Below are 57,671 nucleotides of genomic sequence, written 5' to 3' on the forward strand. Positions count from 1 at the left end.
GATGAAGGAACATTGGTTCAGGCCGACCTGGCTTTTATTGATGATATTTCGGAAATCGTGACGGCAGCAGGCAGAATTCAGCCCCAGACAAAAGTTGAAATCACGGCCGAAGTGTCGGCCGAAATTATCGGTGTATTCGTAAATGAAGGAGCTCAGGTTTCAAAAGGCGATCGGCTAATCCTACTCGACACAGTCCAATTGCGGGCCGATATGTTGCAGGCTCAATTCGCCTACGACGAAATGGCTGCCCGTACGGAAGCGGCTCGCGCTCTGTATGAAAAAAATAAAAATGACTATGAACGCCAGTCCCGCCTTTTCAATCGACAGCTTATTTCGGAAACCGATTATTCCGAGGCAACTTTTGCTTATGAGAATTCAAAGGCGAATTATGAAGCGATGCAGGCTCAGGTGAAAATTGCCCGTTCGCGAGTGGAAAAAGCCGCGGATAATCTGGCTAAAACCGTAATCTCGGCACCGATGTCGGGAATTGTTACTTATTTGAACGTTGAGGTGGGAGAAATCGCACAGGCTCAGACGTCATATACCCAGGGCAAGAGACTGATAACCATATCCGATTTATCGGTGTTTGAAGTGGAAGTCAGCGTTGATGAGACCGAAGTAAGCAAAATATTTATCGGGCAGGAAGCGGAAATAAGAATTGACGCCTATCGGGATACATCATTTGTGGGTTCGGTGGTCGAAATTGGAAATAGCGCTATGATAACCGGCGAAGGCACCGAGGATTATTCAACCAATTTCCAGGTCAAAGTACGTTTTGATGAAATGATTGGAAATATCAAACCGGGAATGTCGGCGACGGTCGATATTACCACCGATTTCACATCCGAAGCTGTTTTGATCCCGTATGCCGCGGTTGTAACGCGAGAATTTCATCCCGATACGTTAAAGCGGATTCTTGAAGAGTTCCCGGCTTCAATGAATTCTGAAAACCCTGAACCGGGCGAGCAAGATGAAGAGGCTTCTAATTATAAACCGGGCAATAGGAAAAGGGATAAAATAACGTGTTCCGGCGTTTTTATTATTAATAATAGCAAGACTAAATTTGTCGAAACCGCGACCGGTATTGCCGATGATCGTCATATCGCCGTATTATCCGGAGTTACTCCCGGCGACACAGTCGTATCCGGTTCATATCAAACACTCCGAAAATTAGGGCATGAGGAAAATGTAAAAATCGATGAAACTTCATTGGATCGGATCAAAGAAGAAAGCCAATTATAGGCGGAGCCTGACAACATGAGGATTTTAATTTCAATTATTGGTGAAGCCGTTTCCGCACTATGGGCCAATCGTCTTCGCTCAGGTTTGACTGTTCTGGGAATGATCATGGGTGTGACTTCGGTGATTGCCGTTGTGTCTTTAGTTGAGGGATGGCAGGCACAGATTGAAGACACTTTCGAATCATTGGGTCCGAGGGCATTTATAGTCAGTCGATTCGGTTTCAATTACAACTGGGCCGATTATGTAAAAATGCTCAAACGCAAGAAAATCACTCGGGGACTGATTACCCCCGTCAAAGAAGCCTGCCCCGACTGCGAAGATGTCGGGGCCGAAGCCTTTGCTTACCGAAGCGCCAAATACGGCTCGCAAAAAATGAGACGGCTCGAAATCAGAGGCGAAACACCCAATGTCCTGGCAATGCGCTCCAATGATATTTTGATGGGGCGTTATATCAACTGGGAAGATGAATATCGCAAAAAGAATGTCGCGGTTATCGGCTATAAAATTTACACTAAGTTGTTTGAGGAATCTGATCCCATAGAGAAAAAATTCAAAATTGGAAATGTAGAATTTATTGTCATTGGCGTGATGGAAAAACTCGATTCGGAAATTGTCCAGGGTCTTGATGAAGAAATCGTTATCCCCCTTTCGACGCATCAAAAAATCTATAAACAACCGGGCAATCCAGTGCGCCTGATGATCAGCGCCGTTACACTGGACAAACGCGATGTGGCGATGGAACAGGTTCGCTCGGCTTTAAGAGCTATCAGGCATGTCCCTTTTGCTGATACCGATGATTTTGAAATTTATTCGCCGACGTCCTTATTGAGTTTTATTAATGATATCACTCGAGCTTCGAGGGTAATCATGATTTCTCTACCACTTCTTTCAATCGTCATCGGCGGCATTGTTATTATGAATATCATGATGGTTTCGGTGACTGAAAGAACCCGAGAAATTGGAATTCGAAAATCTCTTGGCGCCAGCCAAAATAAAATTCTGGTACAATTTCTCTATGAGGCCGTCATATTATCTTTGATCGGAGGATTGATTGGCGTTTTCCTCGGAATTAAAACCGGTCAATACATGTTGGTCAACTGGATGGATGTATTTATCACCCCGACGACGATGGCCATCGTTCTGGGATTTGGAATTTCAACCGGAGTGGGGCTGTTTTTTGGAATATATCCGGCCCGAAAAGCGGCTCGGCTTGATCCGATAAAGGCTTTGACCTATGAGTAAAACATGGAAGATTCCGGCTGAGGTTCAGGAAGGCATCCGGTTGGCTTTTGATGCCCTGCGGTCAAACAAATTCCGCTCCGGAATGACGATTCTTGGCGTCATGATAGGGATCGGAGCGGTCATTATTGTCAATACTATCATGGAAGGATTCATAAAATACACGGAGGCTTCGATTGACAAAATCGGCAGTAATGTTATCTACGTTACCAAGTGGGGTGATGATACTGATTTTGATAATATGACCGATGAAGAGCGTCGGCGCAAAGACATGACAATGGATGAAGCTCTGGCCATTCGGGATATGTGCCCTCTGATCAAGGCCGTATCTCCTGAAAAGAAAGCTTTCCGCAATGTCGCCAAATATATGGGTCGCGAAATCAGGTCGCCCGATGATTTCCGGGGGTGCTGGCCGGAGCAGGCGATTGTCACCAATCGTGATGTGTCTCACGGCCGGTTTATCGACGATAATGATATGCGTCGAGCGGCTAAAGTATGCGTTATCGGTCCGGCCGTGGCCGACGCCCTTTTTGATCATCGCGAAGACGCTATCGAAAAGGAAATCAAGGTCAACGGTTATCCATTTACCGTCATCGGGGTTCAGGAAGAAATCGACGATTTCTTTGGTATTAGCGAAAATGACTTTATCTATATCCCGATGACGACCTTTGATCAATTTTATCCGAATACAAAACGGGTTTATTTGCTGGCCAGCGCCATTTCACGGGATATGTTTGGCGAAGCGATGGATCAGGTTATTAATGCTTTGCGAAGAGTTCGCCGATTGCGCCCGGAAGAACCGAATAATTTTGGTTTTCGAACTCAGGAATACTTTAAAAATGCTGTCAATAATATTATGGGAACGATTCACATGGTTGCCGTGGCCGTGGCCTGTGTCGGATTAATGGTCGGCGTTATCGGAGTATTGAATATTATGCTGATATCGGTTACCCAGAGAACCCGCGAAATAGGCATTCGCAAAGCCCTCGGTGCGAGAAGAAAAAATATTTTGTTTCAGTTCCTGGTGGAAGCCGGGACCCTAACGGGCGTCGGAGGATTGATCGGCATATTATTCGGAGCTCTGGTGGGACTGGTAATTACGGCTTCGCTGGGATGGCATTATCACTTGTCATTTATCTGGACAATCGCGGGATTGGCAGTTTCGGTTGGGACCGGTATGACGGCCGGGGTGTATCCGGCCTGGCGGGCGTCGCGGGTCGATCCGATTATTGCTTTACATTACGAATAATAACCTTGCCTTTTTTCAAAGGCGGCTTTTTACAGCATTCTTAAAATGAATCAATACTTTATAAAATAGCAAACACCTTATTAATCTATAGTATACACTAACAAGGCCCTGGGCCGTCTTTGAATATATGATTTATTAAATAAACGGCATCGCCAATATTTACGTTGCTATCACAAAACGCATCGCCCAACACAATTGGGTCCGGTGCGGGTCCACCTTTGAATACAAAATTGATTAGAAATACAGCATCACCAACATTGACCATTCTATCGCCATTGGCATCCCCTCTTATATAATTAAAATTAAAATCATAGGTCCATTCCTGAGTACTTCCGGTAGTATCTTCAATATATACCGTAAAACTAAACGTATTGGGCTCATTAATAAGTCCGGATAATAATCCGGTTTCAGTTAATGTTAGTGGAGTGCCGTCCAGATCGTCATATTTATCAGACCATGTTAATCCCCCCGTTCCGCCGGTAGCAATTATTTGCGCGGAATAGTATTCATGTATCATACCTCCCGGTAATTCAAATGTTTTTAGGGCAACGGGCTCGTTAACTATCAGGTGTAATGTTTTTTGACTGGTCTTCCCGCCTTCGTCCTCAACCTCCGCAATAAGAGCTACAGCGGGATTATTAAACGGGGCTCCTGTTATTATACCGGTTGAGTCCAATAATAAACCATTATAGGTAAAACTGTTACCCACTTCTGACCAGAAATAGTCTCCCACACCTCCGCTTGCTGTGATTTTATTTGTATAGGGGCGATGCTTTGTCCATTCACCCAGATCATATTCTGCAATCTCAAGCGGGTCAGAATCATATAGTAAAATCTTAAAATCATCTATCCCCGCTTCAACATTAGACGCGGACCAAATATCGGATACGTCAAATTTTATGCGAACTGAAGGGCTCATTCCGACAAATTTATTTACAATAAACGAATAATTCCGCCAACCGCCAATCGCTTCATTGTGGATGTCACCGATTGTATCGACTATCTCCCACGATACGCCGTCATCTCCGCTGGCATATACGAAGATCATATCCTTTCTGTCAATCTCATTGCTAAGCCAGGCCGAGTATCTGACTTCACCGTAATATTCAGATAAATCAAATGAAGGGGAAATTAACGATGTCGTTCCATCGTCAACATCGGATTCGCCAGGGTTGTTACCAGTCACAAAGCAATATCCGGAATTATCATAATCCGCGACAGGATCACCGTGGGTCCCATCGCCTGCCGGAATCCCTCGTTCCCAGTGGCCATTCTCGGCATCCCCCTCAATTATCCAATCCTGACCTTCATTGAAGTTATCCTCAAATAACATTTCATCAAAATATAAAAAATAGCCCTGTTTATAAGATCCTGGATTTTCGCATAGCATCTGACCCGTTTGCTCTTCTTCGGCATTAACACAATATTTCATTTTTGAACCGGCTGCCTCTGAGGGTATTGGTACAACATAAATACCCCCCGATTCTTCCGTTAATGACGATGTGTATGGTTCTGATTCATCTATGATATAATTAAATTCGGCTGTCTGAGGATCAACCAGGCCGCCATTTACTCCTTCCAATGCCACTGTTATCGATGATGACTCTAAGGCCGGAAATACAGATGGCTGACCTCCCCAATATTCTACATTTAGCATAGGCCCGGGAGATACCGCTTTGTCGGCTGACAAAACTGTAATCAATGCGATTTTGGTTATATCCGTTACATAATCGAAATCAACATAAATCATGGAATCGTGTGCTGAGTGATATAAGTAATTGTTTCCGTTCTCATGGAGAAAATTAGCGATAAAACCCCGTTTTTTAAATGAATAAGTATCAGAACGTAATCGACCACCGAGTAAATGCACTCCAAATCCGAGCAGAGAATCAGCCAAATGCTCGCACATGGTTGCAAAGAAAAGATCATCTCCGTGATAAAGTTTTACGCTATTATTAGACCTTCCTCTGTAACCAATCATGTCTATATTTAGCATAAACTGAATATTTTGGCGGGAAGCCCATGCATTAAAGGCATAATGTTCTGAGCCTAATAATACTGTTTCCTCGCCATCAAACATCACAAAGATTATTGATAAATCGGTCTCAATCTCGCTTATAACTCTGGAAATTTCCAACACGGCCGCAACACCAGTACCATTATCGTCCGCACCAGGGCTCATATCCCCGGGCTGCCCCATACACTCAGCCCAACCATTATATGTATCAAAATGAGCACCTATTATTATTTGATGATTTGGAAACTTATTGCCAGGTTTTATTGCAACCACATTTGCACCAGTTACTTCAATACCATAATTGCAATCAATACCATCCCAATAGTGATAACCTTTAGTAAAGTGGTCATAATATGTCGAATCATAACCAAACTCTTGGAATTTACCCCTTAACCATTTTCTGGCGGCAATATTTTGCGGTGTGTTTGATTGTCGTCCATCGAAGCTTTCAAGTACTACTGAATAAGAAATTAGTGAATCCATACTGATTCGGTCCATCGCGATTTCCAAATCCTGAGGCAATTGATAATAATTCTTGTCAAAAACTCGAGGGGCAATATATTGAAATATAATGCCATCTGAATTGAGCGGTTGCAAATCTAACGGCTGTGCAAGCGGTTGTTTATCAATTGATTCCAATATTTGATAAAGATTGTATGAATCCTCGCTGTAAACTAATTCAAGGGATTTATTATCAACTATCTCATGTGAGAATCCGGTTACCAAGCGATTTACGTCGACATTGGATTTTATTGCCTCTATTTCTATCCCGGCAGTACTCAACTCATCGGCCTGAATCGCATCCGCCAGAACCAAATAACCTTGAAATAATACAGCCACCGGCTTAACCTGAAGTGAATCGACAAATCTTGCTTCGGCACCACTCGAAAGGCGAATCCGATATAAATCATCGCCATAAGATACGGATAGCATTAACGAAAATACCAAAAAAACAAATATGGATGTAGTGATAATTCGCATACATTATCCTCCTTTGCCAACTTTCCCCTTTATTTTGTTGCCCCCGAGAAATATGGATCGAGATGATCCTAAAACGATTGGCCGGAAGTGATTCTCTATCCCAACAATATTAATATAACGATTTATTTTAATCCCGCAAGATCAAAGTAGTTTACATCGAATTGTTATGCAATTGTTCGCAAATTCAATTTGTTACATCTGAAACATATACTGCAGTTTCATGAAAAATTGCCTTGACCGGAGCCGCGTCGTCTTTTTCTCGTAATCCCCCTGGTTCATAAGTTTTGTTTTGTCAGTATCAAGATAGAGGCGGTCATAATCATAAGTCGAACCTATATAGAACAATGAAAATGGGCTCAACCGATAAGTGAGTAACGGATCAAAATCCCAGGTTTTAACGAAATCATTATATTGAGTAACGAATCGGAGAGACAGCTCGCGATTGAAATTCAAGCTCATCTTTGATCTGACGATATATCCATCCCAGAGTTCTTTCTTTGTTTCAGCGTGCTCTGCCTTGGTATAATTGATATTGCTTTCAATCAGGAGACGGTCAATCGGTTTTACATCAACCCAAAGCCAACCGCGCTTCGCATCAGCCATTGTTAAAGCCGACCGGGCAATCTGACGGGATATTTCATATAATCCGCCACAGGAAAATCGATCGCTTGGGATGTTAAAATGGTGAAAACTGATTTTCCAGATATTGTCAAATTCAATCCCAGAATATCTTTCGCTACCTTTCCGGTATTGAATCATGAAATGGATTTGGGCCTTTTTTAATACCGCTTCATACATTGCCTCAAAAGAAGTAAATTTGTCAAATCCATCAGTGTTCCATTGCTTTTCAGCGCCAACCCAAGCCATCATATATTCAAGTAAGTCACCCTCGAATCGGTAAGTATAATTAATCCCCATGGTGGCACGACGCATATTATTCTTCGTCAAAAATCCATTTTCAAATCTAAGCGTTGGGTTCGTTTGTCGATAATCCCCATTAATAGTTAAATCGCGGGCACTATATCTCAACTCCCCCAAAAATGCGTGCCCGCTGAATTTCTCACCATCAAAGGCTGGAGTGTGTTTATCATCAAAAGTGAATGTTTGATAATGGTAAGGAGAGGAAATTAAATCATCGCGATATTTTTCCCACGATAACTTCGTTATATGGGGATCATTTGGTTCATTAGTGAATGATTTGATTCCTTGATATTTAAATTGGAAATTCTTGGTAAGTCTGCTTATACCATCAACGGCAATTGCCGTGCCGGAACCGCCCTGCTTGAACCTTCTATCTGTTAACAGTAATCCAATATATGAGCTGGAGCCCAATGAACGGTTAACGCGCAAGATATTGGAAAAGCTGGTGTCGGCCAGTAATTCAGGCGAACTGAATTCTTCAAACGGTATGATAAGAGGACTCTTTTCATCCATTGCCGCAAGATAGGCAATCGAAGTTTTTCCCAGACGAGCAGTTGTCTTGGCGGCAATGAAGGGGTCGTTAATCATTCTCGTATGAACGACATCAAACGAAGTCCTGAACAGATCGCTTCCCTCCTGAAAGAAAGGTCGTTTTTCAGGGAAATACAGAGCGGTGGTAGAATTGACGTCGATTTGGTCGGCGTCGGCCTCGACCTGGCTATAATCAGGATTGATGAAAATTTCAGACGTTATATTCGAAGAAATATTGTACTTTATACCTATAGAATAATCATCGAGTACATCATCGTTAACAAATTTCATAGAATCGATAAGAGGAAATCCCAGGGAATCGTAACCTGTCGAATAAATCCCGTGCTCGCCCGATTGAGTGCCCGTCACCGCCGCAATAATTTCAATTCCTTTTCCGGGAGAAACTCCTTCAATTCCGGTTAAATAACCCCATTGACAAGCAAAGCACGGATCGTCTCGATCTCTGGCTGCCCAGGAAATTTTGTGCCTTGTTCCGCGCCTATGATTGCGCCAGAAATCAATCCGCCAGGTTTGTTTCTCTTGCCGGGGAAATCGTAAGCTGGAAAATGGAACAGCCATTTCCACCTGGAAACCCGAATCGGTAATTTGACCGGCCGATTCCCAGATTAAATCATAGCTTGCATCCTGACCATAATTCAACGACCAGAGATCATCACCCTGAATTCCATAGGGATTAACTTTCAGGAAATATGCCATCATGCCATCGCCATATGTGTCGAGCATTATAACAGCATTGTCGTCGGTGTTTATCATGTCCCGTTCACGAAGCGAGGTACGTATATCTTTTGGATTATCATAACAGAGAAAAGCAACATATAATCGATCATTGTCATAAGTAATAAAAACTCTGGTTTCAACTGGCGGTTTAATCTGGTCGCCGGGATAATTCTCGACAAATTTATCAGTCGTGGTTGCCGTTTTCCAACCGCTATCGTTCAATTTCCCGTCGATTTTTATTTCTCCCTGAACGCGGGAAATATTGATAGTGGGGTTAAAAACCGGCTTAAATTCTTCATCCCCCCACGCGAAATTATTACACGAAATAACTAAGACAGTTGCCAAAATAGATAGGATATGGCCCCCGGTGCCAAACTTTGGTACTGCTCTCATCTCCCTATTCCTCCCAATCTCGGTTTTTATCTTTATATATGTATTGCTGTAAAATCCAGGGGATTCTTTCAACTCAACATTTCAAATATTAAGGACGAGCCAGAGGCATATTAGTTTAAAAAAGGCTCAAAACTTTTAGGTATTGAGCCTATCCCATGTCCGTTCAATATTAGAGTTGGAATAAATACTGCAACTTCATAAAAAATTGACGGGAGCCAAGTTTGGTCCCGGCGTGTCCTGTCTCCGATGCCGGAAGGATCATATCTTTCGCATTATTAAGATTTGAGTATTTCATAAAATCATAAGTTGTACCTATGTAGAATAACGAAAAGGGAGTGAGCCGATAGGTAACCAGAGGATCAATGTCCCAGCTTTTGGAGAAATCATTATATTGCACTACAAAACGGACTGATAATTCGCGATTATATTGAACACTCAATTTGTTTCGCATCAGGAATCCCTTGAATAGCATATCATCCTTATTGTAGCGGGCAGTAGAATCGGCCGCTCGGCTTTGAGTGTATCTAAAGTCGGTTTCAATACGAATGCGGTTGGTTGGTCTGAAATCAATAAGCGCTCCTCCCGTTGTTTCATATCCCATTATCCTGGCCCCGCGTGCGATTCGATGGCCGTAATCAATACTGCAATGCAGACTAAAATTGCCGGAAGGCGTAATACTAAAACAGTTATGCACATTCCAAATATCATCAAACTGGATTCCGGCATAGTTCTCGCGGCTGAGCATAAATAGCGGATGATAACCAATTTGTAATTTCCGCAGGCTAAGGTCGCAGGAAAAGTTCACCCATTCGTCTTTTATCTGCCCGTCGAAGTTCCACACGCGACCTAACATTATGCTGGGACGAATTGTTTCAATTATCCCCTCATCATAGCGCAGTTGGTAGCCGCTGTTGAAATTAACCTGACGACGATTGTTGCGCGGCTCAAATCCATTATCAAGACGAAAGGTGGGGCTGAATTCCCAATAACTTGTTTGGATATTCAAATTACGGTCGTTATAATTGATTGCGGCTCTTAGACCGTGCCCGGTGAAAGACTCGCCATCAAATGCAGGTGTATGTTTACCATCAAAGGTAATTGCTTCATAATAATTATAATATGAAGTATCGTTAGATACTGGGTCAATACTCATTTGCGGATCCGAGCCTAATAACGTAATTGTCGCATCATCCGGCTCATTCGTGCGCGTAGCGATAACCTGCCCTCGCAGAGTAAAATTGCCGTTAATTCTTATATTCCCGTCGATACTGGCAATGGAACCTGAGCCTCCGCCCTTAAATCGACGATCGGTAGCCAGAAAACCGACTTGTGAATTATCACCGAAAGTTTGCCGAACGCGAATAATATTTGTAAAACTGCTATCGGCATTAAATACGGGTGAACTACTTTCATCGAACGGGATCATAACTGGTGATTTTTCATCAAAAGCTCCCATGTAGCCGATACTGGTGCGGCCGATACGAACTGTGGCTTTGGCGGCGATAAAGGGATCATTGATCATTCGAGTGTAAACCGCATTAAATTGACTGCGAAAGATATCTATCCCTTCCTGGAAAAAAGGCCTTTTCTCCGGGAAAAACAAAGCGGTGGTGGAATTGACATCTATTTGATCGGCGTCGGCTTCGACCTGGCTGAAATCAGGATTGATTGCCGCTTCCAGAGTAAAGTTGGAAGAAGGAGCATATTTTATTCCCAACGACGCATCCCCGTCCATATCCTCGTTATGAAATCTTAGTGTATCAGGGAAAATATCACTACCATCATCGTCAATACTTATTTGATTTAAGGCACCTGATTGAAATCCGATGGCAGAGGCCAGAATTTCAACACCTTTGCCCGGTTCGATATTCTTAATTCCGGTCATGGTACCCCAATTACATCGCCAGCATGATTCATCTCGATCATAAGCGGCCCAGGAAATACTGTGATAACTATCACGCGAATAGTGCCTCCAGAATTCTATCCGCCATTCCTGCTCTTCTATGTTGGGAAAGCGCAACCCGGAAAAAGGCATAGCGACTTCCACCTGCCATCCGGAATCGGTTATTTGTCCTTCCGACTGCCAGACAAGATCAAATCCTCCGTCTTCTCCGTAACCGTCAACCCCGATGGCATCATACTGAAAGCCGTAAGGATTAACATTAAACATATATGACCAGGTCGCTTCACCATAAGTATCGAAGAAAAATCCAATATTATCGTCGGAATTTATTCGGTCGCGTTCGCAATATGAAGCGCGAACATCTTCCGGATTATCGTAGCAGAAAAAAGCCAGGTACAGGTTTTTATCATCATAAGTGACAAGCACTTTGGTATCGACTGGCGGCTTTATCTGATCGCCCGGATCGTTTTCGACAAAATGATCGGCAACGGCGGCATTTTTCCAGCCCGGATCATTTATTACTCCATCGATTTTTATTTCCCCTGGCGCGCGGGAAATATGAATCTTTGGATGGAAAACCGGTTCATAATCATCATCAGCCGCCACAATCGTGCTTGTAGATAAAATTAAAACTAGCCCCCAAAATCCATAAAACTTCATTAATAAACGCATACTCAATTACTCCACAGATTTTGGTTTACTTTATTGACGATATAGTCCTAAAAAAGGTTCAAATATTTTCCAAATTTCAGGGAAGATTTGTGGAGAAAAAGCGAGCAAAATGAATTTCTATTTCAAGCTGTTTTCGAGATTATCTTTCATTCGCTGCAATTCTTTGGCATAATAGGCGTGAGAAGGCTCTTCTTCGACAGCCAGTTTCATTATCCTGACCGCCTGATCGTATTTCTTTCGCAAATCGAGAATGCTGGCTAATTGATGATAAGCCATCGCCTTATACGCCCCGGGTTCTGCCCAGTCGGCGGCAGTGCGAGCGTACGTTTCGGCTTTGGCTAAGTTTATCTGCCGTTCGAGACACCAGGCGGCGTAACGGTAAAATCGTTTGGGATCATTTTGCCAACCTGTGCCCATGCTGAATTCCCTGGCTCTGATAGCCGCCAACGTATCCCGGGTGACATATAAAATAGTATCAATCGCGAATTCGGTGTGGGCGCTTTTGAGTTTATTATCTTTGGAGTTGGCCGTAATTTCCAGGCCAAATCTTAAATACCTTCCCAACTCTTCGGTTCTATCTTTTTTACGAGTCGCCCGTCCGAGGATTTTTATGGTCTGAACGATGTTATTGACATTTTGGCGATTTTGTAAAACGTAGTTGGCGGCGTTCAGCAAAGTATCAAACGACAGTGAATCGGACCAGACGGCGTTGGCGGTATTGGTAAAAATCTGATAAGAATAATCGAGCCTTCTTCCGGTAACAAGAGTTTGGACTTTTTCGTAATATTCAATTGCCTTTAAATATTGCCTTGTATCGGAATGGTATTTGGCAAGCACTAAAGCGTCCCGAAACGAGGGTGATTTTTCAAAGCGCTTTACTCGTTCATTAGTTGATGTTAAATCCGACATTGATGATTTCAGTTGAGTGACGAATCTCTGGGCGGTTGAAAAACCGGTCCAGCGTTGAATCGGTTCACCGAGATAATTGGCCAGAATAAAGACCGGATAAGTGCTTCCTACATGATAGCGGGGGGATAGTTCAAGTCCCTCTCCGTATTGCACACACATTGAGTAATGAACAACGCCTTTCAATGCGTTCATCATCGCCGCTTCACTTTCCGCTTCACGAGCGGCCAGTTCGCAGTATTCTCAGTCGTCGCGATAAAATTCAAGAAGAAGCGGTTTGCCGGTCTGTTTGGAAAGAGCCTTGGCTTCTTCCATTGATTTTGGCTCGTCCGCGAAACCCGGGACCGCCAAATATAAAACGGCGCATAAGACAAAAAGTAATTTTCTTATCGATTCATTTCTCATATCAGGTTATACCAAAAATACGACAAAAGGGATTGTTGTAAAGCAAGAATATGAGATATTCATAAAAATATTTTCAGGTAAATTAAATAAAAACTCCTTGCGTTTCGTAAAATATTTGTTATATATGCAACTGTTGCATACGCAACCATATTTGGATTTTTTATGCTTGACGCTAAGGACAGATTTCATCAGGCTCTGGGCCGCATGATCGGTATTACTCGCAAAAACATGCGCAATCGCCTCCAGAAGATACTTATCAAGCAGGGATACGAAGTTACCGCCGAGCAGTTGATTGTTCTTTGCAATCTCTGGCATCGCGAGGGAATGAATCAGCAGCAGATTTCGGAGATCCTCGACAATAATAAAACCAGCACCACGCGCATGATTGATGGCCTCGAAAAACGCAATCTGGCGGTGCGGGTGCCGGATAAGACCGACCGCCGGCAGAATATGATTTATTTGACCCATGAAGGAAAATCTCTCTGCCCCAAATTAATCGAGGTTGTCGACTGGGTACATGAAGAGGCTTTGAAGGGGGTCACTAAGAAACAGCTAATGGCTTGCAAAGAGGTTCTTGAAATAATAATGAATAACCTCTCGAAATTGGATAAATAGTTGTGCTTCCAACTATTTTTGGTCAATGATTGATTTAACGAGGGTACGAACTTTGTTTACAAATTTTGGGTTAATAAACTAACGGATTTTTAACATTTGAGGGGAACGGCGAATGATTAAAGGAAGGAAAATATAAATGAGTACCGGTGGGAAGATATTGACGTTTGTAATAATCGTGGCGGCGGGGATAATATCCCTGGTTGTTTTGATAGGTCTGAAGGAAGATCCTCCTAAAAGATCATCGTCGCCAAGAGTAAAAATTGTCGAATCGGTAGTTATTGAAACCGGAACCGTTCCAGCCACGATAACCGCTTTCGGCCGGGTTTCGAGTTCGCAACCGGTGCAGCTTTTTAGCGAGGCAACCGGGACTATAATGGAAGGCGGCACACCTTTTCAACCGGCTCAATCTTTCAAACGCGGCGATCTGTTATTGAAAATTGATGACCGGCAAGCGTGGCTTGACCTGAATAGCACCAAAAGCGATTTGTTGACCGCTTTGGCTTCGTTACTACCCGAAATTAAAGTTGATTTTCCGGACGAATTCAAAGTCTGGCAGGATTATTTCAATTTCTGCGAATTTGATAAATCCCTTGGAGATTTACCGGAAACTACAAACCAGAAAATAAAGCTCTTCCTGTCTCGATTCAATGTCTATAAACTATACTTCGCCGTTAGGGATTTAGAAATTAGACTGGAAAAACATTATATTCGGGCGCCGTTTGACGGCTCGATCACGCGGGCCGATTTACGAATCGGATCCACGGTCAGGGCGGGTTCATCATTGGGCGAAATTATTAATCTGGAAAATCTTGAAGTTGAAGTTACTGTCGGGATTCAGGATTTGACCCAGATAGATAAAAAAGCCACAATTAAATTTACTTCATCCGAGATAGAGGGTGAATGGACGGGCAAAATACTGCGAATCGGGAGCGCGATTGATTCGCGTACTCAAACCGTGCCCGTATATATTTCAATTAACAACGGCGATAATGCGGCCATATTAAACGGAGCTTTTTTAAGAGCCGACATACCGGGAATACAATTTGATAACGCTGTTTTGGTACCCCGCAAAGCGTTGTACAATGAGAAATATGTTTATCTCGTCAATTCGGGCAAGTTGGATTTGCGCGAAGTTTCAATCATTCGCAAAGAAACCAATGAGGTTATCATCAATCAGGGCTTGACCACCGGGGATACGATGGTAGTCGAAGTTTTGCAGGGCGTGGCGCCGGGGATGCCGGCTGAGGCGAAATTAATCTCTAACGATCTCTTGGAGTAGTTATGAATAGATTAATCGCCTACATGATTCGTTTTCCCGTCTGGGTCACGGTTCTGAAACTAAGCGTCATCGCATTCGGTTTAATTGCCCTGTCACAGATGACTTTTTCGTTTTTCCCGGAAACGACACCCGATATCATAAACGTCATGGTGCCTTATCCCGGGGCTTCACCGGACGAGGTTGCTGAAGGAGTAGTCTTAAAGATTGAAGAACAACTGGATGGTCTGGAGGGCGTGGATCGTATCACCTCGGTTTCAAGGGAAAATATCGGCCGGGTCACGATTGAAATAACCAAAGGCGCTGATATTGAAAAAGCCCTCAACGACGTCAAGAATGCTGTCGACCGAATCGGATCGTTTCCGGAAGACAGCGAAAAACCGGTTATTTTTCAGCAGGAATTTCGGATGCGATCCTTGTCGGTCGTTTTGTACGGTGAGGCCGATTTATATAACCTGAAATTTATCGCCGAGGAGTTTCGTGATAATTTGCTGGCCCGTCCTAAGATTTCCCAGGTATCTCTTCAGGGTCTGCCCGATCTGGAATTTTCCATAGAAGTATCCGAATCCGATTTGCGCCGCTACCAACTTACATTTGATGAGATAACTAATGCTATCAGACAGGCGAATGTTAATATTTCCGGGGGGAAATTCGAAACCCCCGACGAAGAGATTCTTATTCGCGCCTGGGGTCAGGGTTATTTCATGACTGAGCTTTTAAATATTCCTATCCGCGGTAATCCGAACGGAACCAGTATTTATCTGAGCGATATCGCCGAGGTCAAAGAACAATGGGAAGATGTTCCGGATAAGAGTTTCTATAACGGTCGCAACGCGGTCATAATAAACATCGATCGCACCCAACAGGAAGATATAATTAAGATCGCTAATGTCACCAAAGAGGAAATCGCGAAATTCAATCTTGAGCATGATACCGTTGAGGCCAAAATCCTCGACGACCGAACGATTCCCTTGCGCCAGCGTGTTGAGCTTTTGGTTAAAAACGGTATAATCGGTTTGATTCTGGTAGTTATCTCTCTCGGATTTTTCCTTAATCTAAGATTATCTTTCTGGGTCGCGATAAGTATCCCCTTTTCCTTCGCGGGGATGTTTATCGTCGCTAACGCAGTCGGCATCACTATCAACGTCATTTCTTTGTTCGGCATGATAATTGTTGTAGGTATTTTAGTCGATGACGCCATTGTCGTCGGGGAAAAAATTTACACTCGTTTTGAAAGGGGGGAAAGCGCCTTCACGGCGGCGATTAACGGAACCAGGGACGTGATGGCTCCCGTTACAACTTCTGTTCTAACGACTGTCATGGCCTTTATGCCGTTTTTTTTTCTTGACGGCATGATGGGCAAATTCATCTGGCAGATGGCGCTGGTCGTCAGTGCGTCGCTTATGTTTTCTCTTGTCGAAGCCTTCCTGATTCTCCCCTCGCATCTGGCTCATTCAAAGGGACTGCGGCCGCACAAACAGGATCCCCCGATCCGAAAAAAGATTGAAAAATTCATTCACAAACTGACGCATGATATATATTCCCCGATCCTCCGGACGACTCTGAAATATAAATGGCTGGTGATAACCGCTCCTCTCGCGTTAGTCTTAATGACTATCGGTCTGGTATTCGGCGGACATATCGGAGTGACATTCTTCCCTTATGTCGATTCGGACGTAATCCCGGTCAATGTTTCTTTAGTTTCAGGCCGACAGGAAGCCGACACCGACGCCATATTGCAAAGAATTGAAAAAGCTGCCCGGGAAGTTAACGAAGAAATTAAAGACGAACGGGATGATTCGTTAGATATCATTTTGGGCATCAAGAGGGATGTTGGATCTAATGCTTTGGGAGAATCGGGCAGTCATGCCGGTAGTTTGACTATCCAATTACTCGACGGCGAAGAACGGGAGATGGAAAGTTACTTAATCGGGAATCGCATTCGGGACAAGGTCGGCAACATCCCCGAAGTGCGCAATATGACCTTTGGTCGATCGGGGCATTTTGGAAAAGCGGTCTCGCTCAGCTTGCTGAGCAAGGATCCCGATCAATTGCAGACCGCCAAAAAATTATTGGTGGCGGAACTTAGGAATTTTACTACACTGAAAGACATAACTGATTCTGATTATAAAGGACGCCGGGAAGTTAATATCACTCTCAAGCCGAGAGCCCATGCCCTGGGATTGACATTGAGGGATATCGCCGGGCAGGTACGTCAGGGATTTTTCGGGCAGGAAATTCAGAGAATTCAGCGCGGGCGCGATGAGATTCGCGTCTGGGTTCGGTACCGACCGGAAGAGCGAGCGGCTCTGGGATTTCTCGATAATATGCGTATTCGCACCCGGACCGGCGAGGAATATCCTTTTTCCGAATTGGCCGATTATAATATTGAGCGGGGTGTGACCAGTATTAATCATCTCAATCGTATGCGCGAGGTTAAAGTCGAGGCCAATCAGGCCAATATCGGCGATGATTTGCCGCCGATTCTAAACGAAATAGAATTTGAAGTCCTGCCGCGGGTTCTGTCACAAGTTTCGGGCGTTACCTATTCCTTTGAAGGCCAGACGCGCGATCAGGCCAAGAGTCAGGCGTCAATTCGGCGGGCATTCCCGATTGCGCTGATGGCCATGGTGATATTGGTGATTCTTGTCTTCCGGTCATACCTGCAGGCGATGATAATATTTTCACTGATTCCCATCGGATTTCTCGGAGCAATCTGGGGTCATGGCATTCAGGGAATTCAGCTAAACATGTTATCGATGTTCGGCACCATTGCTCTATCCGGCATTATCATCAATGACAGCATCGTCCTTGTCGACCAGATCAATCGAAATTTAAGAAATGGCCAAAAAGTTATCGATGCCATTCATAACGCAGGATTGATCAGACTACGCCCGATTATTCTGACGACGATGACGACCGCATTGGGGCTGGCGCCGCTGATTCTGGAAACCAGCCGACAGGCGCAGTTTTTAATTCCGATGGCGGTTTCGGTCGCTTATGGTTTGGTGTTCGGGACTTTGATTCTTCTGCTGATATTACCGGCGACATTTTTGGCAGTCAATGATATTCGCGTGCGTGCGACCAGATTTTTTCTGAATCGACAAGCAACCAGTGAATCGGTGGAACCGGCGGTCAAGGAAATGCAAACTTTACCTATTGAGTAATTGCGGGAGGTTATTTTGCGCTTCATATATTTGAGACAATTTCTTTTAATTATATTCATCGCCGCGTTCTGCGCGATAAATTCGCACGGTCAAAACGAATTAACGCTGGAGGACGCGGTCAAAATTGGATTGAAGCAAAACAACAATATTCAGATAGCTCGCAATTCCGCTCGCATCGCTCAACAAAACACATCTCTGGGAACAGCCGGATTTTTGCCCAAAATCGACGCCACGGGTAATTTTTTATTGAGCCACGGCGACGTGGAAACTAACTCTCCGTTTAGTTTTGGAAGTACCGACGTAGAAAATATATCCGGACAATTATCACTCAACTGGACGCTCTTTGACGGTATGGGGATGTTTTCGAATAAATCTCGATTCAATGCCCTGTCCCGCTTGGGAACTTATCAATCCCGGGAAATAATTGAAAATTATGTGGTCGCCATTTCGGCGTCCTATTTCAATCTCATACGTCAGGAGATGCTCCTTGATGTTGCCCGGGAAACCATGGGAATTTCGCGCACCCGTTTGGAAAAAGAACAGGTACGTCATGATGTTGGAGGAGCGTCATCGACTGATTTATTAAACGCTCGGGTATCGTTCAATAATGACGAAGCCGCATTTTTGAATCAGGAGATACGGGTTGTTATCGCCCGCAAGGATTTGAACGTCCTGCTCGGCCAGAATCCGACGAAAGATATTTCCGTTAGGAAAGAAATCGAAATCCCTTCCTTAAATATAACTTATGACCAGCTTCTTGATTTGGCTATGGAGAAAAACAGTGGCTTGCGTCTAACCCGTCAGGGGAAAATCGTGGCCGATAAAGACGTCGCCCTGGCTCGTACCAGATTTTTGCCTCGTTTATCCTTGCAGGCTACATATGGATATTCCGACCGTACGACGAGACGTGATGCAGGCGAAGATATAACTTCCCAGAGCACCGATGGCAGTATCGGCCTTAACCTGTCATATAATTTATTCAACGGAGGCAGCGACCGGATCAACTTCAGGGCAGCCCAACTTACAGCAAAAAATCAGGCATTGAACCTGCGTGAACAGGAAATTCAATTGTCGGGATTGGTTAATGAAAAATATGAATCATTCCTGCGCCAGTTGAAACTGGTCGAGCTCGAAGAGCAGAATGTGACGGCCGCCTCGCAAAATCTCGAATTGCAGAACGACCGTTATCAACTGGGAACTTCAAGCTCGCTTGAATTTCGAGATGCCCAGGTGAATTTCAACAGGTCTCAAATTTTTTTAATCTCGGCTCGGTACAGCGCTCGTATTACTTTTCTGGAAATACAAAAACTGATTGGTCAGCTTGACATTGATTAAATATCACTCGTTTTCAGATATTTCTTGTATCAATACAATTGAGTATTTATAATCGGGCGATTATACTTTTTATTGAAAGCTCATATAGCGGGGTCAAAACATGGACAAAAGCCTGGGATTTAATATCGCGGATGAACGGTTGTCGTATGACGGCTATCAGGATACCCAATCATTTAACGAAGATCAAATCATTGAATTTAATCATCGCCATAAAGCCGTTTTGGCCAATTATGATTTGACGCTCAATGCCTGTGACATCGTCACTCTCTGCGAAGAAATTAATTATAAGTCCAATCTCGGTGCGCTTCGTAATCGGCAATTGCGGCAATCGGTAATTTTATCAGCGGCGTTGTCAGCCGTGGCCGTTGGGCTGCATGGGCGAGGCAGTTTGTGTAACGTACCAAAAGAGCTTATCACCAAAGAACTCACCAATAATCTTAAGCGTGCCAACGACCGAACGGCGGCGCAAATCATGTCGGAAGTACTCCAGACAACGACCGAGACTTTGCCAATCGGTGAGGAAGTATTGATTGAATCGACCATCACCGAAGGCGCCCGCGCCAAGCCGGGAAAAGAGCCGGGCGGTAATCCGACTATCGCCGTTGGGGCGGTCTTTGGAAAAGAACACCATCGCGCCCAATACGGCTTGACCATGCCGCGAAACGTTACTCTTCTTTCGATGGGAAGCGACGTTGTCGAAGGTACGACCAAATCGGTCAAGGGGCTCCATTCCAGTATGACGGCTCTGTTCGTAACCGAATCAGGAGTCAAGCGGCATTTGCCGGATATTTATGTTCAACGATGGGGTTCTGGAAATTATTTTAAGGAATTCAATCCACGGGAACTGGATACTTCCGAGATTACCGATATCATTTCACAGTCATACGGTTTTTCCGACAAAAGCAAATTAAGCGCTTTCTTTCTCGACCGGGCTCGGCATCAGCCAATGATTAGTCAACTGCACCTGGAGGGGATTACCACTCCAATGGACAAAGACGGTGACTTACTACCGGCAGTGTTTCTCGGTCTGAATGGTTTGCGATTCCCCGATGGCCACGGATTACATTCAATGATAGGCGAAATTGGTGGATCGGCAGAATGGGCTATCGGTGTACTGCCATTGGTCTGGCGGGGCGGCCAGATGATCGGGATGCTGACGAGCCAGACGGCATTAACAAATTCCAAGCTTACCCCAGATGAACGCTGGAAGGAAAGATTCCATTTTACCGAAGAGGAATTCCTGACAATTCAGGACGCTCGTTTTGAACGAAAGCCGTATTTTACCGTTGCCGACATCGTCGAAGATCCGTTTGCCGGAGGCCTCAGCGCTTTTGGGGCCATCACCGATAATTATTATATCCCGATGGTCAAAGGGGTCGAGGCCAAGTCCGATAAAAAAACAATCAATGTCAATGTTATAACCGTCAATTCGCTGGGCATTGTGGAATGCTGGCTGATGCGGTTTAAGGCCAATCAGAATATAGATTACACGATCGATTTAATGTGCTCCCCCAAAGAAAAACTCGATGACCTTACCGGTAAAGAGTTGGAAAAAGCGATTGGGAAGATGCTCGATGACGAGCGGATGAGAGAAAGATTCCGGATATTTTTCACCAATGAGTATTACCCGGCATTGATTCCCGCCAGAGATAAGATGCTTCTTTTGAAAAATACAATTCGTAGCCTCATTGAGCGGTCGGCTCTTCAGGAAAAAAACGAAGAAATAGTCGAAGTTACTCAGAGACTCGCTAACGACTGGTTTATCAATTCCGATTAATAAATGATTTTGGGATATAACCGGCCGAATCATCTCGGCCGGTTTTTTTATGCTTTAGAAATTTCCAGAATAGTCCCGCCTTCGCCAGCAGTATCGATGAGATTGAGGGCTTCATTCAGGATATACAATTGCCTTTTTTCGTCATGAGGCAAACCCAACGGACGCCCTAAAAGATGCGGAGTGGTCACTAACCGCGGCAGTGACATAGCTTCCAGAGTAGTGCAAAAGGCCTGAATGGCGATAACTACGGTGGCAATCCCGGCCTTTTCAAAGGCTCGCGCGATGTGCCCCACGGACACATGACACACCGGTCAGACGGGGATTATGATAACCGCCTCAATTTCTTCATCCTGAAATGCTTTCGTCCATTCGGGAACGGATTTTTGATTCAATAATAATTGCGAGCAGGCTCCCACAAAGGAATAAGCGTATTGACTCAGGGAACCGATAACACTTTCGTTATGTAGTCTATTTAATAGTTTATACGGAAAGCAAACATTACTATTGGCTCGCGCTCCCCGAATATCATAACCCGCATGGCGAACCATGATATCTTTTTCTGATATATCAAAAGGAATCTTAGATAATTCGGGCTGGAGCTTGATTGTTTCGCCTATGGTTTTTATCGCTTCTTCCTGAGTCATATTCTTGCGTCCCAGCGGTTCGGGATCGTCGCCTCTGGCAAAATGACCGGTGGAGGTGAGGAGGGTCAGTTTCATTTGTGATACCGGTTTGGCGGGGCGAGCAAATGGTTTATCGTCATACTGCCATTTGCCTTTTGAGTCATAAGCCTTCATTTGCCATTCGGTCACATGCTCAATGATCCCATCAAAATCTTTATCATCAAACGAATCGCCGATTTTCCAGAGCAACTGTTGAAAGAAATCAGCCGCCAATTCCGGGGTGAGATTGGATAGAAATTTGAAATTCAAATCAGTACGCGATCCATAGCTGAATGAATTTTTAAAATCCTCAAATGATTCCGGTTTTGTTGTTTTCTTATTCATAGCAGTCCTTGCCGTTAAAAATATTGGCCTTAAATATATCTGTTTCTAATAGACACGACAAGTCCATATAATTTTTTCCATTTCCGGGTTGCATTTCCGAGAATTTATTAAGTTGTCAGACCGTCTATTTTGATTTATTATCAGGCGTAATTAGTACCCAAAAGCGAATACATTAAAAGCGGTAGATTGGCATGACTGATAATATTGAATTTAAGCATATTTTCCTGCCCTCGAATTTGATGTCAATCACTCGCATAATTCTGGCCCCGATAATTATTCTGATAATGATTTCAGATTCACATAATGCCGATCGAATCGCACTATTAGTTTTAATTATAGCGGGAATCACTGATTTTCTTGATGGCTTTCTGGCCCGCAAACTAAATCAGGTAACAAAGCTGGGGTTAATTCTCGATCCTCTGGCCGATAAAATTCTCGCGATTTTTCTAATTGTCGCGTTGGTAGTAATCCGTGATTTTCCGCTATGGTTAGTGCTTTTGGTTATTGGACGTGATATTTTAATTGTGCTGGCCGGGTTGTTTGTGATGGGTAAACGGGATGCTGTTCCCGCTTCGGATATTATTGGGAAATACTATTTTGGCGCCCTGGCCCATCTAATGGGCAGTTATATGGTTTCGTTTTCGTTCGGTCAATCGTTGATGTTTACTTTCACGCTGATCTTCTTTGTTTTTTCGACAATCAATTACGCTACGGCCTTTATTACTTTTGTAAAACATGGAAAGCCTTACTATTTGTTCAAAGGACGAGTCGTAGTTTTTATTGTGCGAGCATTGGCGATTGTCCTTTTGCCGATTTTTTACTACAAATTGATTATTTTCCTGTTTTTGTAGCATTGTCGAAATCCTCAGGAATTTCGCCCCATTAGTTTTTCAAAGTTATCCACATTATTTTTCATAAAATTTCGTGTAATGCGATATTCTCCTATAGGTTACAGCAAATTGGATTTGTTTTGTCAAATAAACATTTTTCAATCCCAAATGGGTTTGTTTCCTCAGAATAACGTTTTGGGTCATATCAAACCGGTGGTGATTACGACAGGCGAAGGGTAATACACTTTATCATTCCCCCGAAAGCGGGAATCCATACAGCCTTTGTCCATTCTCATACAAAGTCTTTTTCTCATTTGACTTTTTGCCTTTATATACTCCATCTTACATATTCGGATAAATTCTGAAAATACATCAGATTGGTTGAATAATTGCGATTACTCCAAGCGGGAACCCTCCAGAAAAAGTTGCAGTAGGCCATCGGTCATCTATTACATTGCAAATACTTAATCAATTAACTATTTTTTTCTTATTAAACGCATTTGGAGGAAATTGTGTCAGACAAAATATATAGCTCAAATAGTGAAACTTCAAGAATGTTAGTATTTTTGGGTTCAGGGGTTTCATATAAATCTGGTTTGCCGGATGTTAATAAAATTACCAATGAAGTATTAGATGGCAAATGGTTTAAGTATACCGATCAGAATTACTGGCCAATAACTTCTGATATAGTAATACCCTCTAATGATAACACAAAAGAGATACAGGCATTTTTGAGTATTTTGAAAGATGTCATCGATCCTTACTATTTAGAACGAACGGGTGAGGCATGTAATTATGAAGATTTATATTATGTATGCCAACAAATTTCGGAGAATGAGTACGGTATAACTAACAATCCTGCTGTAAATCCATTTATAAAAGAAATGAAAATGCAAACCGAATCATTAGGACAACTAAATAAGCTTGCTAAATATGCAGTATACTTAATTCATTGCGTAGTATGGCGATTGTTAACAAATGAAAATATAGTTAAAGGTTTTGATTTAATAAAGGAACTTATTGAAAACAATATTGGTGTAGATATTGCTACTTTAAATCATGATTTATTGATTGAAAGGTATTTGGAAAGTTCAGGTATTGAATATTCTGATGGATTTGACAAAAAGGAAGTCGATATTAGGTTTATTAGTGAAAATCCATTCGAATCTTGCGACAAGGTTCGTGTTTTCAAATTACATGGTTCAATAAATTGGTTTCGCTTTGAAAGAGAAATTATTGAAAACGGAAAACCAGTTGTGCTCAAAAGGTATGGAGTAGATACAATAAACGATTATATGCATTGTCGTGATTTGAATGGTGAATATTATGATGTTTCTACTTGGATGCCGATGTTTTTATCCGGATCTGTTAATAAGTTATTTAAGTACAATTTTGGCATTTTCAAGCATATTCTTTATCATTTTGATGAATGTCTGAACAAACATAATAGAATCTTAATGTCAGGATATGGATGGTCGGACATTGGCATAAATGGCCGTTTGTTGGAGTGGCTTGGTTCAAGTATGGATAATGCACTTGTTTTGTTGCATGAAAATCCTCAAGAGATTAGCCACAAAATGGTCAATTCAGGAAAAAATGTTTATGATGAATATAAAAACGATGGAAGATTGATAATGATTAAAAAATGGTTTTGCGATAGCAATTTTGATGACTTAAATCAACAAGCATAAAAAAAGCCCGGCTATCAAACCGGGCTCACAGTTCTTATTTCTTCCTGAATGATTTATCCGGGTATGGCGGAGGTGTGGGAATCTCAACCGGATGCTGTCTAATTTGTTCTTTCAGATATTCGATAGCCGCTTCCAGTTGGGCATCTTTGCCCATAAACGTTTCATGCGGCGGATTATCCAAAATTATATCCGGTTCAAATCCGTGTCCTTCAATAACCCATTCGCTATCGTCGTTATAAACACCGGACTGAGCTGCTGACGCGATACCCCGGTCCACCATGCGATTGTTAAATGATAGCCAGATTTCGCCGCCCCAGGTTCGGACCCCGATGACTTTGCCGATTTCGAGCTGTCTGATTCCTTCACAGAACAGCTCGCCGTCGGAGGCCGTCCACTCATTACACAGCACCACAATATGACCACCGAAAGAACTTTGCATATTGGGGTATGGCCGACCAGTTCTCGATTTCCAATAAACCCACGGTTTGCGAATTAATGATGATAAAATCCAACTATCGGTATTCCCGCCGGTATTATTGCGTACATCGACAATGAGTCCTTTTTTATGGAGAGACGCATAAAAATCGCGCACCCAGTAGGTATAACTGCTGGTTCCCATATTTCTAAGATGCACATATCCGATGTCATCATCGCTGTCTTCCTCGACTTTCAGACGCCGCGAATATTCCCAGTCTATATACCTGAGATTGCGAGCCGTTCTGGTCGAAATCGGTTTTACGATAACATCACGACTGTCGCCCTTATCGGTAGATTTGACTTTTATGCGAACCTGATTCCCAACTTGACCACGAAGCAGCATCTCCAGTTGAGGAACTGAAAGGGCTGATACGCCATTAACTTCGATGATTATATCTCCTTTATTGACATCAACACCCGGAGCATTTAGGGGGCTGCCGGTATGAGGCTCGTCGGGATCGGATTGATAAATATATTCAACTCGGAAACCGTCCTGCTTTTCATCCCGCATCAAAAGCGCTCCCAGCGAGGCGGTTTTGATATCATCATCGCCTTTGCGGAAATCACCGCCAGAGACATAAATATGGAGGGCCGATAATTCTCCAACCATTTCTCCGATGAGATCGGAAAGTTCACTGCGGTCGGTGATACGATCTACAAGGGGAAGATATTTCTTTAGGATGCCTTCCCAATCTACTTGATGCATTCCGGGATCGTAGAAATAATCGCGCTCCAACCGCCAGGCGTCGATAAACATCTGGCGCCATTCCCGTTTGGGATCGACGGTAAACGTCCAATCGCTTAGATCAACTTTGCTTTTTGACAACTCAGATGGGGCCGATGTTTTGGCATCGATGACATAAAAAGCGTCGCCTTTTTTAACCAGTAATTTTTTACCGTCCTGCGACAATTCATAACTGTTAACCCCGGATAACAAAGTTTTTACTTCGGCATCTTTGTTTTTTATCTCAATAGTCTGGAGTTTATTTTTATTGTCATGCAGGGCACGGGACAACCAGAAAAACTGCTCGTCGTTCGCGCTTAGTGAAAAATAATTTCCCGCCGGGACGGGGACATCCAGCAGGCGCGAGGCAATGCCATCGGCATCAATCGAGATAACTAATTTTTCCTTCTCCTCGTCATCATCCTTGTTATCCTTGTCATTTTTTTCCTCTTTTTTGGGGGATAATTCGTTTTCCGGTTTGAAGGGGGATACTTGATCTTTCAGAAGGGGAATCATAAAGATTTTGGTCATTTTATCCAAAGCTGTAAAGGGCTGACGAGAGCCCCAGGGACTGCCGGTGATGGGTTGGAAATTCCGATCAGACAGGAAATAAAGCCATTTACCATCAGGGCTCCAGACCGGACTGAAATCTTCATATCGTTCGGACGTCAACGCGATTTTGGTTTTATCCTTGAGGTCATAGACGATAATCTGGAAAAGGCCTGCGCCAACATTCTTGCAGTAAGCCAGCCAGCGATTATCCGGAGCCCAGTAAGCGTTTGAGATGCCGTATATTTCCGAGGTATCAATAACCGTATGCGAGTTATCATTGATATCATACAGCCAGAGTTTTTGATTTTTATCGGTGTAGGCCAGATACTTCCCATCCGGGGATGGAATTCCGTCAAACCGTAATATTTTTCCGTTATCCGTAAGCTGTTTCGGATTTCCGATTCCATTGCCCGGAATTTGCCAGAATTCCATCTCGCCTGAGGCGTCGGATAAAGCAATCAATGAATCGGTACCAGGCAGGAAGCGGGTATCGCGATAACGGATACCGTCTTCGTGAGTGGCTTCAATCAAGCGACCCTTCTCGACCGGCGCGACAAAAATCCGCCCTCTTGATGTCAGCACAATTTTATCGTTGTCTGCCGACAAATGCGTACTGGTCAAATAGGTAAACGGTTCTTTAATCCATTTTTCCCGCAGGTGATCGAAATCGGATGAAAGATGAATATCGAGTTTTTTTTCGGTGTCGTCGATGAAATCATACAGATACAAATCGGCCCCGGCCTGATATACTATTTTCCCTTTTGATAATGACGGTGACTTGGCGTCGAAACTGGTTTGAAAAGTATGCTGCTTTTTATCGCTTCCGCCTTCGTCCATCGACCAGACATTCATAATACCGTCGCGATCAGTCAGAAAATATATGCGGCCATCATAATACATCGGCGAACTATTTGTGCCGGTATAATCGTCAGTTAGATTAACCGCCTCCTCGGAGCCGTTTTCGAATTTCCAGATATTCTGCGCTGAGCCGCCGCGATAACGTTTGGTATAACTTCCCTGAAACGGCAATCGCGTGAAATATAGAGTGCCGCCCGAAGAATTATAGGTTCCCTGGGCCGCCTGGCTAAGCGGAATGATTTCAAATTTCGCACTGGCGGGATTCAAACTAACTAACTGAGTATTGGGAAGAGTCGAATAGGAACCGGTCGAATACAGAATTTTTCCGTCCGGCGACCATCCCTGCACGTATGAAGCGCGGCTGTTGCTGGTCAACCGTTGCGGAAGTCCGCCGTTTATCGGCATGATATAAACATCCGCGGGGCCTTCATAACGAGCCGTGAACGCGATAATTTTACCGTCATGCGAAATTACCGGATGCGTTTCCTGATCGGGATGAGTAGTTAATCTCCGCGCCGCGCCGCCGTTAACGTTTACTTTCCATACATCACCTTCGGCGACAAAGACAATAGTTTCACCATGGATAGCCGGAAAACGATAATATCCGATCTTTCCCGATGCGCTGTTTTGATCGGCCCGGATTATCTCTGAATAAGAAAAGGCTAACAGAATTAAAAAAAGAAAGGATAAAAAGAAGGTCCGCCTCATAATTTCCTCCGGGTGAAAGATTAACTTAGAAAATTCGTTGCTTTATTAAATATTATAATACTGAATACGATTAATCAGGTCAACTGATTCAGGAAATTCAATTTTGCTGACTTGAGCTTATTTTATATTCCGCTGTTTTTGTATTTAAGGCAATCATTGATTATATGAAATAGTGGGGAACTGGTGATTTTAGTTATCGGAATAATGTTACGGTTGTTATTAATATTCCTCCAAAATACCCGATAGCAATTATCAGAGGAATATACCGGGTAAAATGAGTGCGCTCTTAATATAGTAGAAGATACTTACTCAGGTTGAAGTGATATGATATTTCACTTACCTGAAATATAAAAAAAATAATAGGCGACAATCAGATATGGCCGAAATGGTTCAAATCGACAGCAAGGAATTAATGCCGATTAATCTAAGCTCTCTTCGCATTGACAGTACGCTTGATTTCAATCTATACATAGAGATGGAACAGGAGTTTGTATTATTTCGCGCGCCAAGTCTCCCATTTACCGAAAAAACTCGAAAGACATTATTGGATAATGGGGTTGAACGGCTATATGTGCCCCAGGAGGACAAAAAATCTTACCACAGGTATATTGAACGTCATTTGAGCAACATAATAAACGATGATACCATCACTGAGGATTCAAAATCCGCGATTATTTACGATAGCGCTAAGATGGTTGTCAAGGATTTGCTTGAGAAACCATCATTACCGGAAAATCTCCAGCGCAGTCTGGCTTTGGTGGAATCGACAACGCTACACCTGCTAAAAACCGAGAGTTCCTTTCAGACTATGCTGAAAGTCATGTCCTTTAATTATACTACATATACGCATTCGGTAAATGTATGCACTATCGCGCTTGCCCTGGCCAGAAAAATGGGGATTCGGGATAATCAAAACCTTCACCATCTGGGAATCGGCGCATTATTACATGATATTGGAAAATCGAAAATTTCCGCAAAAATACTGGACAAGAAAGGTCCGTTGGATACTTCTGAAATGGAAATTATAAAACGCCACCCTCAATACGGATTTGAATTAATCATTAATTCGGAAATTATTCCCCACGAGTCGCATTATCCAATCTTGCAGCATCATGAGCGTGAAGACGGGAGCGGATATCCTCATAATTTGATTTCTAAAGAAATTCATAGATTCAGTAAAATCGTGGCTATCGCCGATGTTTTTGACGCCATGACGACTCAGCGATCATATCGAAACGCAAAAGACGCTTATCCTGCCCTCACGGAAATGTATGATACTATTCATACTTTCGATAAAGAAATGTTGGTGACGCTGACAAATCTTCTGGGTGCAGGCTCAAATTAAAATAATTCCCAAAACGATCAACTCCATTAAAATTTCTTCTGATACGCGTGGCAATAAGGCTGGCCCTTTTTGTTGGAATAATAATCCTGATGATAATCTTCCGCCTTCCAGAAAGTACCGACGGGAGTTAATTCGGTTGCGACTTTGTAACCCTTATCTTTAAGAATACAGATAAGTTTTTCAGAAATTTGTTTTTGTTTTTCATCGGTATAGAAGATGGCTGAGCGGTATTGTTTTCCGATATCGGGTCCCTGGCGATCAATTTGAGTAGGATCATGAATTTCAAAAAATAATTTTGCGAGATCTTCATAACTAACAAGGCTGGGATCAAAGACGACTTCAACCGCCTCGGCATGGCCCGTGTTTTCGTAACAAACTTCTTTATAAGATGGGTTTTCAGTGCGGCCCCCTATATAACCAACCGTAGTTGAAATTACCCCGCCGGTCTTTTGCAAATAATATTCAACACCCCAGAAACAACCGCCTGCGATATACGCTTTTTGATATCTTTCAGGTTTTTCTTCGGGGATAAACTTCATGGAAATGGAATTGACACAATGCCGCGCATTTTTATCGGTGAAACCTTCGCCCAAAAACAGATGTCCGAGATGAGCGTCACAGTTTGCACAAAGGATTTCAGTTCTTCTACCATCGGCATCGGTTTGATGTTTCACGGCGCCTTTTATCTCATCATCGAAGCTGGGCCAACCACAATGGGCATCAAACTTATCTTCGGATTTATAAAGCGGAGCGTCGCAGCGTTTACAAACGTAAGTTCCTGCTTTCCAATGATCATATAATTCACCGCTGAAGGGACGCTCGGTTCCTTTGTGAATAATTACCGCCGTTTCTGCGGGAGTAAGATCATTATATTTTTTATTCTTAATTTCATCAGCCATTATTGTAATCTCAAATAGTAAAAGCAGGCAAACCGTCGCCCCTAATGTAAATTTGCTTAATCCTAACATACCGACCGGCTTTTAAAGTATTCTCAGATTCCATTCCTGTCATACATTAAAAACCATCGGGTAAGATTTTTGTTCCATTGGGGAAAATATAAAGGGAAAGAATAAAGAAGCAGGCTGACAAATATTCCTGATAAAAATATCAGCCGGAAATTAAACACTTCCGGCCAATTAATGCATTCGGAGATAACTTTAAACCTGATACCGTGAGTTATTCTCCCCGATTAGCCGCAATCTCCAAAAATTCAATTAAATCCCCGCGTAATTTTGCCAAAGAGGCTTCACGAATATACATCATGTGTCCGGCCTCATAAAAGCCCATGGTAACATTATCTCTCAGACTTTTATCCAGACCGAGATGATTGAAAGTATACTGAGTCGCGAAATAAGGCGTGGCCAAATCGTAATAGCCGTTGGCGACAAAAACTTTCAAATAGGGATTTTTCGTCATGGCGCTACGCAATCTTTCGGCGGTATTGACATATCGATTCTGATATCGCTTGTAACTCCAGGGGCGAACCCGGCCGGTTAAAATTTCATAAGATAATTCGCTTTCGAATTTCAACTCCCGGCGCACGTAATCATTAAAGGTTGTGGAATATGGTCCCAGAATAACGGCGTCATAGCTGGGATCGTAATCGACGCCTTCCCCGGCGGCATCTGAATCGATACCTTTGAAACGGCTATCGAGACGGCCCACGGTTCTATGCTCATCCCGAAGCAGTTCTTTGACAAAACGATAGATCATAATGCGCATGTTGGTCTGCCTGACATATTCTTCCGAGAGCCCGGTAAAGCGAGCCAGTTTGGCCACTATTTCGTTACATTTCTCATCTGGCAGGTTGTCGCCCTTTAGCAATGCGGTGGCGTATTCACCCAGGGCAAATTCCTCAACCTGCTGCAAAGTTGCTTTCAAATCCGCCTGCAATTCGCCATCGAGTTGCTTGTGATACCAGGCCGTCGCCGTATAGGTAGGCAAAAAGAGAATATACGGCAGGTCGTTACCGGCGCTGAAGCGGGCCGTTTGAAACTGAAGTATTGACGAAACGAGCATGATGCCGTTCAAGTACATACCATGTCGCCCCTGAAGATAATCGGAAAGCCCGGCGGCGCGCAGGGTTCCGTAACTTTCGCCAATCAAAAATTTGGGCGAGCTCCATCGTTCGTACCTGGTAAGACATAATCGGATAAATTCACCCACTGAGGAGATATCTTCATCGACGCCATGAAACTGTTTTGGATCCTCGCCTTCCACCGCACGGCTGAAGCCGGTACTGACCGGATCGATAAAGACCAGATCAGTTTTATCGATAAGTGAGTACTCATTATCGATTAATTCATACGGGGGCGGTAAGGCGTCGCCTTCCGGGGTCATCAGGACCCGGCGCGGCCCCAGAAGCCCCATGTGCAACCAGACCGACGACGAACCCGGACCGCCATTGAAGGAAAAAGTTATCGGACGTCCGGCGAGATCTCCGGCATCGGTGCGAAAATATGCGATAAAAAATATCTCGGCGGTGGCGTCTTTGGTGTCAATTTTCAATGGCATCGTTCCCGCGATAGCTTTATATTCTATTTTCTTACCGTTAATCACAATCTCATGGGTTGTCTCTTTTAGATTTTCTTTTACTTCTGTCCTGGCCGGTTTTTTTCCTTCTTTGCCTTCCGGCTTTTTGTTGTCCTGAGAATAAACGCCTACGACAGCAAATAAGGATAAAATAAGGATTAAAAATATCGCGCGTGAAATCTTATACATCTCCTCACCTCCGATTTGAAGTGAACATAAAAGGAGCCGGCAAACATGTCAATGGCAATCACCGATCGATTCGGTCAGGATATCATTATTATGTAATCTGGCGTTGCTTTCTATAAGATCATCGATTATAATTCCTGTCGATTTCGTTAGCCTCTTCTTAATAATAAACCTTAATTGCATTTTTGTATTAGGAGAGAAAATGACACCTGCAGTTCAACTTCGAATCGCGATAATTCTGGTGTGTTCACTTATTATTCTGGTTGGTTCGATTTCGGCTCAGGGGGCTAATGAAGAAACCCAAACAGCCGAGGAAAACGCCATTAACATATTCGTTGATGGTCCCTACGGCGGTTCTGATTATTTTCGCGAAAATATTACGATGGCTAATTTTGTCCGGGACCGCAAGCAGGCGGATATTCATATCTTAATTACTCGCCAGAGTACCGGCAGCGGCGGGCGAGAATATACGATCGAATTTATGGGTCAAAAAGATTTCTCCGGTATGCGAGATACACTGGTGTTCTATTCAAAAGAATCGGATACTGAGGATATCATCCGGGAAGACCTGGTTAAAAAAATCAATGCTGGGCTGGTTCGATATGTCGCACGAACTCCGCAGATAGAGCACCTTTCAGTCTCATATTCCGCTCCGATTAAAAAAGAAAAAGTCAAAGATAAGTGGAACTACTGGGTCTTTCGTCTGGGAGGAAGTATTTGGGCTAACGGTCAAAAGTCAAGCAGTTCAATAAGTACATCCGGTAATTTTTCGGCCAGGCGAGTTACAGAAAACCTGCGATTGCAATTTTCAGGTTCCGGCCATTTTAACCGGGATCGATATGAATACAATGATTTCTATGATGTGGTTATTGGTCAGGATATATCCCCCGAAGGAGATACAACAGTTATACTCGAAGAAAGGGATTCGCTGGTTGTTACTATTGATAAGTCTAATAGTAAATACACATCGGCAATTGTCTTTTGGGGCTTGAATGATCACTGGTCGATTGGAATTGCAGTTGAGGCTAATTCCTCAACATATAGTAATTTGAGATTCGGAACCGAAATATTCCCGGGACTGGAGTTTAACTATTTCCCGTATTCTGAATCAACCAGACGACAACTCAGATTTACATATTACCTTGGCGCCAAATATCAGGACTACCAAGAGGAAACCCTCTACGATAAGCATAATGAATGGCTCTATAAGGAACACTTGGAAATTAGCCTGGAAATGATCGAACCCTGGGGCGAAGCAGATATAAATGTATCAGGCTCGCATCACTTTCATGATTTCTCGAAATATCGCCTAAATTTACACGGGGATTTAGAAATGCGCATTTTTGAAGGTTTATCATTTAATATGTACGGCAGCATATCCCGTATTCATGATCAGCTATCACTCAAAAAGGGTGGCGGAACCCGGGAAGATGTTTTATTACGCCGCACTGAATTAGCTACCAATTACAATTATTCTATATCCTTCGGAATCAACTACAGCTTCGGCTCAATATATAACAACATTGTCAATCCTCGCTTTGGGTACTGATGCGTAAGTTTCTGGTATATTACGATTTTCATGAATCCTAAAAAACCACTCCCTGACCGAGGGAGCGGTTTTTTTTACTTGACTTGATGGCTCACATGTGATATAATTAGAACAAACGTTCGATTTATTTCAGAGGAGATAATGGGTATGCCTCAACCCGGAGCCAAAGCCTCGCCTCAGCGCCGAAACCGTCAGTTTCACAAACGGCAGGATGCGATTTTAAAGGCTGCCTCACGCATTATCGCCCGCGATGGATTTGAAGGGGCTACTATTCGAGGCGTGGCGGCTCGCGCCAGGATTAACCTGTCGGGCATCTATTACTATTTTGAGAACAAGGAAGAGCTTCTATATGCTTTGCAACATCACGCCTTTTCGACTCTGGCCGACACTCTCCGCCAACGACTGGAAGAAATATCATCACCGGAAGAAAAACTGAAAGCCGTCATCGAAAATCATTTTGAATTTTTTGTCAGCAATATGGATAATCTCAAGGTCTGCGTTCATGAAATCGAATCATTATCAGGAAAATACTACAACGAGATATTGAAGCTCAGGCGGAAATATTTTGGGCTGGTAAAGGGTGTTATCTCGGAAATTACCAGCGGGTCCAAACACGATGTCGATCTGACGGCGTTATGCCTGTTTGGCTCTCTCAACTGGGTCTATATGTGGTATGACCCCAAAAAGAACTCGGATATAAAAAAGCTGTCATCGCAATATTTGAAAATATTCTTAAACGGAATAAAGTCTTGAAAAACTCACAGGAGGATTATGTTTACCAAATTTTTTGAATGGTACGAGAAAAGGCATGATTATGCTCGCGACTGGCTCGACAAGAACGACGGCGAGGTAGTCGGGTGTTTTTGCAGCTATGTTCCCGAAGAAATCATCTATGCCTCAGGCAACCTTCCGGTCAGGATGCTCGGCTCGCACGAACCGCAGGACGTGACCGAGCCGCATATCTTCGGAATGTTTTGCCCGTTCTGTCGCGATGTCCTCGCCCAGGGGCTCAAAGGACGTTATGATTACATGAAAGGCATCGTCATTGCCCAATCCTGCCTGCATCTGCGGCAGACTTATACCTCGTGGAAAAATCATGTCCCCGAAGATTTCAGCTATTACATTTATATGCCCAACAAAGTCCAGACCGAGCACGCTTACACCTACTATGCGACCGAACTGGCCAAATTCAAAAAGGCCATTGAAGAATGGACGGGCCAGCCGATTTCCGATGAAAAGTTGCGGGAGGCGGCCGAGCTGCACAACGAAAATCGCCGTCTGATGCGTGAAATTTATGAGCTTCGCCAGGCGACCGATCCTCCCCTGACCGGGCTGGAGGCGATGGTCATGGTGGCCTCGTCATTTTTCATTGACAAAAAAGATCACAATGCCGAATTGAAGCGCATCCTGCCGGAACTGAAATCCCGGACTCTGGATCGCGAAACCGGCGGACGATTGATGATTGTCGGCTCAGAAAACGATGATACCGAATTTATCAAGATGGTCGAAGGCGTTGGGGCAACGGTGGTCGTCGACGACCATTGTACCGGTTCGCGCTATTTCTGGAATGAAATTAAGTTCAACGGCAACATCGTTCAGGATATTACCAATCGCTACATTGACCGTCCCCCCTGTCCGACCAAAGACTGGGAAGAACGAACTCGATTCCCGCATATCCTCAAGCTGGCTCAGGATTACAAAGTCGATGGCGTTATTCTCATCCAGCAAAAATTCTGTGACCCGCACGAATGCGACATGGTTCCGCTGAAAGAATATCTAAACGGCAACGACTTCCCCACCCTATTCCTTGAATTCGATGTCACCGTTCCTGTCGGTCAGATTAGAATCAGGATCGAGGCGTTTTTGGAAATGTTGGGTGTGGAAGAATTATTCTAAGGTCACAAGAAAGGGAGAATAAATGAATGAATATAAAACAGAGCCGTTGAAAAGCTGGAAGAAGGCTAAAGAACTGCGGCAAAAGTATTATGAGGATTACCAGAACGCCCACGCCAAAGGCGGTATCCGCTGGACGGGCGGAGCCTGGTCATTCGACGCGATTCCGGCCGGGCTGGGTAATGATGTTTACAATATCACTGGCGAACCGTACGGCGCCTCAATCGCGTTTGACAAAAAATTATCGATGGAATGCCTGGAAGCGGCCGAAGCCAAAGGCTGGGCGCGCGATCTGTGCAGTTATATGCGTAATTACTGGGGCTCAATGTATCTCAACAAATACGCCTTCGGCGGTGAGTACCCCCAGCCTGATTTTTGTTTTCAGGATCATATTTGCTGCAGCCATGCCAAATGGTATCAGCACGTCGCCGAATATAAAAAGATTCCGTATTTTTGCATCGACGTTTCGGTGGGGCCTTACAAAGACCTCGATGAAGATCGGTTGATGTTCGTCGTCAATCAGATGCATGAGTCTATTGAATGGCTCGAAAAGGTCACCGGACGCAAGTATCAGGATGAGCTTCTGATTGAAGCGGTTAAAAATGAGATGCGTTCGACATCGGTCTGGGCGGAAATATGCTATCTGAATATGAATAAACCGGCCCCGCTTGATGAAAAAACGATGTACTCGCTATATGTCCATGGCACCCTGGCCAAACATAACAAGGAAATTGCCGATTTTTATGAAGAATTGCGCGATGAAGTAAAGTATCGGGTGGATAACAATATTGCTGCTATCCCGGATGAAAAATGCCGATTGATGTCCGATACTCAGCCCCCCTGGGGATTTTTAAAAGTTTTTCGATATCTCGAAAAGTTCGGCGCTATTTCAGTCGGATCATTGTACACTTTCGGCTTGATTGGTATTTGGGAGAACAAACCGGACGGCACCTGGGGTCCCCGAACAACTCCGATGCAAAAAGGCGAAAATATAACCACCCGCGATCAAGCCCTGAGGCTGCTGGCTGATTGGAATTTATGCAAACCGGAATGGCAGCATTTTTATGATCCCAATCTCAAAACCGAAATGATGCTGCAAATTGTCAAGCAGTGGAAACTTGACGGCGTCATGCTGCATCTTAACCGGGGCTGCGAAGGTCTTTCCTGCGGTATCATGGAAAATCGCCTGGGTATCGCCGAAGCCGGCGTTCCGGTTATGACGTTTGAAGGCAACATGGGCGATGAACGCGAATTTGATGAAAAGAGAACTGTGACGCGGATTGATTCCTTCATGGAGACATTAGGTTATGACATGCAGGAAGAAACGGCAAAAACCGCGTGATGGAATTTGAAAAATAGATTTTATATAGAGGAGGAATAATGATTACCGCAGGTATAGACATGGGCGCCAAATATGTTAAGGTGGTCATTCTGCAGGATGGAACTGTCAAGGGCAAAGCCATTGTCCTGATGGGTTTTGACCCGCTGGAAGCGGCTTCGGCCTGTATGAAAGAGGCGGCCGAAAAAGCCGGGATCGACCCCGGAACGATAGATCATATCACGGCAACCGGAGCCGGACGCAAAGCCGCCCCCAACGCCAATTCCGATATTACCGATGTCGGCGCGGCCGCTAAGGGTATGGTTCATGTGAAAGAAGGTGTGCACACCGTAATTGATGTCGGCGCTGAAGAAGGCAGGGCTATCAAAATTGACGCAGAAGGAAAAGTCATTGATTTTGCCGTCAATGAAAAATGTGCCGCCGGAGCGGGAGCGTTCGCCGAATCGATGTCGCGCGCGCTGGAGGTCTCCCTCGAAGAATTCGGAAAACTATCGCTGCAATCGGACAAATCGATTCCGATGAACGCGCAATGCGCCGTTTTCGCCGAAAGCGAAGTGGTCTCGCTGGTTCATGCCAAGACCCCGAAGCGGGATATTTCCAGGGCCGTGCATGACGCTATTGCCAGTCGTATCGTTTCGATGGTCCGCCGCGTGGGGATCAACAACGATATCGCCCTAATCGGAGGCGTTTCTCATAATCCCGGTTTTGTTGACGCCATCCAGAGAAGTTTGGAAACCGATCTGATAGTTCCCGAAGAACCGGATTACGTGAGCGCTCTCGGCGCCGCGATTGTCGCCGGGGAAAGGAATAAATGATGAATGAAAATAAAAAAGAATTCTGGCGCTGGAAAGAATATAACTGGCATGATGAAAATAAAGACCCCAAGAGCGCCGATATCATCTCGGCCGGAGTCGACGTCGGTTCGGTCAGCTCGCAGGCGGTCATACTTCTGGACGGCGAACTTTATGCGTATTCCAACATGCGCACCGGTTCGGACAGCCCCAACAGCGCCAAAAACGCCATGAACTGGGCGCTGGAAAACACCGGATTGACCATTGATGATTTGCACTACACGGTTGGAACCGGCTATGGCCGTGTCAATGTACCTTTCTCAGATCGAGCCATTACCGAAATCGCATGCCATGCCCGGGGCGGTAATTTGATGTACGGCAATACCGTCCGGACCATCCTCGATATGGGCGGTCAGGACTGCAAAGCTATCCTGTGCGACGAAAAAGGCAAAGTAAAAAACTTCCTGATGAACGATAAATGCGCCGCCGGAACCGGACGGGGCATGGAAGTTTTCGCCGATCTTCTCGCGATCCCGATTGAGGAAGTGGGCGAGATGTCACTTGATGTTGAGGAAGAGCCTCCGCCGGTTTCGTCAACCTGCGTCGTTTTCGCCAAATCGGAAGCGTCATCGCTCCTGCGCGAAGGCTGGTCCAAAAAGAAAGTTCTTGCGGCTTACTGCTCGGCCATGGCTCATCGTGTCGTTTCGCTATTGGAGAGGGTCGGAGTTGAGAAAGATTTTGCCATAACCGGTGGAATCGCCAAAAATGCCGGTGTCGTCAAACGTCTGGAAAAGGAATTAAACGTAACCGCTCTCAAATCAAAATACGATACTCAAATTGCCGGAGCTTTTGGAGCGGCTTTATTTGCCAGAACATTAACGGAAAAGCAAAGGAAGAAAGCGTCAGCATGAAGGCTAATTACGGTTATATGGATGGAAGCGGCGATTTTTTCATCACCATCGATACCGATAAATGCATCGAATGCGAACATCATGCCTGCGTGTCGGCCTGCCCGGTCGGCATGTTTGAAATTATCGTCGACGATTATGATGATGAAGTCGTTGCGATCAAGGAAGAGTATCGCAAAAAAGTAAAATACGATTGCGGACCGTGCAAACCGACCAGTGAGAGGCCGCCTCTGCCCTGCGTCGAGGCCTGCACTCCCGGAGCGGTTTCGCATTCCTGGTAAGAAAATTATCTGGCTCGTCCTGGCCGTTTATCATTAACGGTCAGGATCGCATATTAAATTTCGAAAGTCGCCAATGCCTGATTTGAAAATTAACATAGACGGTCAAAGCATTTCATGTGCATCCGGGATAACAATACTCGAAGCAGCCGACGGTGCCGGAATTTATATCCCTCGTTTGTGCCATCATCCCGACATCTCCCCATCAGATGAAGTCAAATGGTCAGAGGCTGTCTATCAAACAAATACTAAAATCCCTTCAGAGAATACAGGCGAATCGGCTGGGGAAAACGGCCATTGCAATTTATGTCTTATTGAAATCGAAGGTCAACCGGAACCGGTAAATTCCTGTGTGACAGAAGTCGTTGATGGCATGAGCGTCTCTACCCTGTCTGAAAAAGTAATAAAGAAACGTCGCGATACCTTAAGTAAGATTTTATCCGACCACCCCCACGCCTGCCTGACCTGCGCCCAGAAAGAAGGATGCAGTCTCACCGATTGTTCATCCAATGTTCCGGTGAACGAAAGATGCTGTCCGCTACTGGGACATTGCGAACTTGAGAAAATAAGCGATCACATCGGGATTCCGGGCGAAACGCCCAAATATATTCCCCAAAACCGGCCAATATCATCCGATGAGCCGTTTTTTATCCGCGATTATAATCTGTGCGTCGGTTGTCTTCGGTGCGTCAGGATATGCGATGACATTCACCGAGCTGATATTCTCGGAGCCGTCTGGAAAGATGACCGGGCCTGGATCGGTTTTACCGACGGAAACGATTCGGATAAAAATCTTTGTCGCTATTGCGGAGCTTGTATCGAGATTTGTCCAACGGGTGCCCTGCGTGATAAAGAAGGCGCGACTCCCGTTAGGGCCGGTGCGGCTCTCCCCTGCGTTTCCGCTTGCCCGGCCGGGATTGATATTCCCCGCTATTTGCATTTAATTGCAAAAGGCGATTACCGGAAAGCATTGGAAGTAATTTGCGCCCGTGTTCCGTTTCCGGGCATTCTCGGGTATGTCTGTTTTCACCCCTGCGAAAGCGGTTGCCGTCGGAGCAAGATCGATAAACCGGTAGCGATATGTGACCTGAAAAGGTTCGCGGCGGATAAAGTCGGACATCTTGATTTTCTGATGTCAAATAAGAAGGTTGATACCGGCAAAAAAACCGCGATTATCGGTTCAGGGCCCGCCGGATTGACGGCAGCCTATTATCTCATGATGCAGGGTCACACGGTAGAGATCTTTGAAAAAGAAAATCAAGCGGGCGGTATGCTCCGTCATGGCATCCCTGATTACAGGCTGCCGCAGGATATTCTCGATCGTGAACTTAAGACAATAGAAAAGCTGGGAATTACGATTCACCTAAATCATGAATTTGGCGATGCGACCGGAATTGATAGATTAAAATCTGATGGATACGATGCAATCTTAATAGCGGCAGGAGTATCGGCGAGCAAGAATTTAAATATCGAAAATTTAAATTTAAACGGAATTTATTCGGCTTTGGATTTCTTAAAGTCGGCCAAATTATCGCGGGAGCCAAAACTCACCGGAAAAGTAATTGTCATAGGTGGAGGAAACGTCGGAATCGACGCCGCCATGACCGCCAATCGATTGGGAGCCGATGAAGTCACTCTGGTGTGCCTCGAATCCCGAATCGAAATGCCCGCTCATGACTGGGAAATCGAGCAGGCCGAACAGGAAGGAATCACCATCGAAAATTCCTGGGGGCCGCGGAAATTTATCTCCGATGGGGATAAATTAACCGGAGTAGAATTTATCCGTTGCACTCGGGTCTTTGATGAGCAGAAACGATTTAATCCTCAATATGATGAAAACAAAAATAAAGAGATTGTCGCCGATGCGGTCATCGTCGCTATCGGGCAGGGAGTTGACGAAAAGCTAAATAGCTATTTCAATGATAAGCTCGGGATAAACATCGCGCAGGTCACTGATAGCCAATTATCTGAGAATATATTTGTCGCCGGAGATATCGTGCGGGGACCGACATCGGTTATTGACGCCATTGCCGAAGGCCGAAAAGCGGCCGATCTGATCGATATCTTTCTTGAGGGTGATGGTATAATAGAGACTGATTTTAATAATTCGGAATACGAATATTCCCGAATTGAAATTCCGCACGAAGATTTTCAGCATTCTCGAATTTCAGTTGAGTCGGTAAATTCGAAGCAGAGAAAAAATAATTTTGATTTAATCACCTCTACGATGGATGAGAAACAAGCCTGCCTCGAATCAAGGCGTTGTTTGCAATGCTATCAGAGGCAAAATATCACTCCGGCGACTTTACCGCCTGAACCCTGGCTGCCGTTAAATCAGAAATCGATTGAAGATATTTCAAATACCGAGGGCGTCATTCGTTTGCTCGATGAAAATAAAAAAGTTATTCGCATTTCAGGTGTGACCAATCTCCGAGACAGCCTGGGCAAATGCCTGGATAATCCCGGGGAAGCGAAATGGTTTATTTGGGAAGAAGACCCGATGTACACCAAACGCGAAAGTGAGCTGATTCAGCAATATCTTCAGGAGCATGGAGAAATGCCCGGCGGGGGCGGCGGCAATGATGATCTGGATGATCTTTTTTGATTATGAGCGAACCTATAGAAAAATTGAAGGCAGATGATTGGGTACCTCAATTTACGGCTTCGGGCCCAAGGCTCGAAGAAGCGATTGAAAATTATAAGATACTGGGCTTTGAGGTTAAAACCGTCGCCGTTCGCGATCTCGATTGTGGCGAATGTACCATCTGTTTTGAGGATAAAAATGATAAAACCGTAATGATTTTCACTCGTAAGAAAAATTAATTGGTTAAGCCTCTTGAATATTGAGTGTGAATTTCGTTATTTGTGGTTTATATCGTACTATCTGGGTGGGAAGGAGTTTTTGGGATAGCCAATCATAATGAAAATAATCGGGAGTAAATAATGGGCGAAGAAAAAAAAGCTGTCATCAAAAAAATCCAAGCCACGGGACAAATGAAAAAGATCATGGCGGATTATTTTTATGATTTGGATAATGCCGCGAAAGATGATTCTCAAAAGGTCGCCTGGTGTACCAGTGTCGGTCCGGCTGAGCTTCTTTTGAGCATGGGATTCAAAGTTTATTATCCGGAAAATCATGGAGCCATGCTGGGCGCCACCAGGATGGCATCCAATTTAATTCCCGCCGCCAATGCCATCGGCTATTCTCCTGATATTTGCTCATATCTAACCAGTGATATTGGCTCTTACCTGAAAAAGCAAACACCGCTGTCGATGGCCTACAAAGGCATTGAGGGTGTTCCCAAACCCGATGTCTTGGTATTCAATACCAATCAATGCCGAGACGTTCAGGATTGGTTGTCTTGGTATTCCCGGGAGTTTAACGCTCCCATCATCGGCATTTCCACCTTTTGTAATATCGGCGACGTTACCGACGGCGTTTTGTCCGGCATCGTGCATCAGATAAAAGAACTGATCCCGATTCTGGAAAAAGTTTCGGGTAACAAGTTTGACATCGATAAATTCCGCGAGGTTATGGCCCGTTCCAAAAGATGCAGCGAATTATGGAAAAAGGTTCTGGAAACCAATACCGCCTCGCCCGCTCCCATGAGTTTCTTCGACGCTACTATACACATGGGACCGGCGGTTGTTCTGCGGGGTTCCGATACAGCTAACGATTATTACGAGCTACTGTTAAAAGAACTGGAAGAACGAGTTGCCAATAAAACCGGCGCCGTCGAGGATGAAAAATTCCGCCTCTATTGGGAAGGTATGCCGATCTGGGGGAAACTCCGCAATCTGTCGGAATTTTTTATTAGTCTCAATACGGCCGTTATCGCTTCGACCTACTGCAACAGCTGGATATTCAACGCCTTTGATCCGGACGATCCTTTCCTGAGTATGGCTCGCGCCTACACGGAAATATTTATCGTCCGCGATGAGAATTACAAAGAAAAGTATATTGAGGACATCGTAGATAGATTCAAACTCGATGGAATCGTATTTCACGATTCCAAAACCTGCCCGAATAATTCCAATAATCGTTACGGCATGCCCGAACGGCTGGCGAAGAAACTGAGCGTACCCACTTTGACAATCAACGGCGATCTAAATGATTTGCGGTGTTATTCGGAAGAACAGGCTAAGACCAATATTGAAGCGTTTATCGAACAATTGGATTCAAAATAATTTTCGCGATTTATTTTAGATTTATCGATTTTTATGGATTATTACGCAGGGATTGATATTGGGGCCTCGACGACCAAGGCTGTCATAATTGATGATAACCGTGAAATCATCGGACATGCCGTTGTCGATTCGGGGGCCGATTTTGAAAAAGCCGGCAAACAGGCTTTCGACTCCGCTTGCGAAATGTGCCATTGTGATAACCCCGATGAAATTATCGTAACCTCCACCGGATACGGGCGCAACAATGTTCCCTTCGCGAAGGGAACCATGACCGAGATCAGTTGCCATGCGACCGGTAGTTATCATTATTTTCCTTTTACCCAAACTTTGATTGACATCGGCGGGCAGGACAGCAAAACCATAAAAATCAATGAAAGCGGAAAGCGAACCAATTTCAAAATGAACCGCAAATGCGCGGCCGGCACCGGCGCCTTCCTGGAAGAAATCGCCATCCGTTTGAAAATTCCGCTGGAACAATTAAATGAGTTGGCGGAAAAGGCAGAAAAGACTATTCCAATAGGCAGCTATTGTACCGTCTTTACCGGAACGGAAATTTTGGCTCGCATTCGCGAAGGAGTCGCAGTGGCGGACATTGTTAAAGGTATTTTTATTTCGGTGATAAAACGAGTTCTGGAGATGGACACTATGGACGGGAATATCGTGATGAGCGGGGGGGTCATCGCGCATAATCCCTATCTGGTAAAAATGTTCGAAGAAAGAATCGGACAAAAGGTATATGTCCCCCCTCATCCTCAATTAACGGGAGCTTTCGGAGCGGCTCTTTATTCTATAAACGGCAAAGGAGGTTTCAATGCTTGACGGTTTGTTCAAGCCCAGGTCGGTGGCAATTATCGGCGCTTCAAATAACCCTTTAAGCATTGGTCATATCGTTATACAAAATCTGGTTGACCATAATTTTAAGGGTCCCATCTACCCTATCAATCCCAAATCGAAACATATTAAGAGTTTTAAAACCTACGCGTCGGTTATGGATGTACCTGATGAGATTGATCTGGTCAATATATCAATCAAAAATTCTTTGGTACCTATCGTTTTGGAAGATTGCGGTAAAAAGGGCGTCAAATATGCGATTGTCCATACCGCCGGGTTCAAAGAAGTCGGCGAAGAAGGATTGCAGCTTGAAAAGCAAATAGTCGAAATCGCTCATAAATATGGCATGCGTATCTATGGGCCCAATTCCCAGGGCATCCAGAACTCCGATCCGGATGTTTCAGTGTACGCCAATTTCACTTTTGTGCCTCAGATATCGGGGAATATCTCCATCGTCGCCCAGAGCGGCGGGGTCGGCGAAACCTTGAAGCTTCAGCTTTATAATATCGGTATCGGGACCCGGATGTATGCCAGCTTCGGTAACGAAGCCGACGTGAGCATGAACGAAATCATCGACTATTACGGTCAGGATGATGGAACCAAAGTCATCATGACTCATATCGAGACGATAAAAGACCCGGCCGGTTTCCTTGAAGTCGCCAGTCGGGTTACCCAAAAGAAACCGATATTGACCGTTAAAACGGGACGGACTTCGGAAGGCGTCGTCGCCGTTGCGTCCCATACCGGATCTCTTATCGAGCAGGATACTCTGGCCGACGCCATCTTTGAAAAAGCGGGCGTGATGCGATTTGATTCCCAGCAGGATATGATTGAAGCGGCCATTGCGCTATCCACCCAACCGATTCCAAAATCTGAAAATATCGTAATCGTGACCAACACCGGCGGTCCGGCGATCATCGCCGTAGATGAGTGTATAAAATCGGGACTCAAACTGGCCAAACTCAGCCCGGATACATCCAAAGCCCTGGGAGAACTTCTCTTTTCCGAAGCCATTGTTTCCAATCCGGTCGACGTCATCGCGACGGCGGGGGCCAAAGAATACGGCGGCACAGTGGAGGCATTACTGAAAGATCCCAATATCGATTCGCTGATTCTCAATTTTGTCACGCCGCCCTTTGTTGATTGCGAAGCGGTCGCGCATAAGCTGGCGGAAATCGGCCAATCGGCCAGTAAGCCGATCGTCTGCATCATTCTGACGATTGAGGAGAAATTCGGCGAAGTGGTCAGGCTGACTCGCGAGAGCGGAATTCCGGTTTATGATTTCCCCGAATCGGCCTCAAGAGCGCTGAATGCCATGATAAAATACGGTCAAATTATCCAGCGCGAAGAGCCGAAATATAAAACTATCGAATGTGATAAAAAGGCCGCCAAGAATATCATCGCCAAATATCGAGGGCAGGATAAATTCCTCCCGCAGGCTGATGTCTTCGCATTGTTGCAAAGCTATGGCATCCCCACGGTGAAAACCGTGCGGGTCGAAACCAAAGAAGACATGGTCAAACAAGCCGGGCAGATGGAGTACCCGCTGGTGCTCAAAGTTGACGCTGAGGAGGTTGTTCATAAATCCGACGAAGGCGGAGTTTATCTCAATCTCAAAGATGAAGCGGCGTTAACAATCGCTTTCGATGAAATGTCGAAGAAATTCGGCAAATTCAAACCAGCATTTGTCGTGCAGGAGCATCGCCAGGAAGGCAAAGAAGTCATTATCGGAGCCAAATCAAACGAAGGATTGGGTGCGACGATCATGTTCGGCCTTGGCGGTGTTTTTGTCGAGGTCTTGAAAGACGTTCAATTCCGTCTCGCTCCCCTTTCTGAGCAGGACGCCATGAACATGATTTCTTCTATCGACGGCTATCCGATATTAAAAGGCCTCAGAGGCGAGAAAGCGGTCGATATTGAAATGCTGGCCGAAACGCTTCTCAGGATTTCCCAGCTCACATCCGATTTTCCGGAAATCAACGAGATGGATTTGAATCCGGTCTTTGCGTTTGAGGCTGGCAAGGGCGTTGAAGTTGTCGACGCGCGTTTGAAAATATAGAGGTTTTTTGGAATTTTATTTGAGGAGGATAAACACATTAGTAATCATGCAGGGATGATTGAGCTATGAATTGGATTCCGCTCATTATCGTATGTGTTTATATCATTCTTCTCTATGTTATCACATGGATGTCACGGCACCTTAGCCGGGGAGGAATGGTCGGTTATCTTCTGGCCGGACGGAGCCTGCCTGCCTGGGTTATTGCGCCTCTATTAACCGGACTGGCCATCGGCGGAGCTTCAACTATCGGTGTCGCCGAGCGAGCCTACAATTCCGGAATATCGGCCGGATGGTACAACGCCGCCTGGGCTGCCGGAGCGCTTATGGTTGGACTGTTCGCCGCACGCCGTTATCGCAAATTGGAAGTAGCCACCCTGCCGGAGCTGTTTGAAAAACATTATAATACTTCTGGTCGAGTTGTCGGCGTTGCCGGTCAGTTGGTTTTGCAGATTGTCATCACGTCTCTGCAATATGTCGCGGGCGGAGCGATTTTGTCGTCTCTCCTGCCGGAAGTTTTCACTTTCCAAACGGGCATGCTGGTGACCGCGATTGTTTTCGTCGGCATTACATTGATAGGAGGATTCTGGGCCGCAGGATTGACTAATATCATCAACGTGATTTTCATTTATGCCGGAGTCATCCTGGGCGCTTTCATGGCGGTTACTAAAATCGGAGGATTCAGTGAGATAATTTCGAAACTCCCGGTTGAACATCCCGGCTTTGACCTTGGCGCGTTGGGGTGGGGACTAATAATAGCTTGGTTCGTCGTCATGTGTACAACGACTTTTTCCGTGCAATCCATCGTCCAGATCAGTTTTGCCGCCAAAAGTTCTAAAGCCGCTCGTAGTGGTTTCATTCTGGGAGCCTTTATAATTTTTCCGGTCGGATTCATAAGCGCCATAATCGGCATTTCCGCAGCCGTCCAATATCCCGGTATTATCCCTGCCGAAGCCTTGCCTCGCATGGTCTTGAGCCTGAGCCCCTTCGTGGCGGGAATAATATTGGCGGGATTGTGGGCCGCAGATGTTTCGACTGCGTCGGCTCTTTTGTTGGGTAGCGCGACGCTGGTTGTCGGAGATTTAATCAAACGGTTTTTCTCGCCGAATCTTTCAGAACAAAAAGAAAGGGTTTATTCTCGCGTAACAGTTTTGGTATTAAGCGTATTCACTTATTTACTGGCGGTATCCGTGTCCGGTATTTTGAAAACTTTGTTGATCGGTTTAACCCTGACGACTGCCTACACGCTCGTAACCCTAATGACACTATTCTGGCCCTGCATCTGCCGTCGCTCTCATGCCACCTGGACTTTGCTGATGGCAATGACAGCGCTGGTAATATGGCTTATAGTCCCGCAAATACCCGCATATTTCAAAAATATTGGCCTGGTGCATCCCATCTATTTTTGCTGGATAATAAGTCTCTTGACATTTTTCGCGATTCCTATATTCGATAAAAGAAAAATTAAACTGGGAACATAACCGAGGGATAAAGATATGACTGAAAATAAAAATCTGCGCGTCGCGGTAATTGGCATGGGTCCCGTGGGATCGGTTTTGGCGGCTCATTTCGCGAAAGCCGGAGCGTATGTGGTCGCCTGCGATATAATTCCGGATAGAATAAAAAATATCAAAAATTCGGGTATCAAACTGTCGAATACAATCGAATTTCAAACTAACGTCTCAGAAACCTGCACTTCTATCGATGATCTCAAATCGCATGATCTCGATTTGGCCGTAGTGTCTGTTAAAACCACCGCCAATGAAAAAGTCGTGGCACAATTATCGCAAATCGCATCAGATAAATTGCACATCCTGTGCGCCCAGAACGGCCTTGACGCCGAAGCCGAAGCGGCTCGAGTATTCGGCTTGGAAAAAATCCTGCGTATGGTGGTAAATTACGCCGGAGGCGTCGAAAATAACGATATCGTTAATGTAACCTTTTTTAATCCACCCAACTATATCGCCGCCCTGTCTCCCAAATCTGAAGAAATAGCCAAAACTGTCACTGATTTTTTGAATTCTGCAAATTTAAAAACTGAAATTCCTGAAGACATTTTGTTCTATGTCTGGGAAAAAGTCATCCTCAACTCATCTCTCAGCGCTATGTGCGCTATTACCGGCAAAACCATGAAGCAGGTCATGGATTTTGATCTATCGGTCGACATCGTGCGGAGTATAATAGATGAAGGGGTAGCCGTAGCCGCAAAAGAAAATATTAAATTCAGGGAAGACTTTACTGATTTCTGTATCGGTTATCTAAAAAAAGCCGGTCATCACCGGCCTTCAATGTGGGTCGATATAGATGCCGGAGCCCTGACCGAAGTGGATTATCTCAATGGGAAAATTGTCGAGTATGGAATTAAACATGGCATTTCCACTCCAATCAACAAAACGATAACAGCACAGGTACATCTGATGGAATTGCCGGATATTGAGTATTGATTTATGACTAAGGATTTATGATGAGACAAAATAAATTCAAGGAGGGATTTTATGGATAAAATACGAGCCTATCAGATGGTTGCCAAAGATCAGCCGTTTGAGCTTGTTGAATTTGATCCACCCAAACTGGGAGCCGACGCCGCCCTGGTTGAAATTGCGGGATGCGGGGTCTGCCATACTGATTTGAGCTTCTGGCATTATGGCGTTCCGACCAAAAAAGAACCGCCCCTTGTTCTGGGACACGAAATCAGTGGAATAGTGATAGACGGTCCATCCGAGCTAAAAGGAAAACCGGTTATCATCCCAGCCGTATTACCCTGCGGGGAATGCGAGTTATGTAAAGCCGGACGAGGCAATATTTGCCGCAAGCAATTGATGCCGGGAAATGATTTCCATGGAGGATTCGCAAGCCATATTGCCGTTCCGTCGCGATTTTTGGCCGAAGTACCCGAAGCCGCTCTATCGGAACATTCACTGGCCGAATTATCAGTCATTGCCGACGCCGTTTCGACACCCTATCAGGTGATAGTCAAAAGCGATCTTAAGGCCAGTGATTTCGCAATCGTCATCGGAGTCGGCGGAATCGGCATCTATACCGCTCAATTGGCGAATATACTGGGAGCCAAAGTTCTCGCGCTTGATATCGACCAGAAAAAACTGGATCAGTTAGGGCAAATCGGAATCACATCAACTTTGAATATCAAGGATATGGATTTCAAGGCCATCAAAGGAGCCATCAAAGCGACCTGCAAAGAAATGGGCGCACCGCCCCATAGCTGGAAAATATTTGAGACTTCAGGAACCAAGCCCGGGCAGGAACTCGGATTTGGTCTGCTGGGTATTGCCGGAGTCTTGTCGGTCGTTGGCTTCACTCTTGATAAACTGGAAGTACGATTGAGCAATTTGATGGCCTTCGACGCCCAGGTTATCGGAACCTGGGGATGCAAACCGGAGCTTTATGACGATGTCATTAAATTAGTCGCTGACGGAAAATTGAAACTGAAACCGTTTACCGATACATTCCCTCTCTCGCAAATAAATGACATCTTTCAGCAGACATTGGAGCATAAACTCTTGAAACGGTCGGTATTGACGCCCGATTTTTAACTTTCGATAATTAACATTCCGGATATAAAGGAGGAACTGGAATATGAGTTTTGAACTGAGTAGCCACAATATTGTGGATGTCGATTTTAAGGAAATTATTTATGAACGCCGCCCCTGTCTTGATAAAGACGGTAAAGAAGTTCCGGGACTTCACAACGCCTGGATATTTTTGAACAATCCCAAGCAGTATAATTCCTACACCACCGCCGCCGTTAAAGAAGTCATCCTGGCTTTCCGACAGGCGTCCAATGACCGCTCGGTCGTGGCGGTTGTCTTTTCCGCCGTGGGCGACAAAGCCTTTTGTACCGGCGGCAACACCAAGGAATACGCCGAATATTATACGGGACGCCCCCTGGAATACAAACAATATATGCGTCTCTTTAACGACATGGTCACGAACATTCTCATGTGCGACAAGCCGGTCATCTGCCGCGTTAACGGCATGCGCATCGCCGGTGGGCAGGAAATCGGAATGGCCTGTGATTTTGCCATCGCCAGCGATCTGGCCATCTTCGGTCAGGCGGGTCCCAGGCACGGCAGCGCCCCCGAGGGCGGAAGCACCGATTTTCTGCACCTGTTCGTGGGTATCGAAAGGGCCATGCAGAGCTGTACCTTGTGTGAAATGTGGACCGCTTATGAAGCCAAAACCATCGGTCTTATAACCGATGCCATACCGGTTCTCAAAATCGATGATAAGTTCGTACGCAATCCGCTTCTGGTTACCAACAAATGGCTTGATGAAACCGGCGATATCGTTTATGGCAAAAGAAAATCGGGTGATGATTATAAAAGTGGCAAAGAGATGCTGGCGGGCGGAACGATTGACCTGACTCCCTTGGATAATGCCGTCAATGCTCTGTGCACAAAACTGCTCTATATGATGCCCGACTGCATTAACAAGACCTTGAACAGCGTCCGGAAGAAAAAGCTTGAGCATTGGGATCGCAATCAGCAATCCAACCGCGACTGGCTCGGCTTGAACATGATGACCGAAGCCAAGGCCGGGTTCAGAGCGTTTAATGAAGGCCCCAAAAACAATCGCGAGGTCGATTTCATTAAACTCCGTTTGATGCTGGCCGAAGGTCATCCCTGGGATGATGAAATGCTCGACGCCATTTTACCGAAAGGATAAGAGATGGCTAAAAAAATCGACGTGCAATATACGCATGATAATCAGGTCGTGCGAATCACTCTCAATTCCCCCAAAGGGAATGTTCTCGACGCCGTTATGATGGATGATATTCGGAAAACGCTGGAGGAATTGAAGGACCAACCCCAGGTAAAATTGATACAATTTACCGGAGCCGGTGGGCATTTTTGTTTCGGTGCCAGCGTCCCAGAACATACCAAAGACAAAGCGCCGCAAATGCTCAAACAATTCCACGGGCTATTTTATACTTTGGCGGATCTGGCTATTCCTACGGCCGCTCTGGTATCAGGTCAATGTTTGGGCGGAGGAATGGAGCTGGCCTTGATGTGCAATTTCATGTTCCTCGACCAAACGGCACGACTTGGCCAGCCGGAAATCAGCCTCGCCGTTTTCGCGCCCCCGGCATCGGTTATCCTGCCAATGAAAATCGGTCAGGCCCGCGCTGACGATTTGCTTTTGACCGGACGTATTATCAAACCGGACGTCGCTCTTCAGATGGGTTTGGCGACGGAAGTCTATGACGATCGGGATGCGATGATGTCCGGCGTCGATGGATGGCTGGAGAAACAGATCCTGCCCAAAAGCGCGTCATCATTGAAATTCGCGAACAAGGCTGCTCGCTCTCAATTTAATAAAATACTGAAGAAGCGTCTGGCTAAGTTGGAAAAATTCTATATTGACGACCTGATGGAATCGTGCGATGCCAACGAAGGCATCGGTTCATTTTTGGAACGCCGCAAACCGGAATGGAAGAACCGGTAGCGTAATCTTTTTTGAAGCATTTAAAATTAAAAAAGGAATCCTCAATAGGGATTCCTTTTTTGGTGAATTCTATTGACTGAAATTATGTCATCGAATTGCCGGTTGACCAGGTCGTTCCCGATTTCTCAAGCGAATAATACACTTTAATTTCTTCCAGTTCCTCAAAGATGCGGGGTACTACCTGGAGTTCCATGCCGATTTCGATATCATCATCGGCCACTGTATCTCCAATCCACGCCAATAACCGGCCCGTTTCCTTGAGGTCCACAACTCCGATTGTATAGGGAACAACGTCTTCAAACCCGGTCGGAGCGGCGTGAATAACGGTGTACGAAACCAGTTTCGCCTCACCTGATAATTCGATAAACTCAAAATCACCCGATAAACAGATATTGCAATCGGCTCGGGGAGGAAATGACTCAGTGCCGCATTTTTTGCATTTGGAACCCATAAGACGACCGTCTTTAAGGTGTTTGGCAAAATCGGTAACTTTCGTATAGGGAGAAAAATTCACTTTTCCAAACCATTTAAACATAAGCCTAATCCCTTCTCAGAACATGGACAAAGCAATATTGCCCGATTCCGCCGACGTTATGAGTAAGCCCGACATCAGCATCCGGGATCTGCCGCTCACCCGCCTCGCCCCTGAGCTGTTTGACGATTTCAACCGTCATGGAAACTCCGGTAGCTCCGATCGGATGACCTTTGGCCTTTAATCCGCCGTCAATATTGACCGGTGTAGAGCCACCGATATAAGATTGCTTGTCCTCGATGAATTTTCCGCCATCGCCTTTGGCGCAAAAACCAAGGTCTTCATAGGCCATAATTTCCGCTATCGTAAAGCAGTCATGCACCTCGGCAACTTTGATTTCTTTGGCCGTTACACCAGCCATATCATACGCGATCCGCGATGCTTCCGAGGCGCTGGGGAGCCCGACCAAATCGGGACGGCGCAAAACCGACATACTCGAAGTCGCGCATCCCATACCGTCGAGCCAAGCAACCGGCTTTTTCGATTTTTTCGCGATTTCTTCCGAAGCCAAAATCACGCACGCCGCTCCGTCGGCATTGGCGCAGCAATCATAAACCTGAAAGGGATCCGACACCGGATCGGAAGCCAGGGCTTTTTCAATCGTGATTTCTTTCTTAAATAGAGCATTCGGGTTTTTGGCTCCGTAAAAATGATTCTTGACCGCTACCTGAAGTAGCTGCTCTCTGGTCGTTCCGAATTTGTGCATGTGGCTCTTGGCGAATAGCGCGTAATAAGCTGGAAAGGTCGTGCCGAAAACCGATTCCCACTGGACTTCGCCGACCCTCCCCATCAGAGCTAATATCTCGGGCGTCGAAAGCTCGGTCATTTTCTGGCAGCCGATGACGGCCATTAATTTGTGAGCTCCGGATTTAATCCCCATCCAGGCCGTCCGGATAGCCGCGCTTCCTGATGAACAGGCTACTTCAGTCAGCCACGTCGGCCGTGGATTGAGCCCCAGATATTCCTGAACGACTCCGGGCAGTGAACGCTGTTTATGATATTCGGGAACCGAACCAATGACCGAACCGTCAATATCTTTAGGATCAATCTCCGCGTCATGAACCGCGTCGCGATAAGCCTCAAAAGCCAATTCCTGAACGGTGGCATCGCTTCTCCGCCCGAATTCTCCATGCCCTATACCAATAATTCCCACTCGGGACATAAATTTTCCCTCCTAAATGTATTGACCGCCGTCGATTTTGAAAACTTCACCGGTTATATGCCGGGCTTTGTCCGAGCATAAAAATGTCACCAAATAAGCGACATCATCGGGGGTCGCGATTCGTCCCAAAACGGTTTCATCAATAGCCGTATTGAGAAATTCGGCGGGGATATTTTTGGCCATGTCGGTTAAAACCATGCCCGGCGCGACGACGTTGACATTGACGTTGAACTTACCCAGCTCTTTGGCCAGAGCTTTACTCATGGCGATCTCTCCGCCTTTGGAGGCCGAATAATTAGTCTGTCCAAATTTGCCGCGAAGGCCATTGATGGATGAAATATTTACTATTTTGCCACCCTTTTGGTCTTTGAAAACTAACGCCGCAGCCTTATTGTAATTGAAATATCCTTTGAGGTTCACATTAATAACGCTGTCCCACTGCTTTTCAGTCATCTTCCATATGACGCCATCCCAGTTGATTCCGGCATTGCAGACTAAGATATCAAAACAGCCGAACTCCTTTATAACGGTATCAGCCATGTTCTGGGCGTCGTCATAGCTGGAAACGTCGGCTTTGATAGCCAGACCTTTGCGGCCCATCGCCTCGATTTCTTCGACAACTTTTTTTGCCTCGTTATCATGACGCCGGTAATTGATGGCCACGTTGCAGCCCTCGCGGGCCAGGTCCAGAGCTATTGCCGTTCCGATACCCAGGCTTCCGCCGGTAACAATTGCTCCTTTCCCATCAAGACCCAGGTCCATATTTCATCCTCCCTTTATTATCAAAATATAATTTTTGCATAAAAAATCTTAGGTGTGAATATATCACACCAAATACAAAAATCAACGGCTTTTTGGGGTTATCTATTACACAAGTATGCATAACAATTATAAAATAAATTGTTGACAATTTATCTTATAATTGGTATATAAAATATAGTTACTATAACACTGTGCGCATTATATAGAATATCTTGAAATTATGGGGAGGGGTAGCATGAATTTTCCCTTAATCTTAATTTACTTGATTTTAGTCGCCCAATTATATTTACCAGAGAAAAATGAAGATAGCAAAACAGAAAATGCTCAATCAAAAAATCAGATTGATAGTCAAAACATGCCACACCCAATATTCTCTTCTACTGATGTTCAATCGGGCGTTGATATAAAATGGCATGTGATTTCGAGCGGCGCCGGCATAACAGGGAAATCGATAGCGTTCAATTTAAGTTCAACAATCGGACAGCTTGCAGTTGGAACAGGCACTTCAGGAACCATCAAATTATCCCATGGTTTTCTGCAATATTCCGCTCATTGTGATTGTATTCCGGGTGAAGCTAATGGCGATGGATCCATCAATGTAGGTGATGCCGTTTACATTATTAACTTTGTTTTTAGAGGCGGTCCAGCCCCCATTCCTTATGAAACGTGCAGCGGCGATGCAAATTGTGATTGCGAGTGTAATATTGGAGATGCAGTCTATATTATAGGCTATATTTTTAAGAGTGGAGCGCCGCCTTGCGATTGCGAAACATGGTTGAATACGTGCGGTCTGCCATTGAGGAATTAAAAATGGGTAACTTATCAATGAAGGAGGTATTATGCGTCAATTATACATCTATTTGATTGGAATATTATGTTTTATGGGATTAGTCCGATTTACCAACGCCGAGGTTCCCCAATTGATTAATTACCAGGGCGTGTTAACTGATTTTGATAACAAGCCAATCCGTAATCAAATAATCAGCTTAGAATTTAGAATTTATGATGCTCCAATTGGAGGTGACCAAAAATGGATGGAAACCCAAATAGATACAACTGATAATAATGGCGCTATCAATATCAATCTTGGTGCGACTGGTACGATCCCAGACAGCGTCTTCTCCGGATTGGATCGATGGCTCGGAGTACGTATAGACACTAATCCCGAAATTTCCCCCCGCATTAGATTAGTCTCGGTTCCTTACGCCTATAAAGCGATACAGGCTGATACCGCCACATTTGCCCGAAATGGCATTCCGGCGGGAGTAATTGTAATGTGGTCGGGAACATTAGATGACATTCCGGATGGTTGGGCTCTGTGCGATGGCTCCAATGGAACCCCCAACCTGAGAGATAAATTCATCAAGTCCATTCCGAATAATTCTACAGACCCTGGCGCAATTGGAGGTTCCCTATCACATGGCCATGGTTCACAGACTGGAGATCACACGCTGACAATTGATGAGATGCCATCGCATTCTCATGAAATTGCCTTTTTCCCCCATGAGGGTGGCGGTGCGGTTTATCCACATTCTCACCAAGCGTGGGATGCATACGATCCGGTTAACCGATCCACTTCGGGTTCCGGAGGAAACCAGCCCCATTCCCATCCGATAAATAGTACCGGTAGTAACCAGCCGCCTTATTATGAAATGGCGTTCATAATAAAGCTCTAAATATATTGCGTGGCCTGGAATATAAGATTTGCAATCGGCCACTGGATAATTCAAAATATGGATATAGGCCTACTTAGTGGAATCTTCAGAACTTATTCGGCCTAATCAAAACAGTGCTATCCCAACAATCATGCGGTCCCAGACCCTGCGCCAATTGCCCCTAAATGTGCTGGCTTCAAAACAGGGGGATTTTTGGTTAAAACAGAAGAAGACCTTGCTTAGCAACCGTTTTCTTAAATCAAGTCATATCCTCTTATTTGCTATTGAATACTGGCCGGCAATCTGTTATACTTGGCCTCGTAAAAAAGCAGCCAGATCCGATAAAGAGCAATGATTTCGATTCGGCATTGAAACTTTGAAAACGGAACTAAAGATTTATGGCGTTGTCCAAAAAACCCGATACTCTGGTTGAGATCAACGAGGATTTATGCAAGGGCTGCGATATCTGCATCGAATTTTGCCCCACTGATGTCTTCGATAAATCAAATAAGTTAAATCGCAGGGGATATTATCTTCCCGTAATCGTAAACATGAAAGCCTGTACCGGTTGTCGATTGTGCGACCTGATGTGTCCCGAATTCGCGATCGTCCTGACCGAAAAGGAAAAATAAACGGCAATATACATACTATGGCACTTAACGAAAACAAAAAACAATATCTCCGTACCCTCGAAGGAAAAAAGTATTTTCTCCTCGGCGACGAAGCCTGCGCCTACGGCGCAATATATGCCGGTTGTGATTTCTTCGCCGGCTATCCCATCACTCCGGCCAGCGAAATAGCCGAATTGATGGCTCGGGAACTTCCCAAAGCGGGCGGCATCTGCATCCAGATGGAAGACGAAATTGCCAGCATCGCAGCCATTATCGGGGCCGCCTGGACCGGCTCGCGAACAATGACTGCAACCAGCGGTCCCGGATTTTCACTCATGCAGGAAAACCTGGGTTACGCGGTCATGACCGAAACTCCGACTGTTGTAGTTGATGTCCAGCGATCCGGCCCCTCCACCGGGCAAGCGACCAAACCGGCTCAGGGCGATGTCATGCAGGCTCGCTGGGGTACACACGGCGATCATTCCATCATTGCTCTATCCCCGAACTCGGTTCAGGAATGTTTTGATCTGATGTTCGACTGTTTTGATTTGGCCGACACTTATCGCACCCCGATTATTTTCCTAATGGACGGAGAAATCGGGCATATCCGCGAAAGCGTCACTATGCCGGAAATATCGAAAGTCAAATATGCCTCAAGGAAAAAAGCTCAACCGGGTGAACAGGTTTTCGGCGGCGGGGATTTGGTACCCGGGATTGTTCATTACGGCGAAGGACAGAACGTTCATGTCACAGGTTCAACCCATCTCGCCAATGGTATGCGGGACGTGACAACCCAGGGAGTTCATGAAGTTCTCGTCAGAAGAATTCATGAGAAAATTGATTCCAATCGGGATAAAATTATAAAGGTTAAGGAAGATAAAAACCCCGGCGGGAAGGCCAAAATCGGCGTTATTTCATTCGGCGCCAGCTCGCGTCCGGCTCTCGGAGCTGTCAAAAAAGCCCGCGAGGAAAAGCTTGAAATTGATTTTCTGAGGCTCATTACTATCTGGCCTTTTGCCGGCAAGCAAGTAACCGAATTTGCCAAAAACCTCAATCTGATTTTGGTGCCGGAGATGAATCTGGGACAAATATCCCGCGAAATCGAAAGATTTGTTGAATGCAAAGTTATTCCTGTTTCCAAAATCGGTGGCATCGCTCATTCGGTTGATGATATTTACGGAGCTATTCGGGAGGTGAACTCATGAGTCAGCCCAGACATAGATTGATGGATTACGTTCGCGAGGACATCTTCCCCCATCGTTTCTGCGTCGGATGCGGATGTGGAACCGTCCTGAATGTTTTCACCAATGCCGTTGCAGAATTGAAACTTGATACATCTCAAATGGTCTGCGTATCTGGCATCGGATGTTCGGCCT

46 protein-coding genes (2 of these 46 cut by a window edge) are annotated in these 57,671 nt (G+C 45.0%); 33 read left to right on the forward strand and 13 right to left on the reverse strand.

Translation table 11 applies throughout. The features are described 5' to 3' along the window. The 3 genes in view from V3V99_12835 to V3V99_12845 are tightly spaced (at most 15 nt apart) and all read left to right on the forward strand, a layout consistent with a single transcriptional unit that may run on beyond the window. A protein-coding gene (locus V3V99_12835; GenBank protein ID MEE9443542.1) for an efflux RND transporter periplasmic adaptor subunit crosses the window boundary here: on the forward strand, nt 1-1,242 show its 3' portion. The gene continues 87 nt to the left of window position 1, outside the view; the window shows 1,242 of its 1,329 coding nt (coding positions 88-1,329); the start codon falls outside the window, past its left edge; the stop codon is at nt 1,240-1,242. Between the two features lie 15 nt (nt 1,243-1,257). Continuing rightward, nucleotides 1,258-2,484 carry an ABC transporter permease gene (locus V3V99_12840; protein MEE9443543.1) on the forward strand — a complete coding sequence of 409 codons (1,227 nt, stop codon included), beginning with the start codon at nt 1,258-1,260 and terminating at the stop codon, nt 2,482-2,484. After that, complete coding sequence (locus tag V3V99_12845; protein ID MEE9443544.1) at nt 2,477-3,730, forward strand: ABC transporter permease; 1,254 nt, start codon at nt 2,477-2,479, stop codon at nt 3,728-3,730. Before V3V99_12840 ends, V3V99_12845 begins: the two co-directional genes overlap by 8 nt. Before the next feature lie 97 nt (nt 3,731-3,827). Here the strand turns inward: V3V99_12845 and V3V99_12850 are convergent, their stop codons facing one another. The 5 genes from V3V99_12850 to V3V99_12870 form a co-directional block, all read right to left on the reverse strand. Continuing rightward, complete coding sequence (locus tag V3V99_12850) at nt 3,828-6,728, reverse strand: M28 family peptidase (GenBank protein MEE9443545.1); 2,901 nt, start codon at nt 6,726-6,728, stop codon at nt 3,828-3,830. 192 nt (nt 6,729-6,920) lie between these two features. Beyond that, nucleotides 6,921-9,311 (reverse strand): carbohydrate binding family 9 domain-containing protein, encoded by a 2,391-nt coding sequence (locus V3V99_12855; protein MEE9443546.1) that lies wholly within the window; start codon nt 9,309-9,311, stop codon nt 6,921-6,923. Between the two features lie 169 nt (nt 9,312-9,480). Beyond that, nucleotides 9,481-11,886 carry a DUF5916 domain-containing protein gene (locus tag V3V99_12860; protein MEE9443547.1) on the reverse strand — a complete coding sequence of 802 codons (2,406 nt, stop codon included), beginning with the start codon at nt 11,884-11,886 and terminating at the stop codon, nt 9,481-9,483. A 117-nt stretch (nt 11,887-12,003) separates the two neighbouring features. Further along, nucleotides 12,004-12,990, reverse strand: coding sequence for a hypothetical protein (locus tag V3V99_12865; protein MEE9443548.1), 987 nt, complete (start codon nt 12,988-12,990; stop codon nt 12,004-12,006). A gap of 45 nt (nt 12,991-13,035) precedes the next feature. Further along, entirely contained in the window at nt 13,036-13,197 is a 162-nt protein-coding gene (locus tag V3V99_12870) for a hypothetical protein (GenBank protein MEE9443549.1), read from the reverse strand. 162 nt (nt 13,198-13,359) lie between these two features. Between V3V99_12870 and V3V99_12875 the strand changes: the two genes are divergently transcribed. The 5 genes from V3V99_12875 (at nt 13,360) to V3V99_12895 (ending at nt 21,367) form a co-directional block, all read left to right on the forward strand. Continuing rightward, on the forward strand, nt 13,360-13,812 hold the full coding sequence (locus V3V99_12875) for a MarR family transcriptional regulator (protein MEE9443550.1): 453 nt from the start codon (nt 13,360-13,362) through the stop codon (nt 13,810-13,812). A 136-nt stretch (nt 13,813-13,948) separates the two neighbouring features. Further along, a complete protein-coding gene (locus V3V99_12880) occupies nt 13,949-15,091 on the forward strand; it encodes an efflux RND transporter periplasmic adaptor subunit (protein ID MEE9443551.1) in 1,143 nt (380 codons plus the stop codon). A gap of 2 nt (nt 15,092-15,093) precedes the next feature. Next, nucleotides 15,094-18,255 carry an efflux RND transporter permease subunit gene (locus V3V99_12885; protein MEE9443552.1) on the forward strand — a complete coding sequence of 1,054 codons (3,162 nt, stop codon included), beginning with the start codon at nt 15,094-15,096 and terminating at the stop codon, nt 18,253-18,255. A gap of 15 nt (nt 18,256-18,270) precedes the next feature. Next, nucleotides 18,271-19,590 (forward strand): TolC family protein, encoded by a 1,320-nt coding sequence (locus V3V99_12890; GenBank protein ID MEE9443553.1) that lies wholly within the window; start codon nt 18,271-18,273, stop codon nt 19,588-19,590. 100 nt (nt 19,591-19,690) lie between these two features. Continuing rightward, complete coding sequence (locus tag V3V99_12895; GenBank protein ID MEE9443554.1) at nt 19,691-21,367, forward strand: fructose-bisphosphatase class II; 1,677 nt, start codon at nt 19,691-19,693, stop codon at nt 21,365-21,367. Between the two features lie 47 nt (nt 21,368-21,414). Here the strand turns inward: V3V99_12895 and V3V99_12900 are convergent, their stop codons facing one another. Next, nucleotides 21,415-21,666 (reverse strand): hypothetical protein, encoded by a 252-nt coding sequence (locus V3V99_12900; protein ID MEE9443555.1) that lies wholly within the window; start codon nt 21,664-21,666, stop codon nt 21,415-21,417. 12 nt (nt 21,667-21,678) lie between these two features. Beyond that, nucleotides 21,679-22,374 (reverse strand): glycine/sarcosine/betaine reductase selenoprotein B family protein, encoded by a 696-nt coding sequence (locus tag V3V99_12905; protein ID MEE9443556.1) that lies wholly within the window; start codon nt 22,372-22,374, stop codon nt 21,679-21,681. 191 nt (nt 22,375-22,565) lie between these two features. On the opposite strand from V3V99_12905, the gene V3V99_12910 reads away from it, so the two are divergent. Further along, nucleotides 22,566-23,225: a CDP-alcohol phosphatidyltransferase family protein gene (locus V3V99_12910; GenBank protein MEE9443557.1), complete on the forward strand. Its 660-nt coding sequence runs from the start codon at nt 22,566-22,568 to the stop codon at nt 23,223-23,225. 491 nt (nt 23,226-23,716) lie between these two features. Then, entirely contained in the window at nt 23,717-24,895 is a 1,179-nt protein-coding gene (locus tag V3V99_12915) for a hypothetical protein (protein MEE9443558.1), read from the forward strand. 34 nt (nt 24,896-24,929) lie between these two features. On the opposite strand, the gene V3V99_12920 is transcribed toward V3V99_12915, so the two are convergent. Beyond that, on the reverse strand, nt 24,930-28,214 hold the full coding sequence (locus V3V99_12920) for a S41 family peptidase (protein MEE9443559.1): 3,285 nt from the start codon (nt 28,212-28,214) through the stop codon (nt 24,930-24,932). Between the two features lie 376 nt (nt 28,215-28,590). Between V3V99_12920 and V3V99_12925 the strand changes: the two genes are divergently transcribed. After that, nucleotides 28,591-29,559 carry an HD domain-containing phosphohydrolase gene (locus tag V3V99_12925; GenBank protein ID MEE9443560.1) on the forward strand — a complete coding sequence of 323 codons (969 nt, stop codon included), beginning with the start codon at nt 28,591-28,593 and terminating at the stop codon, nt 29,557-29,559. Between the two features lie 26 nt (nt 29,560-29,585). On the opposite strand, the gene V3V99_12930 is transcribed toward V3V99_12925, so the two are convergent. Both V3V99_12930 and V3V99_12935 read right to left on the reverse strand, forming a co-directional pair. Further along, on the reverse strand, nt 29,586-30,458 hold the full coding sequence (locus V3V99_12930; GenBank protein ID MEE9443561.1) for a bifunctional methionine sulfoxide reductase B/A protein: 873 nt from the start codon (nt 30,456-30,458) through the stop codon (nt 29,586-29,588). A 277-nt stretch (nt 30,459-30,735) separates the two neighbouring features. After that, nucleotides 30,736-32,280: a peptidase S10 gene (locus V3V99_12935; protein ID MEE9443562.1), complete on the reverse strand. Its 1,545-nt coding sequence runs from the start codon at nt 32,278-32,280 to the stop codon at nt 30,736-30,738. A gap of 199 nt (nt 32,281-32,479) precedes the next feature. On the opposite strand from V3V99_12935, the gene V3V99_12940 reads away from it, so the two are divergent. The 17 genes from V3V99_12940 to V3V99_13020 all read left to right on the forward strand — a co-directional run bounded on the left by V3V99_12940 (nt 32,480) and on the right by V3V99_13020 (nt 51,573). Next, nucleotides 32,480-33,826, forward strand: coding sequence for a hypothetical protein (locus tag V3V99_12940; protein MEE9443563.1), 1,347 nt, complete (start codon nt 32,480-32,482; stop codon nt 33,824-33,826). Between the two features lie 147 nt (nt 33,827-33,973). Further along, nucleotides 33,974-34,579: a TetR family transcriptional regulator gene (locus V3V99_12945; protein MEE9443564.1), complete on the forward strand. Its 606-nt coding sequence runs from the start codon at nt 33,974-33,976 to the stop codon at nt 34,577-34,579. 18 nt (nt 34,580-34,597) lie between these two features. After that, a complete protein-coding gene (bzdN, locus tag V3V99_12950; GenBank protein ID MEE9443565.1) occupies nt 34,598-35,722 on the forward strand; it encodes a benzoyl-CoA reductase, bzd-type, subunit N in 1,125 nt (374 codons plus the stop codon). 22 nt (nt 35,723-35,744) lie between these two features. Next, entirely contained in the window at nt 35,745-37,061 is a 1,317-nt protein-coding gene (gene bzdO, locus V3V99_12955; GenBank protein MEE9443566.1) for a benzoyl-CoA reductase, bzd-type, subunit O, read from the forward strand. A gap of 38 nt (nt 37,062-37,099) precedes the next feature. Beyond that, nucleotides 37,100-37,873, forward strand: a complete 774-nt coding sequence (locus V3V99_12960; GenBank protein MEE9443567.1) for an acyl-CoA dehydratase activase — start codon at nt 37,100-37,102, stop codon at nt 37,871-37,873. After that, nucleotides 37,873-38,760 (forward strand): benzoyl-CoA reductase, bzd-type, subunit Q, encoded by an 888-nt coding sequence (gene bzdQ / locus V3V99_12965; GenBank protein ID MEE9443568.1) that lies wholly within the window; start codon nt 37,873-37,875, stop codon nt 38,758-38,760. The genes V3V99_12960 and bzdQ overlap by 1 nt, the downstream gene beginning before the upstream one ends. Continuing rightward, nucleotides 38,757-39,038, forward strand: coding sequence for a 4Fe-4S dicluster domain-containing protein (locus V3V99_12970; protein MEE9443569.1), 282 nt, complete (start codon nt 38,757-38,759; stop codon nt 39,036-39,038). Before bzdQ ends, V3V99_12970 begins: the two co-directional genes overlap by 4 nt. A gap of 73 nt (nt 39,039-39,111) precedes the next feature. Further along, nucleotides 39,112-41,640 carry an FAD-dependent oxidoreductase gene (locus V3V99_12975; GenBank protein ID MEE9443570.1) on the forward strand — a complete coding sequence of 843 codons (2,529 nt, stop codon included), beginning with the start codon at nt 39,112-39,114 and terminating at the stop codon, nt 41,638-41,640. Nucleotides 41,641-41,642: 2 nt separating this feature from the next. After that, nucleotides 41,643-41,858: a hypothetical protein gene (locus V3V99_12980; protein ID MEE9443571.1), complete on the forward strand. Its 216-nt coding sequence runs from the start codon at nt 41,643-41,645 to the stop codon at nt 41,856-41,858. A 120-nt stretch (nt 41,859-41,978) separates the two neighbouring features. Further along, nucleotides 41,979-43,223: a 2-hydroxyacyl-CoA dehydratase family protein gene (locus V3V99_12985; GenBank protein MEE9443572.1), complete on the forward strand. Its 1,245-nt coding sequence runs from the start codon at nt 41,979-41,981 to the stop codon at nt 43,221-43,223. Between the two features lie 33 nt (nt 43,224-43,256). Continuing rightward, nucleotides 43,257-44,042 (forward strand): acyl-CoA dehydratase activase, encoded by a 786-nt coding sequence (locus tag V3V99_12990; GenBank protein MEE9443573.1) that lies wholly within the window; start codon nt 43,257-43,259, stop codon nt 44,040-44,042. Continuing rightward, nucleotides 44,035-46,113, forward strand: coding sequence for an acetate--CoA ligase family protein (locus V3V99_12995; protein MEE9443574.1), 2,079 nt, complete (start codon nt 44,035-44,037; stop codon nt 46,111-46,113). The genes V3V99_12990 and V3V99_12995 overlap by 8 nt, the downstream gene beginning before the upstream one ends. A 65-nt stretch (nt 46,114-46,178) precedes the next feature. After that, a complete protein-coding gene (locus V3V99_13000; protein MEE9443575.1) occupies nt 46,179-47,591 on the forward strand; it encodes a sodium:solute symporter family protein in 1,413 nt (470 codons plus the stop codon). Between the two features lie 15 nt (nt 47,592-47,606). Continuing rightward, on the forward strand, nt 47,607-48,554 hold the full coding sequence (locus tag V3V99_13005) for a ketopantoate reductase family protein (GenBank protein MEE9443576.1): 948 nt from the start codon (nt 47,607-47,609) through the stop codon (nt 48,552-48,554). A 51-nt stretch (nt 48,555-48,605) separates the two neighbouring features. Continuing rightward, nucleotides 48,606-49,661 carry a 6-hydroxycyclohex-1-ene-1-carbonyl-CoA dehydrogenase gene (gene had, locus V3V99_13010; protein ID MEE9443577.1) on the forward strand — a complete coding sequence of 352 codons (1,056 nt, stop codon included), beginning with the start codon at nt 48,606-48,608 and terminating at the stop codon, nt 49,659-49,661. A gap of 43 nt (nt 49,662-49,704) precedes the next feature. Next, nucleotides 49,705-50,793: a 6-oxocyclohex-1-ene-1-carbonyl-CoA hydratase gene (gene oah / locus V3V99_13015; protein ID MEE9443578.1), complete on the forward strand. Its 1,089-nt coding sequence runs from the start codon at nt 49,705-49,707 to the stop codon at nt 50,791-50,793. A 3-nt stretch (nt 50,794-50,796) separates the two neighbouring features. After that, a complete protein-coding gene (locus V3V99_13020) occupies nt 50,797-51,573 on the forward strand; it encodes an enoyl-CoA hydratase-related protein (protein ID MEE9443579.1) in 777 nt (258 codons plus the stop codon). 82 nt (nt 51,574-51,655) lie between these two features. Here the strand turns inward: V3V99_13020 and V3V99_13025 are convergent, their stop codons facing one another. The 3 genes from V3V99_13025 to V3V99_13035 are packed head-to-tail and all read right to left on the reverse strand — an operon-like array spanning nt 51,656 to nt 54,029. Further along, nucleotides 51,656-52,108, reverse strand: a complete 453-nt coding sequence (locus V3V99_13025) for a Zn-ribbon domain-containing OB-fold protein (protein ID MEE9443580.1) — start codon at nt 52,106-52,108, stop codon at nt 51,656-51,658. Nucleotides 52,109-52,112: 4 nt separating this feature from the next. Continuing rightward, nucleotides 52,113-53,267 (reverse strand): thiolase domain-containing protein, encoded by a 1,155-nt coding sequence (locus tag V3V99_13030; GenBank protein MEE9443581.1) that lies wholly within the window; start codon nt 53,265-53,267, stop codon nt 52,113-52,115. Nucleotides 53,268-53,279: 12 nt separating this feature from the next. Then, nucleotides 53,280-54,029, reverse strand: a complete 750-nt coding sequence (locus V3V99_13035; GenBank protein ID MEE9443582.1) for a 3-oxoacyl-ACP reductase family protein — start codon at nt 54,027-54,029, stop codon at nt 53,280-53,282. Nucleotides 54,030-54,264: 235 nt separating this feature from the next. Between V3V99_13035 and V3V99_13040 the strand changes: the two genes are divergently transcribed. The 5 genes from V3V99_13040 to V3V99_13060 all read left to right on the forward strand — a co-directional run. Continuing rightward, nucleotides 54,265-54,837 (forward strand): hypothetical protein, encoded by a 573-nt coding sequence (locus V3V99_13040; GenBank protein MEE9443583.1) that lies wholly within the window; start codon nt 54,265-54,267, stop codon nt 54,835-54,837. A 31-nt stretch (nt 54,838-54,868) separates the two neighbouring features. Continuing rightward, entirely contained in the window at nt 54,869-55,705 is an 837-nt protein-coding gene (locus V3V99_13045) for a hypothetical protein (GenBank protein MEE9443584.1), read from the forward strand. Between the two features lie 377 nt (nt 55,706-56,082). Further along, on the forward strand, nt 56,083-56,316 hold the full coding sequence (locus tag V3V99_13050; GenBank protein MEE9443585.1) for a 4Fe-4S dicluster domain-containing protein: 234 nt from the start codon (nt 56,083-56,085) through the stop codon (nt 56,314-56,316). A gap of 17 nt (nt 56,317-56,333) precedes the next feature. Next, entirely contained in the window at nt 56,334-57,500 is a 1,167-nt protein-coding gene (locus V3V99_13055) for a 2-oxoacid:acceptor oxidoreductase subunit alpha (protein MEE9443586.1), read from the forward strand. Beyond that, nucleotides 57,497-57,671, forward strand: the 5' end (the start) of a protein-coding gene (locus tag V3V99_13060) for a thiamine pyrophosphate-dependent enzyme (protein MEE9443587.1). The gene runs 674 nt beyond the window's last position; only the first 175 of its 849 coding nucleotides appear in the window; the start codon lies at nt 57,497-57,499; its stop codon lies off the right edge, out of view. The genes V3V99_13055 and V3V99_13060 overlap by 4 nt, the downstream gene beginning before the upstream one ends.

The organism is Candidatus Zixiibacteriota bacterium (assembly GCA_036480375.1).
Taxonomy (GTDB): domain Bacteria; phylum Zixibacteria; class MSB-5A5; order GN15; family JAAZOE01; genus JAZGGI01.

Coding starts and splice junctions, on each gene's coding strand:
- bzdO (MEE9443566.1), top strand. CDS start 35,745: ATGAATGAATATAAAACAGAGCCGTTGAAAAGCTGGAAGAAGGCTAAA.
- V3V99_13035 (MEE9443582.1), bottom strand. CDS start 54,029: ATGGACCTGGGTCTTGATGGGAAAGGAGCAATTGTTACCGGCGGAAGC.
- V3V99_12975 (MEE9443570.1), top strand. CDS start 39,112: ATGCCTGATTTGAAAATTAACATAGACGGTCAAAGCATTTCATGTGCA.
- V3V99_12935 (MEE9443562.1), bottom strand. CDS start 32,280: ATGTATAAGATTTCACGCGCGATATTTTTAATCCTTATTTTATCCTTA.
- V3V99_12970 (MEE9443569.1), top strand. CDS start 38,757: ATGAAGGCTAATTACGGTTATATGGATGGAAGCGGCGATTTTTTCATC.
- V3V99_12845 (MEE9443544.1), top strand. CDS start 2,477: ATGAGTAAAACATGGAAGATTCCGGCTGAGGTTCAGGAAGGCATCCGG.
- V3V99_13050 (MEE9443585.1), top strand. CDS start 56,083: ATGGCGTTGTCCAAAAAACCCGATACTCTGGTTGAGATCAACGAGGAT.
- V3V99_12925 (MEE9443560.1), top strand. CDS start 28,591: ATGGCCGAAATGGTTCAAATCGACAGCAAGGAATTAATGCCGATTAAT.
- V3V99_12855 (MEE9443546.1), bottom strand. CDS start 9,311: ATGAGAGCAGTACCAAAGTTTGGCACCGGGGGCCATATCCTATCTATT.
- V3V99_13030 (MEE9443581.1), bottom strand. CDS start 53,267: ATGTCCCGAGTGGGAATTATTGGTATAGGGCATGGAGAATTCGGGCGG.
- V3V99_12860 (MEE9443547.1), bottom strand. CDS start 11,886: ATGCGTTTATTAATGAAGTTTTATGGATTTTGGGGGCTAGTTTTAATT.
- V3V99_12940 (MEE9443563.1), top strand. CDS start 32,480: ATGACACCTGCAGTTCAACTTCGAATCGCGATAATTCTGGTGTGTTCA.
- V3V99_12995 (MEE9443574.1), top strand. CDS start 44,035: ATGCTTGACGGTTTGTTCAAGCCCAGGTCGGTGGCAATTATCGGCGCT.
- V3V99_12930 (MEE9443561.1), bottom strand. CDS start 30,458: ATGGCTGATGAAATTAAGAATAAAAAATATAATGATCTTACTCCCGCA.
- V3V99_13040 (MEE9443583.1), top strand. CDS start 54,265: ATGAATTTTCCCTTAATCTTAATTTACTTGATTTTAGTCGCCCAATTA.
- V3V99_12980 (MEE9443571.1), top strand. CDS start 41,643: ATGAGCGAACCTATAGAAAAATTGAAGGCAGATGATTGGGTACCTCAA.
- V3V99_13025 (MEE9443580.1), bottom strand. CDS start 52,108: ATGTTTAAATGGTTTGGAAAAGTGAATTTTTCTCCCTATACGAAAGTT.
- V3V99_12895 (MEE9443554.1), top strand. CDS start 19,691: ATGGACAAAAGCCTGGGATTTAATATCGCGGATGAACGGTTGTCGTAT.
- V3V99_12840 (MEE9443543.1), top strand. CDS start 1,258: ATGAGGATTTTAATTTCAATTATTGGTGAAGCCGTTTCCGCACTATGG.
- bzdQ (MEE9443568.1), top strand. CDS start 37,873: ATGAATGAAAATAAAAAAGAATTCTGGCGCTGGAAAGAATATAACTGG.
- V3V99_13020 (MEE9443579.1), top strand. CDS start 50,797: ATGGCTAAAAAAATCGACGTGCAATATACGCATGATAATCAGGTCGTG.
- V3V99_13000 (MEE9443575.1), top strand. CDS start 46,179: ATGAATTGGATTCCGCTCATTATCGTATGTGTTTATATCATTCTTCTC.
- V3V99_12850 (MEE9443545.1), bottom strand. CDS start 6,728: ATGCGAATTATCACTACATCCATATTTGTTTTTTTGGTATTTTCGTTA.
- V3V99_12905 (MEE9443556.1), bottom strand. CDS start 22,374: ATGAATAAGAAAACAACAAAACCGGAATCATTTGAGGATTTTAAAAAT.
- bzdN (MEE9443565.1), top strand. CDS start 34,598: ATGTTTACCAAATTTTTTGAATGGTACGAGAAAAGGCATGATTATGCT.
- V3V99_12990 (MEE9443573.1), top strand. CDS start 43,257: ATGGATTATTACGCAGGGATTGATATTGGGGCCTCGACGACCAAGGCT.
- V3V99_12920 (MEE9443559.1), bottom strand. CDS start 28,214: ATGAGGCGGACCTTCTTTTTATCCTTTCTTTTTTTAATTCTGTTAGCC.
- had (MEE9443577.1), top strand. CDS start 48,606: ATGGATAAAATACGAGCCTATCAGATGGTTGCCAAAGATCAGCCGTTT.
- V3V99_13045 (MEE9443584.1), top strand. CDS start 54,869: ATGCGTCAATTATACATCTATTTGATTGGAATATTATGTTTTATGGGA.
- V3V99_12985 (MEE9443572.1), top strand. CDS start 41,979: ATGGGCGAAGAAAAAAAAGCTGTCATCAAAAAAATCCAAGCCACGGGA.
- V3V99_12865 (MEE9443548.1), bottom strand. CDS start 12,990: ATGATGAACGCATTGAAAGGCGTTGTTCATTACTCAATGTGTGTGCAA.
- V3V99_12885 (MEE9443552.1), top strand. CDS start 15,094: ATGAATAGATTAATCGCCTACATGATTCGTTTTCCCGTCTGGGTCACG.
- V3V99_12870 (MEE9443549.1), bottom strand. CDS start 13,197: ATGAGAAATGAATCGATAAGAAAATTACTTTTTGTCTTATGCGCCGTT.
- V3V99_13005 (MEE9443576.1), top strand. CDS start 47,607: ATGACTGAAAATAAAAATCTGCGCGTCGCGGTAATTGGCATGGGTCCC.
- V3V99_12875 (MEE9443550.1), top strand. CDS start 13,360: ATGCTTGACGCTAAGGACAGATTTCATCAGGCTCTGGGCCGCATGATC.
- V3V99_12960 (MEE9443567.1), top strand. CDS start 37,100: ATGATTACCGCAGGTATAGACATGGGCGCCAAATATGTTAAGGTGGTC.
- V3V99_13055 (MEE9443586.1), top strand. CDS start 56,334: ATGGCACTTAACGAAAACAAAAAACAATATCTCCGTACCCTCGAAGGA.
- V3V99_12910 (MEE9443557.1), top strand. CDS start 22,566: ATGACTGATAATATTGAATTTAAGCATATTTTCCTGCCCTCGAATTTG.
- V3V99_12880 (MEE9443551.1), top strand. CDS start 13,949: ATGAGTACCGGTGGGAAGATATTGACGTTTGTAATAATCGTGGCGGCG.
- V3V99_12945 (MEE9443564.1), top strand. CDS start 33,974: ATGCCTCAACCCGGAGCCAAAGCCTCGCCTCAGCGCCGAAACCGTCAG.
- oah (MEE9443578.1), top strand. CDS start 49,705: ATGAGTTTTGAACTGAGTAGCCACAATATTGTGGATGTCGATTTTAAG.